Annotated in this window: 55 protein-coding genes, 1 tRNA gene, 1 rRNA gene and 3 pseudogenes (1 of these 60 running past the window's edge); 2 read left to right on the forward strand and 58 right to left on the reverse strand. The window is 39.0% G+C overall.

The window, feature by feature from the left end; translation table 11 throughout:
* Positions 1–16 precede the first annotated feature (16 nt).
* The 45 genes and pseudogenes from QFZ28_RS01785 to metG all read right to left on the reverse strand — a co-directional run bounded on the left by QFZ28_RS01785 (position 17) and on the right by metG (position 44756).
* Positions 17–1566 (reverse strand): 16S ribosomal RNA (locus QFZ28_RS01785).
* A 345-nt stretch (positions 1567–1911) separates the two neighbouring features.
* A complete protein-coding gene (lysS, locus tag QFZ28_RS01790) occupies positions 1912–3396 on the reverse strand; it encodes a lysine--tRNA ligase (RefSeq protein WP_307193085.1) in 1485 nt (494 codons plus the stop codon).
* A 197-nt stretch (positions 3397–3593) separates the two neighbouring features.
* Positions 3594–4593 (reverse strand): annotated as a pseudogene (dusB, locus tag QFZ28_RS01795) (tRNA dihydrouridine synthase DusB).
* A 14-nt stretch (positions 4594–4607) separates the two neighbouring features.
* Entirely contained in the window at positions 4608–4814 is a 207-nt protein-coding gene (locus QFZ28_RS01800) for a helix-turn-helix domain-containing protein (protein WP_179603544.1), read from the reverse strand.
* Positions 4766–5293, reverse strand: a complete 528-nt coding sequence (gene folK, locus QFZ28_RS01805; RefSeq protein WP_307193086.1) for a 2-amino-4-hydroxy-6-hydroxymethyldihydropteridine diphosphokinase — start codon at positions 5291–5293, stop codon at positions 4766–4768. Before folK ends, QFZ28_RS01800 begins: the two co-directional genes overlap by 49 nt.
* A gap of 2 nt (positions 5294–5295) precedes the next feature.
* A complete protein-coding gene (gene folB / locus QFZ28_RS01810) occupies positions 5296–5655 on the reverse strand; it encodes a dihydroneopterin aldolase (RefSeq protein ID WP_307193087.1) in 360 nt (119 codons plus the stop codon).
* Positions 5648–6493, reverse strand: a complete 846-nt coding sequence (folP, locus tag QFZ28_RS01815) for a dihydropteroate synthase (protein ID WP_307193088.1) — start codon at positions 6491–6493, stop codon at positions 5648–5650. Before folP ends, folB begins: the two co-directional genes overlap by 8 nt.
* A gap of 112 nt (positions 6494–6605) precedes the next feature.
* On the reverse strand, positions 6606–7532 hold the full coding sequence (gene cysK / locus QFZ28_RS01820; protein ID WP_307193089.1) for a cysteine synthase A: 927 nt from the start codon (positions 7530–7532) through the stop codon (positions 6606–6608).
* A gap of 166 nt (positions 7533–7698) precedes the next feature.
* Complete coding sequence (locus tag QFZ28_RS01825; protein WP_307193090.1) at positions 7699–8595, reverse strand: peptidyl-prolyl cis-trans isomerase; 897 nt, start codon at positions 8593–8595, stop codon at positions 7699–7701.
* 21 nt (positions 8596–8616) lie between these two features.
* On the reverse strand, positions 8617–9495 hold the full coding sequence (gene hslO / locus QFZ28_RS01830) for an Hsp33 family molecular chaperone HslO (RefSeq protein ID WP_307193091.1): 879 nt from the start codon (positions 9493–9495) through the stop codon (positions 8617–8619).
* A 14-nt stretch (positions 9496–9509) separates the two neighbouring features.
* On the reverse strand, positions 9510–10295 hold the full coding sequence (locus QFZ28_RS01835) for a type III pantothenate kinase (RefSeq protein WP_307196921.1): 786 nt from the start codon (positions 10293–10295) through the stop codon (positions 9510–9512).
* A 110-nt stretch (positions 10296–10405) separates the two neighbouring features.
* Positions 10406–12352 carry an ATP-dependent zinc metalloprotease FtsH gene (ftsH, locus tag QFZ28_RS01840; protein WP_307193092.1) on the reverse strand — a complete coding sequence of 649 codons (1947 nt, stop codon included), beginning with the start codon at positions 12350–12352 and terminating at the stop codon, positions 10406–10408.
* Between the two features lie 134 nt (positions 12353–12486).
* Positions 12487–13032: a hypoxanthine phosphoribosyltransferase gene (gene hpt, locus QFZ28_RS01845; protein WP_307193093.1), complete on the reverse strand. Its 546-nt coding sequence runs from the start codon at positions 13030–13032 to the stop codon at positions 12487–12489.
* Positions 13033–13058: 26 nt separating this feature from the next.
* Entirely contained in the window at positions 13059–13376 is a 318-nt protein-coding gene (tilS, locus tag QFZ28_RS01850; RefSeq protein WP_307193094.1) for a tRNA lysidine(34) synthetase TilS, read from the reverse strand.
* Complete coding sequence (tilS, locus tag QFZ28_RS01855; protein WP_307193095.1) at positions 13363–14448, reverse strand: tRNA lysidine(34) synthetase TilS; 1086 nt, start codon at positions 14446–14448, stop codon at positions 13363–13365. Before tilS (QFZ28_RS01855) ends, tilS (QFZ28_RS01850) begins: the two co-directional genes overlap by 14 nt.
* A 154-nt stretch (positions 14449–14602) precedes the next feature.
* The gene (locus tag QFZ28_RS01860) at positions 14603–15619 is read right to left on the reverse strand and encodes a protein kinase domain-containing protein (protein ID WP_307196922.1); all 1017 of its coding nucleotides are present in this window, start codon (positions 15617–15619) and stop codon (positions 14603–14605) included.
* Positions 15588–16325, reverse strand: a complete 738-nt coding sequence (locus tag QFZ28_RS01865) for a vWA domain-containing protein (protein ID WP_307196923.1) — start codon at positions 16323–16325, stop codon at positions 15588–15590. The genes QFZ28_RS01860 and QFZ28_RS01865 overlap by 32 nt, the downstream gene beginning before the upstream one ends.
* A 95-nt stretch (positions 16326–16420) precedes the next feature.
* Positions 16421–18901: a stage II sporulation protein E gene (gene spoIIE, locus QFZ28_RS01870; protein WP_307193096.1), complete on the reverse strand. Its 2481-nt coding sequence runs from the start codon at positions 18899–18901 to the stop codon at positions 16421–16423.
* 247 nt (positions 18902–19148) lie between these two features.
* Positions 19149–19222: transfer RNA gene (locus tag QFZ28_RS01875), tRNA-Met, on the reverse strand.
* A gap of 132 nt (positions 19223–19354) precedes the next feature.
* A pseudogene (locus QFZ28_RS01880) lies at positions 19355–19799 on the reverse strand (S1 domain-containing RNA-binding protein).
* A 124-nt stretch (positions 19800–19923) separates the two neighbouring features.
* On the reverse strand, positions 19924–20184 hold the full coding sequence (locus QFZ28_RS01885; RefSeq protein ID WP_307193097.1) for an FtsB family cell division protein: 261 nt from the start codon (positions 20182–20184) through the stop codon (positions 19924–19926).
* A gap of 109 nt (positions 20185–20293) precedes the next feature.
* Positions 20294–20926: a spore cortex biosynthesis protein YabQ gene (gene yabQ, locus QFZ28_RS01890; protein WP_307193098.1), complete on the reverse strand. Its 633-nt coding sequence runs from the start codon at positions 20924–20926 to the stop codon at positions 20294–20296.
* Positions 20923–21225 carry a sporulation protein YabP gene (gene yabP / locus QFZ28_RS01895; protein ID WP_095250671.1) on the reverse strand — a complete coding sequence of 101 codons (303 nt, stop codon included), beginning with the start codon at positions 21223–21225 and terminating at the stop codon, positions 20923–20925. Before yabP ends, yabQ begins: the two co-directional genes overlap by 4 nt.
* A 90-nt stretch (positions 21226–21315) precedes the next feature.
* A complete protein-coding gene (locus QFZ28_RS01900) occupies positions 21316–21585 on the reverse strand; it encodes an RNA-binding S4 domain-containing protein (protein WP_307193099.1) in 270 nt (89 codons plus the stop codon).
* Positions 21586–21602: 17 nt separating this feature from the next.
* Positions 21603–23069 carry a nucleoside triphosphate pyrophosphohydrolase gene (gene mazG / locus QFZ28_RS01905; protein ID WP_307193100.1) on the reverse strand — a complete coding sequence of 489 codons (1467 nt, stop codon included), beginning with the start codon at positions 23067–23069 and terminating at the stop codon, positions 21603–21605.
* A 6-nt stretch (positions 23070–23075) separates the two neighbouring features.
* Positions 23076–24698, reverse strand: a complete 1623-nt coding sequence (locus QFZ28_RS01910; RefSeq protein ID WP_307193101.1) for a putative polysaccharide biosynthesis protein — start codon at positions 24696–24698, stop codon at positions 23076–23078.
* A 170-nt stretch (positions 24699–24868) separates the two neighbouring features.
* The gene (gene spoVT / locus QFZ28_RS01915; protein WP_307196924.1) at positions 24869–25405 is read right to left on the reverse strand and encodes a stage V sporulation protein T; all 537 of its coding nucleotides are present in this window, start codon (positions 25403–25405) and stop codon (positions 24869–24871) included.
* A gap of 192 nt (positions 25406–25597) precedes the next feature.
* Entirely contained in the window at positions 25598–29131 is a 3534-nt protein-coding gene (gene mfd, locus QFZ28_RS01920; RefSeq protein ID WP_307193102.1) for a transcription-repair coupling factor, read from the reverse strand.
* A 99-nt stretch (positions 29132–29230) separates the two neighbouring features.
* A complete protein-coding gene (locus QFZ28_RS01925) occupies positions 29231–29461 on the reverse strand; it encodes an anti-sigma-F factor Fin family protein (RefSeq protein ID WP_307193103.1) in 231 nt (76 codons plus the stop codon).
* Positions 29462–29577: 116 nt separating this feature from the next.
* Positions 29578–30138 carry an aminoacyl-tRNA hydrolase gene (gene pth / locus QFZ28_RS01930; protein ID WP_307193104.1) on the reverse strand — a complete coding sequence of 187 codons (561 nt, stop codon included), beginning with the start codon at positions 30136–30138 and terminating at the stop codon, positions 29578–29580.
* 136 nt (positions 30139–30274) lie between these two features.
* Positions 30275–30910: a 50S ribosomal protein L25/general stress protein Ctc gene (locus QFZ28_RS01935; RefSeq protein ID WP_307193105.1), complete on the reverse strand. Its 636-nt coding sequence runs from the start codon at positions 30908–30910 to the stop codon at positions 30275–30277.
* Positions 30911–31186: 276 nt separating this feature from the next.
* A complete protein-coding gene (locus QFZ28_RS01940; protein WP_307193106.1) occupies positions 31187–32143 on the reverse strand; it encodes a ribose-phosphate diphosphokinase in 957 nt (318 codons plus the stop codon).
* A 21-nt stretch (positions 32144–32164) separates the two neighbouring features.
* Positions 32165–33538 (reverse strand): bifunctional UDP-N-acetylglucosamine diphosphorylase/glucosamine-1-phosphate N-acetyltransferase GlmU, encoded by a 1374-nt coding sequence (gene glmU, locus QFZ28_RS01945; protein WP_307193107.1) that lies wholly within the window; start codon positions 33536–33538, stop codon positions 32165–32167.
* A gap of 369 nt (positions 33539–33907) precedes the next feature.
* The gene (gene spoVG, locus QFZ28_RS01950) at positions 33908–34198 is read right to left on the reverse strand and encodes a septation regulator SpoVG (protein WP_003347151.1); all 291 of its coding nucleotides are present in this window, start codon (positions 34196–34198) and stop codon (positions 33908–33910) included.
* 183 nt (positions 34199–34381) lie between these two features.
* Positions 34382–34756 carry a 2-iminobutanoate/2-iminopropanoate deaminase gene (gene ridA / locus QFZ28_RS01955; RefSeq protein ID WP_307193108.1) on the reverse strand — a complete coding sequence of 125 codons (375 nt, stop codon included), beginning with the start codon at positions 34754–34756 and terminating at the stop codon, positions 34382–34384.
* Between the two features lies 1 nt (position 34757).
* On the reverse strand, positions 34758–35588 hold the full coding sequence (purR, locus tag QFZ28_RS01960; protein ID WP_307193109.1) for a pur operon repressor: 831 nt from the start codon (positions 35586–35588) through the stop codon (positions 34758–34760).
* A 56-nt stretch (positions 35589–35644) separates the two neighbouring features.
* On the reverse strand, positions 35645–36514 hold the full coding sequence (ispE, locus tag QFZ28_RS01965) for a 4-(cytidine 5'-diphospho)-2-C-methyl-D-erythritol kinase (RefSeq protein ID WP_307193110.1): 870 nt from the start codon (positions 36512–36514) through the stop codon (positions 35645–35647).
* A 369-nt stretch (positions 36515–36883) separates the two neighbouring features.
* The gene (locus QFZ28_RS01970; protein WP_307193111.1) at positions 36884–37069 is read right to left on the reverse strand and encodes a small, acid-soluble spore protein, alpha/beta type; all 186 of its coding nucleotides are present in this window, start codon (positions 37067–37069) and stop codon (positions 36884–36886) included.
* A gap of 121 nt (positions 37070–37190) precedes the next feature.
* Complete coding sequence (gene veg / locus QFZ28_RS01975; protein ID WP_132097037.1) at positions 37191–37454, reverse strand: biofilm formation stimulator Veg; 264 nt, start codon at positions 37452–37454, stop codon at positions 37191–37193.
* 398 nt (positions 37455–37852) lie between these two features.
* A complete protein-coding gene (gene yabG, locus QFZ28_RS01980; protein ID WP_307193112.1) occupies positions 37853–38737 on the reverse strand; it encodes a sporulation peptidase YabG in 885 nt (294 codons plus the stop codon).
* Positions 38738–38862: 125 nt separating this feature from the next.
* Positions 38863–39741: a 16S rRNA (adenine(1518)-N(6)/adenine(1519)-N(6))-dimethyltransferase RsmA gene (gene rsmA / locus QFZ28_RS01985; RefSeq protein ID WP_307193113.1), complete on the reverse strand. Its 879-nt coding sequence runs from the start codon at positions 39739–39741 to the stop codon at positions 38863–38865.
* The gene (gene rnmV / locus QFZ28_RS01990) at positions 39734–40294 is read right to left on the reverse strand and encodes a ribonuclease M5 (protein WP_307193114.1); all 561 of its coding nucleotides are present in this window, start codon (positions 40292–40294) and stop codon (positions 39734–39736) included. Before rnmV ends, rsmA begins: the two co-directional genes overlap by 8 nt.
* A gap of 202 nt (positions 40295–40496) precedes the next feature.
* Entirely contained in the window at positions 40497–41675 is a 1179-nt protein-coding gene (locus tag QFZ28_RS01995; RefSeq protein ID WP_307193115.1) for a G5 and 3D domain-containing protein, read from the reverse strand.
* 237 nt (positions 41676–41912) lie between these two features.
* Positions 41913–42680, reverse strand: coding sequence for a TatD family hydrolase (locus QFZ28_RS02000; protein ID WP_307193116.1), 768 nt, complete (start codon positions 42678–42680; stop codon positions 41913–41915).
* Between the two features lie 108 nt (positions 42681–42788).
* Positions 42789–44756, reverse strand: a complete 1968-nt coding sequence (gene metG, locus QFZ28_RS02005; RefSeq protein ID WP_307193117.1) for a methionine--tRNA ligase — start codon at positions 44754–44756, stop codon at positions 42789–42791.
* A 475-nt stretch (positions 44757–45231) separates the two neighbouring features.
* Here metG and QFZ28_RS02010 point away from each other — a divergent pair, with 475 nt between their 5' ends.
* Positions 45232–45522, forward strand: a complete 291-nt coding sequence (locus QFZ28_RS02010; RefSeq protein ID WP_174524443.1) for an AbrB/MazE/SpoVT family DNA-binding domain-containing protein — start codon at positions 45232–45234, stop codon at positions 45520–45522.
* A gap of 49 nt (positions 45523–45571) precedes the next feature.
* On the opposite strand, the gene rsmI is transcribed toward QFZ28_RS02010, so the two are convergent.
* From rsmI to QFZ28_RS02065, 11 genes are all read right to left on the reverse strand, one after another.
* Complete coding sequence (gene rsmI / locus QFZ28_RS02015) at positions 45572–46453, reverse strand: 16S rRNA (cytidine(1402)-2'-O)-methyltransferase (protein WP_307193118.1); 882 nt, start codon at positions 46451–46453, stop codon at positions 45572–45574.
* Between the two features lie 14 nt (positions 46454–46467).
* Positions 46468–47211, reverse strand: coding sequence for a tRNA1(Val) (adenine(37)-N6)-methyltransferase (locus tag QFZ28_RS02020; protein WP_307193119.1), 744 nt, complete (start codon positions 47209–47211; stop codon positions 46468–46470).
* 61 nt (positions 47212–47272) lie between these two features.
* Positions 47273–47644, reverse strand: coding sequence for a DNA replication initiation control protein YabA (gene yabA, locus QFZ28_RS02025; protein WP_307193120.1), 372 nt, complete (start codon positions 47642–47644; stop codon positions 47273–47275).
* A 12-nt stretch (positions 47645–47656) separates the two neighbouring features.
* Positions 47657–48484: a PSP1 domain-containing protein gene (locus tag QFZ28_RS02030; protein ID WP_307193121.1), complete on the reverse strand. Its 828-nt coding sequence runs from the start codon at positions 48482–48484 to the stop codon at positions 47657–47659.
* Positions 48477–49484, reverse strand: a complete 1008-nt coding sequence (gene holB / locus QFZ28_RS02035) for a DNA polymerase III subunit delta' (protein WP_307193122.1) — start codon at positions 49482–49484, stop codon at positions 48477–48479. Before holB ends, QFZ28_RS02030 begins: the two co-directional genes overlap by 8 nt.
* A 30-nt stretch (positions 49485–49514) precedes the next feature.
* Positions 49515–49844 (reverse strand): cyclic-di-AMP receptor, encoded by a 330-nt coding sequence (locus tag QFZ28_RS02040; RefSeq protein ID WP_045515592.1) that lies wholly within the window; start codon positions 49842–49844, stop codon positions 49515–49517.
* Positions 49845–50039: 195 nt separating this feature from the next.
* The gene (locus QFZ28_RS02045; RefSeq protein WP_307193123.1) at positions 50040–50933 is read right to left on the reverse strand and encodes a carbohydrate ABC transporter permease; all 894 of its coding nucleotides are present in this window, start codon (positions 50931–50933) and stop codon (positions 50040–50042) included.
* Positions 50934–50950: 17 nt separating this feature from the next.
* Complete coding sequence (locus QFZ28_RS02050) at positions 50951–51826, reverse strand: carbohydrate ABC transporter permease (RefSeq protein ID WP_307193124.1); 876 nt, start codon at positions 51824–51826, stop codon at positions 50951–50953.
* Positions 51827–51917: 91 nt separating this feature from the next.
* Positions 51918–53210, reverse strand: coding sequence for an extracellular solute-binding protein (locus QFZ28_RS02055; protein WP_373428106.1), 1293 nt, complete (start codon positions 53208–53210; stop codon positions 51918–51920).
* 137 nt (positions 53211–53347) lie between these two features.
* Positions 53348–54133 (reverse strand): response regulator transcription factor, encoded by a 786-nt coding sequence (locus QFZ28_RS02060; RefSeq protein WP_307196926.1) that lies wholly within the window; start codon positions 54131–54133, stop codon positions 53348–53350.
* Positions 54102–55862, reverse strand: a complete 1761-nt coding sequence (locus QFZ28_RS02065) for a sensor histidine kinase (RefSeq protein WP_307193125.1) — start codon at positions 55860–55862, stop codon at positions 54102–54104. The genes QFZ28_RS02060 and QFZ28_RS02065 overlap by 32 nt, the downstream gene beginning before the upstream one ends.
* Positions 55863–56034: 172 nt before the next feature.
* On the opposite strand from QFZ28_RS02065, the gene QFZ28_RS02070 reads away from it, so the two are divergent.
* A complete protein-coding gene (locus QFZ28_RS02070) occupies positions 56035–56652 on the forward strand; it encodes a YesL family protein (RefSeq protein ID WP_307193126.1) in 618 nt (205 codons plus the stop codon).
* Positions 56653–56712: 60 nt separating this feature from the next.
* On the opposite strand, the gene QFZ28_RS02075 is transcribed toward QFZ28_RS02070, so the two are convergent.
* Both QFZ28_RS02075 and QFZ28_RS02080 read right to left on the reverse strand, forming a co-directional pair.
* A complete protein-coding gene (locus tag QFZ28_RS02075) occupies positions 56713–57315 on the reverse strand; it encodes a polysaccharide deacetylase family protein (protein WP_307193127.1) in 603 nt (200 codons plus the stop codon).
* A 13-nt stretch (positions 57316–57328) separates the two neighbouring features.
* A pseudogene (locus QFZ28_RS02080) lies at positions 57329–57671 on the reverse strand (aldo/keto reductase); it runs 640 nt beyond the window's last position.

Consider the following 57671-nt stretch of genomic DNA (forward strand, 5'->3'; position numbering starts at 1 on the left):
ACTGCATTATCCTTAGAAAGGAGGTGATCCAGCCGCACCTTCCGATACGGCTACCTTGTTACGACTTCACCCCAATCATCTGTCCCACCTTAGGCGGCTGGCTCCTTGCGGTTACCCCACCGACTTCGGGTGTTACAAACTCTCGTGGTGTGACGGGCGGTGTGTACAAGGCCCGGGAACGTATTCACCGCGGCATGCTGATCCGCGATTACTAGCGATTCCGGCTTCATGTAGGCGAGTTGCAGCCTACAATCCGAACTGAGAATGGTTTTATGGGATTGGCTAAACCTCGCGGTCTTGCAGCCCTTTGTACCATCCATTGTAGCACGTGTGTAGCCCAGGTCATAAGGGGCATGATGATTTGACGTCATCCCCACCTTCCTCCGGTTTGTCACCGGCAGTCTCCTTAGAGTGCCCAACTGAATGCTGGCAACTAAGAACAAGGGTTGCGCTCGTTGCGGGACTTAACCCAACATCTCACGACACGAGCTGACGACAACCATGCACCACCTGTCACTCTGTCCCCCGAAGGGGAAAGTCCTATCTCTAGGAGTGTCAGAGGATGTCAAGACCTGGTAAGGTTCTTCGCGTTGCTTCGAATTAAACCACATGCTCCACCGCTTGTGCGGGCCCCCGTCAATTCCTTTGAGTTTCAGCCTTGCGGCCGTACTCCCCAGGCGGAGTGCTTAATGCGTTAGCTGCAGCACTAAAGGGCGGAAACCCTCTAACACTTAGCACTCATCGTTTACGGCGTGGACTACCAGGGTATCTAATCCTGTTTGCTCCCCACGCTTTCGCGCCTCAGCGTCAGTTACAGACCAGAAAGCCGCCTTCGCCACTGGTGTTCCTCCACATCTCTACGCATTTCACCGCTACACGTGGAATTCCGCTTTCCTCTTCTGTACTCAAGTCCCCCAGTTTCCAATGACCCTCCACGGTTGAGCCGTGGGCTTTCACATCAGACTTAAAGGACCGCCTGCGCGCGCTTTACGCCCAATAATTCCGGACAACGCTTGCCACCTACGTATTACCGCGGCTGCTGGCACGTAGTTAGCCGTGGCTTTCTGGTTAGGTACCGTCAAGGTACCGGCAGTTACTCCGATACTTGTTCTTCCCTAACAACAGAGCTTTACGACCCGAAGGCCTTCATCGCTCACGCGGCGTTGCTCCGTCAGACTTTCGTCCATTGCGGAAGATTCCCTACTGCTGCCTCCCGTAGGAGTCTGGGCCGTGTCTCAGTCCCAGTGTGGCCGATCACCCTCTCAGGTCGGCTACGCATCGTCGCCTTGGTGAGCCGTTACCTCACCAACTAGCTAATGCGCCGCGGGCCCATCTGTAAGTGTCAGCGTAAACCGACTTTCAACTTTTCCTCATGAGAGGAAAAGGATTATCCGGTATTAGCTCCGGTTTCCCGAAGTTATCCCAGTCTTACAGGCAGGTTGCCCACGTGTTACTCACCCGTCCGCCGCTAACCAAAAGGTGCAAGCACCTTAAGATTCGCTCGACTTGCATGTATTAGGCACGCCGCCAGCGTTCGTCCTGAGCCAGGATCAAACTCTCCAAGAAAGTTGATATAGCTCATTTGTTACGTTGGCTTAGCTTTTATAAAAAGCTAAAAAATTGTTTGTTGACGTTCTTGTTTGTTTAGTTTTCAAAGAGCAATTAATCATATCGCTCAAAAGCGACTTTATTATCTTACCAAGTTACTAACTATATGTCAATAACTTTTTAAAAACTTTTTTAAAAAACCTCGTTGTCTCGCAACAACAGATATTAATATACCATCTTTGCCGAATGAGTGCAATAGCTTTTCCAATATATTTATCAAATATACTAAAATAATAATTTTCAAATTACTCTTCATTAAAAGCAACAAAGCACCAGTAACCTGGTGCTTCTGCCTATTTTATATTAACGATGGCGCATTAATGGGAATAATAATACGTCACGAATTGATGGAGAATTAGTAAGCAGCATGACAAGACGATCTATACCGATTCCTAATCCACCTGTAGGAGGCATACCATATTCCAATGCCTCTACAAAGTCTTCGTCCATTTCATGAGCTTCATCGTTACCCTGCTCACGCTCTTTTAATTGTGCTTCAAAGCGTTCTCTCTGGTCAATTGGATCATTTAACTCCGTAAATGCATTTGCATGTTCACGCGCAACAATAAATAATTCGAAGCGGTCTGTAAACCTTGGATCTTCTTCGTTTTTCTTAGCAAGTGGAGAAATCTCAACTGGATGTCCATAAATAAAAGTTGGCTGTATTAACTTTTCTTCAACCTTTTGCTCGAAGAATTCATTAACAATATGACCATAAAGCATATGATCAGTAATTTCTACTCCATGTTCCTTCGCATACGTGCGGGCTTCTTCCACACTCATTTGTTTCCAGAAGTCTACTCCAGTATATTCCTTTATTGCGTCTACCATATGGATTCTTTTCCACTCTGGTTTGAGGTTGACTTCATATTCTCCGTATTGGACAGTAGTTGTACCTAATACTTCTTGTGCAATGTGTGCAATTAGATTTTCAGTTAGACTCATAATGTCCTGATAATCCGCATATGCCTCATATAGCTCAATCATCGTAAACTCCGGATTATGACGTGTAGAAACACCTTCATTACGGAATACACGACCAATTTCATATACCTTTTCAAGTCCGCCAACGATTAAACGCTTTAAATGGAGTTCAATCGCAATACGCATGTATAATTCCATATCAAGTGCATTATGGTGGGTTATAAACGGACGTGCAGATGCACCACCAGCGATAGAGTGCATCATCGGAGTTTCAACCTCAAGATAGCCATTGTCATCAAGATAACGGCGCATAGCTTGTATAATTTTACTGCGTGTAATAAAGGTCTCTCTGCTTTCTTGACTGACAATTAAATCTAAGTAACGCTGACGATACCGCTGCTCTACATCTTTAAGTCCATGAAATTTATCTGGTAACGGTCGGAGCGCCTTAGTTAAGAACGTATAGTTTTGAACCTTAACGGATAATTCTCCAACCTTCGTTTTAAATAAAGTTCCTGTTACACCGATGATATCTCCTAAATCAGATGAATCAAATACTTCATAAGCTTCGGCACCAATTGCATCGACTCTAACATATACCTGAATTTGTCCAGTGAGATCTTGGATATTAGCAAAACCTGCTTTACCTTTTCCGCGCTTAGTCATCATCCGGCCTGCAAGAGTGACTTCAACATTTTTTGCCTCTAGTTCTTCCTTCTCTAACTCTCCATACTGTTCTACTAATTCAATGATATTATGAGTACGTTCAAAGCGTTTCCCAAATGGGTCTAGTCCATTTTCACGCATCGTATTCATTTTTTCCCGTCTGACCCTCAGCTGGTCATTTAATTCTTCTTGACTCATGCTTAATCAACTCCAATTACTTCTTTTTATGTAAACTTAGGTTTAATCCATAAATAGTTCACTTTTATGCATACTTTATTATTTTACACAATAACCACAATTCAGACATCAAAATATAAAAGAAAACTGCCAGTTATTTCACTGGCAGTGCTCATTAATCAAGGATATTATAGAAAAGCTTGTTGTTAAAGTCAAATTTAGCCTACTATTACTTGACTTTCCTTTTCTTCTACTTCTGCTGCTAAACCATTTAATACTCCTGTTAATTCATCACGAGTATTACATTCGTTAATCGCATTTCTCACGTTTGCATTTCCTCGAACACCTTTTAAATACCAAGCAGCATGCTTACGCATTTCACGTACAGCAATATCTTCATTCTTCAGGGCAATCAAGCGGTCAAGATGAAGGATACATACATCCATTTTTTCACGAACTGTTGGTTCGTCCATCAATTTTCCTGTCTCCAGGTATTGTACAGTACGGTAAATCATCCATGGGTTTCCTAAGGCGGCTCTTCCGATCATTACACCATCGACACCTGTTTCATCGATCATTCTTTTAGCATCCTGCGGCGTTTGAACATCACCATTACCGATCAATGGGATATTTATAGATTGCTTTACTTCTCTTATAATGTCCCAGTTTGCTATTCCTTCATACATTTGAACGCGTGTACGTCCATGAAGTGCAACAGCTTTGCCGCCAGCTCTTTCTACTGCCTGAGCATTCTTAACAGCAAAAATATGTTCATCGTCCCAACCCATGCGCATTTTAACCGTTACAGGTTTACCCACTGCATCTACAACCGCAGCAACCATTTCGTAGATTTTATCAGGATCTAACAGCCATTTCGCTCCTGCGTCACATTTTGTAATTTTCGGAACAGGACACCCCATGTTGATATCAATAATATCTGCATTTGTGTTTTTATCTACAAATTGTGCTGCTTCCACCAGTGTTTTCTTTTCGCCGCCGAAAATTTGCAGGCTAAGTGGTTTTTCGCGTTCGTCGATATAAAGCATATTCATCGTTTTTTTCATTTTTAAGTACGATTCCTTTGTCACTGACCATTTCCGCACATACTAAACCAGCTCCGAACTCTTTAACTGTTAAACGGAAGGCAGAGTTACATACACCAGCCATTGGTGCTAAAACGACTTGATTTTTCAATTCAATGTCGCCGATTTTCAACATACAATCATACCTCCCTATTCGTTTGGTGATAGTTCTTCTATGGTTATATTTAAGGTTTGGCCAATTTTCTTAAGCAACTCACCTGTAGGCATACGGTTGCCTCTTTCGATCTCACCTATAATTGATACTGATACACCAAGCTCCTTCGAGAAGCTCTCCTGTGTGTAGCCCTTTAGTTTCCGATAGGCTCGAATACGTCTTCCCCATTTTTCCGCTTCCATATTCGGACTCCTTCTTTGTTAGCTAATTCTTTGATCCATGCTTTAAGTGGTTTTCCTATATTTGGAACAATTACATCAGGTTTAATCTCCATTAATGGAATCATGACAAAATTACGCTCTAGCATCCTTGGATGCGGAATAATAAGTTTCTCTGATTTTATATTTTCTTGATTATAAAGAAGAATGTCAAGGTCAATCGTTCTCGGCCCCCACACAATTTCCCTTTTTCTACCAAGTTCTAATTCAACTTTCAAACAAAAATCTAATAATTCAAGGGCACCCATGTCCGTCTGAATCTCGATCACCATATTTAAAAATAAATCTTGATCCTCGTAGCCGACAGGATCTGTTTCGTAGACTGAGGAGTAACTTACAAGTTGAATTTTTGGATGATTTCCAAGGTGTTCAATCGCTTTCGATAAATAATCATACCTGTTTTCAATATTAGATCCAAGGGCAATAAATGCTGTATTTTCCATATTTATCTTCTCCTCGTTATTTCTACTGCCACGGACCGATAGTGACCAGGGATTGGGGGATCAGGTTTGATTACCTTTATTGTTACTTCAGAAACAAGAGTAAATTGCTTCAAAACACTTTCCGCAATTTTTTCTGCAACCGCTTCAACAAGCTTATAAGGTTTTCCTTCCACAACTTCTTTACACACCTGATATAACTCTCCATAGTTTACCGAATACTTCAGTTCATCACTTTCGCCGGCTTTTCTTAAATCAACATGGACCATTAAATCTACGGCAAAACGCTGTCCAAGTCTCGTTTCCTCAGGGAAAACACCATGATAGCCGTAAAATTCCATTTGATTAACGAATATTTTATCCATGGTTGACACCTTTGCCCATTAGAATATCCATCATTTTTGCCATTCTGCTCATTTCTTTGACATCATGTATACGAATGATTTGACAACCCTTTTGGATACCAAAACATACCGTTGCCCCTGTCCCTTCCATTCTTTCCTCTACCGGAAGATTTAAGGCTTGTCCGATCATTGACTTTTTCGATGTTCCTAAAAGGACTGGATAGCCGAGCGCGGTGAGCGTATCTAAGTTCTGCATCATTAAAATATTCTCATTCAATTCCTTAGCAAAACCAATACCTGGGTCTAGAATAATCTTGTCGTCTCTAACCCCAGCTTGCTTTACAAGGTTAATACTTTCGTAAAGGTCATTTACCACATCTCTTATAAAAAAGGAGTAGTTTCGGTCATGTCGATTATGCATAAGTATAATAGGAACATTGTATTTTGCAGCAACAGCCGCCATTTTGTCATCTGCTTTTGCTCCCCAAATATCATTAATGATATGGGCACCAGCCTCAATCGCTCGCTCCGCAACCTTTGCTTTATATGTATCGATGGAGATAGGAACATTTACGTGCTTAGAGATGGCTTCTATGACTGGAACAACTCGGTCAATTTCTTCATCTTCAGAAATAACGGTATATCCTGGTCGTGTCGACTCACCGCCAATATCAATGATGTCAGCTCCATTTTCAACCATGACCTTTGCATGCTCTATAGCCTGTTCAATATTGTTATATTTGCCCCCATCTGAGAAAGAATCAGGAGTTGCATTTAAAATTCCCATAATATAGGTTTTTTTATTGAAATCCAAATCATATGGTCCGCATTTAATGCTGTAATCTCCAGATATATGCATATTTAAAACCTCCACAAAATTTGTTTACTTCTTTATATCATACAAGAAGATTGTTTTTTAAAGCAAAAAAAGAGGTTACAGCTATACGCTATAACCTCTTTCGTGTTATGAATTAGCCTTCATATTGGTAAAGAGGTGTACTTAAGTAACGTTCTCCATTATCAGGAATAATCGCAAGTACCTTTTTACCTTTTCCAAGTTTCTTAGCAACCTCTAAAGCGGCATGGATAGCTGCCCCTGAAGAAATTCCACCAAGGATTCCTTCTTCTTTTGCTGCTCTGCGTGAAGCTGCAAAAGCTTCTTCAGCTTGAACTTGAATTACTTCATCATATACTTCTGTATTTAAAACTGCAGGAACAAAACCTGCTCCAATTCCTTGAATCTTGTGTGGACCTGGATTACCGCCGGATAATACCGGTGAATCAGTAGGCTCTACCGCGTAAATTTTTACATTTGGGAACTTCTCACGAAGAACTTCACCTGCACCAGTGATTGTTCCACCAGTACCGATACCTGAAACAAATGCGTCAAGTTGATCCATTTGTTCGACAATTTCCTTACCAGTAGTTTTACGGTGTACTTCAGGATTTGCTTCATTTTCGAACTGCTGCGGTACGAAATATCCATTTTCTTCTGCAAGTGCATTTGCTTTTGCAATTGCGCCTTTCATTCCTTCAGGTCCTGGAGTAAGTACTAGTTCTGCTCCGTATGCACGAAGTAAGTTTCTTCTTTCTAAACTCATTGTTTCAGGCATAACAAAGATGGCTTTGTATCCTTTTGCTGCTGCAATCATAGCTAAACCAATACCTGTATTTCCACTTGTAGGCTCAATAATCGTATCGACACCAGGCTTAATTAAACCTTTTTCTTCCGCTGCTTCAATCATTGCTAAAGCAATACGGTCTTTTACACTACTGCCAGGGTTGAAATATTCAAGCTTTAAATAAACCTCAGCACTGTTTTCATCTACTAATCTGTTTAATTTAACAATAGGAGTTTGACCAACTAATTCTGCAACTGAATTTGCTACACGTACCATTAGAGCACCTCTTTCTTAATTCCGAGTAATTTTATTGGTATTATAATAAATTTATCAGCTTTCCACTAGTTTTGTCAACCATTTTGCAGTACAAAATTCCCAAATTTATCAATAAGCATTATTCTAAATTTAAAATAAAAACACAGAAATGATTCTGTGCTTCCTCTTAGTTTGCTGACGTTTTCCCATAGAACCATTCTACCTTCGCTTCTTCCCAAAAGGTTGTGGCAGACGTTGAATTTTTCATTTGTTCCAGAGCAATTTCGCGGCGAATTTGTTGTTTAACATCTTCATAGGCATACTTTTTTCCCTTTATTTTTCCTTCAAGCTTAACAATGGCAAACCCCTGTTCTACTTGGATGGGGTCACTCCAGGCACCTTCTTTTAACTTCTTTACCGCTTGTAAATATTCAGAAGGAAAGCGTTCTTCCCCTTCCATTAAATACCCAATATCTCCACCCTCATTAGCAGAGAATTCTTCGATGGAACGTTCCATTGCCAGCGCCGAGAAACTAGAACCTTGCTCGAGTTCCTTGATTGCCTTTTCTGCTTCATCACTTGATTTCACAATGATATGTGATACGTGGTAGGCATCGGGAATGGTAAACAGTGCTTTATTCTCCTCAAAATATTCTTTCATTTCTTTCTCAGATACTTTAACATCTCTTGTCAGAATTTCCTCCTGCAAAAGACTGTTTCGAATATGCTCTTTCCATTTCTTCTCGGTTGTCTTTTTATTTTCACCTGGCGAGCTGTATGTAGTTTGAAGGATTCTGTATTCGCGTTCCACATCTTTTTCCGAAACCTTAATGTTATATTTAGCAGCCATTTCTTTTATGACCCTTTGATCAATCATATCCTTAAGTACATCTTTTCCGTATCTTACCTCTAATTCATTGAGCCATTGTTGCCTTGTAATTTCACTTTTCCCCACTGACGCGACGACTTCTTCACTGATAGCAGTCCCGCTTATCTCCTTCACTTTAGCAAGGAAAAAGATAAGCGTTAGACAATTCAACAGAATAAGCGCTGCAATCACAATCCATAGCTGCTTCCGCCTCAACTGTTCCTCCCCCCGAACTGCTTATTTTGCTTGACTCTTTAATTCCTCAAGCTCTTCCCTTGTGAATAGATACTTTTCATTACAAAAATGGCAGTGTGCTTCAGCCTGTCCATCTTCCGTAATCATATCGTCTATTTCACCTCTGCCTAAACCTACTATTGCATCTGCAAAACGATTCTTTGAGCAGACACACTTAAATTGAACAGGCATTGTCTCTAAGAAATTTACTTGATCCTTCCCAAAGAGTTCTTTCAAGATTTCTTCCGGAGTAAGCCCTTGCTTTACCAATGTTGAAATAGGAGCAATTGTTTTTAAACGTTCCTCTACCTTGGTAATGGTCTCCTCCTTAATTCCTGGCATTAGTTGAAAAATAAATCCGCCTGCTGCAAGGATGGTATCATCAGGATTTACCAGAACACCTACTCCAACTGAGGAAGGCACCTGTTCCGAAGTAGCAAAGTAATATGTGAAGTCTTCACCTAACTCACCAGAGACGATTGGTACTAGACCCGAGAAGAAATCACGAAGTCCGGTATCTTTAACGACCGATAAAGTGCCCTCAGTGCCAACCGCGCGGCGAACATCTAACTTCCCATGCTCATTTGCTTCAAAGTCTACTTGAGGGTTAGATACATACCCTCGAACATCACCCTTGGCATTACTATCTACTAAGATAACGCCAATCGGGCCGCCCCCATCAATTTTAATCGTTAATTTGTCTTCACCCTTCAACATTGCCCCCATCATTACACCAGCTGTCAGGGACCGCCCTAAAGCGGCTGAAGCAGTGCGCCATGTTTGATGGCGCCGCTGAGCTTCTGAAACTATTTCCGTCGAACGGACAGCATACGCTCTAATTTGACCATCATAGGCCAAAGCTTTTACTAAATAATCACTCATTATGTAACTCCTTTCTAGTTGCTATTTCTTATAGTATCCATATTCCTTTTATAGATTAGCTGTAATCCTTTTAAAGTTAAAAATGGATCAACAATATCAATCATTTTTGATTCTTGGGCTATTAAAGAAGATAATCCTCCTGTTGCAATGACTGTAGGTTTTTGTTCGCTTTGTTCAATCATCCTTTTAACAATCCCCTCGACCTGACCAACATATCCATAAACAATTCCTGCCTGCATCGCACTAACGGTATTTTTACCAATTACACCTTCAGGACGCGCTATCTCTATCCTTGGCAGTTTTGCAGCCTTAGAATATAGGGCCTCTGTCGAAATACCAATCCCTGGAGCAATAGCCCCTCCCATATATTGACGCTGTTCATTGATATAACAATAAGTAGTTGCCGTACCAAAATCGACAATAATCAAAGGATCGCCATATTCATGTATGGCAGCAACTGCATTAACAATTCGATCAGCACCTACTTCTCTAGGGTTTTCATACTTGATATTTAGTCCAGTTTTGATCCCTGGCCCAACAACCAATGGAGTAAGTTGAAAGTATTTTTTACACATTCTTTCTAATGCAAACATGATTGGCGGAACAACAGATGAAATGATAATGCCATCAATTTGGGAAAACGAGAGGCCCGAAGCATCAAAAAGGGATTTAATAATCATCCCGAACTCATCTTCTGTTCGGTTTCTGTTCGTTTCTACCCGCCAATGATATTTAAGTTCTTCCCCTTTATATACACCTAAAACAGTATTGGTATTCCCTACATCAAATACGAAAATCAAAAGAATCACTCACTTTTCTGATTTTTCTTGTCACACTGCAAACATCATATCACAATTACTTTTTTTCGTGAAAAAAAAGAGTGCTTTTTGTAAGCACTCTCTTTGAAAAATTACTTGTTGTCCTGCTCAGAATTCTGGCTGGAAGGATCTTCATCCTTTTTCGTATTAATTGTTACTTTCATGTCATCAGACTTTTTCGTATCCACTTTAATACCCTCTAACTCTGAAGCGGACTCAGGCATACGCCCATTTGCAATTAAGTACTCAATTTGTTCTGCATTAAGCGTTTCGACCTCAAGAAGAGTCTTAGCAATCAAATCAAGTTTATCTCTGTTTTCAGTAAGGATGGTTTTAGCTCTTTCATAACATTCCTTAAGAATGCGTTGAATTTCTAAGTCAATTTCAAAGGCAATCGCATCAGAATAGTTTTGCTCATTATGAATATCACGACCTAAGAATACCTGACCGCCTGAAGCTTGACCGAACTGTCCAACTCCCAGCTTGTCACTCATTCCAAATTCAGTAACCATTTTACGAGCAATTCCAGTTGCACGTTGGAAGTCGTTGTGAGCTCCAGTACTTACCTCACCAAAGACAATCTCTTCTGCAACACGTCCACCCAATAAACCAACAATTTTATCTAGTAATTCTGGTTTCGTCATAAAGTAGCGGTCTTCCCTTGGAAGCATTACTGCATAACCACCTGCTTGACCACGAGGGACAATCGTAACTTTATGAACCATATCTGCTTCATTTAGAATTAATCCTATGACTGTATGCCCGCTTTCATGGAAAGCAACAATATTGCGTTCTTTCTTTGAAATAACACGAGTCTTTTTAGCAGGACCGGCAATGACCCTGTCCGTTGCTTCATCAATATCTTCCATGTCGACCTTTTTCTTATTCTGACGCGCTGCCACTAAGGCCGCCTCATTTAATAAGTTTTCTAAGTCAGCACCGGAAAAACCAGGTGTTCTCATAGCGATATTTTTTAAGTTAACGGATTCATCTAACGGTTTGTTCTTTGCATGTACTTTTAGGACTGCTTCACGACCATTTACATCAGGACGGTCAACGGTGATTTGACGATCAAAACGTCCTGGACGTAATAATGCAGGGTCAAGAATATCAGGACGGTTTGTCGCAGCAATAATGATGATTCCTTCATTAGCGCCAAATCCATCCATTTCAACTAGTAATTGATTCAAGGTTTGCTCTCGTTCATCGTGACCGCCGCCTAACCCAGCACCACGCTGACGTCCTACTGCGTCAATCTCATCGATAAAAATGATACACGGAGCATTTTTCTTTGCATTTTCAAATAAATCACGTACACGGGATGCACCGACCCCGACAAACATTTCAACGAAGTCAGATCCGCTAATTGAGAAGAAAGGAACACCAGCTTCACCAGCTACTGCACGTGCCAGTAATGTTTTACCTGTTCCTGGAGGACCTACAAGCAGGACTCCTTTTGGAATACGTGCACCTAGTTCAGCAAACTTTCTAGGGTCTTTTAGGAATTCTACCACTTCGACTAATTCTTGTTTCTCTTCATCTGCACCTGCAACATCCTTGAATCGTGCTTTCTTCTTGTCGTCATTATAAAGCTTCGCTTTACTTTTACCAAAGTTCATCACACGGCTGCCGCCGCCTTGAGCTTGGTTCAATAAGAAGAAGAATAGGATAAAGATGATTACAAATGGGATAATGGAGGTAAAGAATGTTACCCAGCCGCTAGTTTCCTTAGCTGGCATCACTTCTACCTTGGAACCTGCTTCATCAATTCGCTCTAAGATTTTTTCACTATTTGGAACGTACGTTAAAAAGGCCTTACCGTCTTTTACCCCTTTTTCAAACTGCCCCCGAACTTCGAAAACACCACGTTCAGGCTGCATAGAAAATGAATCCACTTCATTCTTTTCTAAATGGTCAACAAACTCATTGTAGGAAATGTTATCCGTAGGTTCGTTGCTGCCATTAAAGAAGCTTACCACGCCAATAATGACTAAAAATATCAATAAATAAAAGATGGTATTACGGAAAATCCGATTCATCTCTTACCTCCTCCCGCGATAAAAACTTTTTTAGATAGTATCATAGAAAATCATTCCAATTCTTAAATTACTGTTTTTAACTGGGTATTGCATTGTTGACAAATGACACCTGCAATAGCCTTTTTAGTTTTCACTTAAAGATTATCGCTATATACTTCCGGTTTTAAAACACCAATATATGGAAGATTTCGGTATTTTTCGATATAATCTAATCCGTATCCAACCACAAATTCATCTGGAACAATAAAACCTACATAATCTGCCTGAATTGAACTCTTCCTTCCTGTTGGTTTGTCAAGTAAGGTAACAATTTTGATTGATTTTGCTTTCCGGTAACGGAATAAATCAACAAGATAGCTTAGGGTTAAGCCGCTATCGATAATATCCTCAATAATCAGAATGTCTCTTCCTTCCACTGAAGTATCTAAATCCTTTAGAATTTTTACTTCTCCAGAAGATACCATGGCAGTACCATAGCTGGATACATCCATAAAATCCATTTCCAAGTAACAATCCATCCGTTTTAGTAAATCAGCCATAAATGGCATAGCACCCTTTAAGACGCCGATTGCAAGTGGAAAGCGATCCTGATACTCTTCAGTTAATTGAGCCCCTAATTCCTTGATTTTTCCCTGAATTTCTTCTTCAGTAAATAAAACCTTTTCAATATCCTGTTTCATAATAATAGTGCCTCCTAGAAGAATCATTACTTATGATATGTGAGTAGTATATACTGACTTGTTGAATGATTAATGCCTTCAAAAGCTGATTTTTTTATTCCAGGAAGCCAAAGAATACACCCATTTTTGTCAGTAATTACAGGCCAAGCATCACGATCCTGAAGAGGAATTTTGCTATCGATAAAAATATCTTTTAGCTTTTTTGTTCCAGACATTCCTTTCAGGTTCATGCGATCCCCCATTTTTCTCGTACGAATCTGAATGGGCAATTTAATCTTGTCAGCAGGAAATAATGCATAATATCCTGTTATTTCAATGTTTTCCTTATCATCAAGAACATCCATTTTTATACTTGCCCCAGTAGGTAATTCTATTACTCCCGGTTCCATCATTTCGAAAAAAATACGTGTGTGATTCACTTCCTTCAAACTGGAAGGAGAGTAGTGAATACGATCGAATGACTTTTAAGCCGTTGGGAAAATCAAGTGTTCCTGAAGGATGTTGATGTCGAATTAAAGATAGAACGTGATCAATATGTAAAGCAGAAAGTGACACTGGTATTACTTTGTAAAGATAGTTTAATATTAGTTGAATCCCTCTTCTTTGTAAAGAAATTGGCATTTCTAAAAATGGAATTATGTCAATGGCAATTTTATTCTTTTCTCTCTTTTTCATTACTTTATTCATTCTTTGGACAGTTAATTCCTGAAGAAGTGCTTCATCACTTTGTAGTTCTTCACTAAAACGTTGAAAATGTTCGTGAACATGTTGATTTTCTGCTTTTAAAAAGGGAAGAACCTCTTTTCGAAAGCGATTCCTGCTATAAGTGCTTTTTTTATTACTAGGGTCAATTCTTGGCACCAAATTTTGCTTTAGACAATATTCCACAAGTTCTACCTTTGTTAAGGATAAGAATGGACGAAAAATATATCCATTTCCGAAAGGCCTGGTGAACGGAATACCTGCTCTCGCCGCACTGGAGCTTCCCCTTGTAAGCCGCATTAATATGGTCTCAACCTGGTCATCTCCATGGTGACCAAGGGCTAAATAGTTATAACCATATTTATTCATTACTTTTTCAAAGAACTCATATCTTGCCTGCCTCGATGCGACCTGCGAGTTTTTCTTTGTGTTCTTAATAATCTCAGGTACATTTATTCGTGCCATTTCAAATGGAATACCTTTTTGTTCACAATAATCTTTCACGAATAAAGCATCTTCAAATGACTCTTGACCACGAAACATATGATCAACGTGCGCTGCAACAATGGAGAGATTTTTTCTTTCCCTTTGCCCCCATAAATAGTGAAGCAATGCCAGTGAATCTGGACCGCCCGAAACGCCAACCACCACTTTTTTATTTTCAATTTCAAATGAAAGGCGATCCAACAGTGCTGTTACCTTTGCTTCTACCATTCTGCATTCTTCCTTAAAAAGTTTCTTTAATCATTTTTTTGAATATCCCTAGCTTACCACTTTTATGACAAAAGTATCAAAAACAAAGACCTAATGGATTAGGTCTTTTTTTCCTTCACTTTTATACGTTATAAACAACCATTAGTTTCAAAAATTAAAGAAGTTTTTGAAAAATATACAAAAAGTATAAAAGTACAATGGACATCGTGATGATGAATGTTTCTGCCCAGCGGCTTTTTTTCTTTTTCTTTCGGTAATTTTGCCGGGTTTTTGGCTGACTTCCTGTCGGAACAATCTTTTGTGTTTGAATGGTACGATTGTGATTAGCTGTGGTTGGTGTAGATTTATGGACTGATCCAGAATTTTGTTTGCCCAGGGTCATTGACATTAATTCGATTCTCATTTGAAGTGCATTTGTGTAATGTCCTTGGAGGGCTTTTACGATGACCTTTTCGAATGGATGTAAATCTTTTTGTCTTCTAATGGCCTCTCTAAGCTGCGGGAGACCACCTGTTGTTTTGTTAAAGCGTTTTGGATAGACGGTATTAACCATAATCATAGCAACAGCAAATAAATCATAAGCAGGGTCTGCCTTTCTCGTTCCTAATCCCCAATATCCTCGATCATAGAACTCAGTGAATTCCTTAATTGCTCTCCCTTGAATCGTTGTGCCGCCAACATCAATGCACCTAATCTTTGGTGTTGGACCGGTAACGATTAAGTTTTCTGGTTTTAAATCTCCAAATACCCAGCCATTCTCATGCAGTTTATTCAAGTCATTTAATAATTGAAGAAAGAGGACAGTTGTCCATGATTTCCCCTTATTCTGAATAAAAGTCAGCAAGTCCGGTCCTTGAATATATTCCATCGTATAAAATGAAATCTGTCCTGTGTTACTATTCCAGTCATCCACATCAAGTAAAGAAGGCCCGAGGGCAGACCCTTGGACCTTTGCAAACGACCTTAATACATTCACCTCTGAGGTAATGGACATCCCGTTATCGCTCATCTTTAAGGCTACTTGCGAATTTTTAAACTTTGCAAGGTAGACAATGCCGTTTGCTCCATATCCTAGTTCCTTTAAAACTGTATATTTATTCGAATGCCATTTCCCTGTTATTACAGTGCCTGGAGCTACTTTACATCGACTCTTCAAGGAATGATTCATCATCACCGGTCATGAGACTCCTTAATGAACGTTTTGAATTAAATGAAGATAGAGCCGTACGGATTGCTGGTCCAGTTGGAGTAATTCCCCCTGTTGTAAGCTGAGAGAAGATACTTGTCAAAGATTGTAGCTTTGGCGTCCAATCTAGAATTTTTTCGACATCATTCTTTTTCCCGGGAAATACAAAAACGGCAAACTGATTATCACCTGTACGTGCATTTAAGCTTAGGGAAAGGTCAAGCAGGGCTTCTTTTACTGTTGGAAGCTTGTGTTTCATGCTTGCGCTTGTATCGACAAGAATCAACACCTCTAATTCGACAGTTTCTCCAAGTTCATCAACTACTTCCATTACTTCCCCTCTTTTCTCAGGAGGAAGATCTTCGATTGTCTGTGAACGCCCAAGAATTTGCTGTAATTCCCTGTTTACTACACCTTGGATTGTCTGTGTCATTGCTTTTCTTGTAACCATTTGAACGGTTTGGGAGAGCTGCTGTGCATAAACAATTTGGCTGACTCCGCCTCCGGACATCGCTATTCCCTCTATTTCCGTCATTCCCTTTTCATCAATCACATCTTGTTCCATTACACCGATAACATTTACAGATATACCTTGTTCTTTTGCAAGTGCAGCCATGGCAATGGGATCTTCCCCTTGATTTGAACAGCCGTCTGTTATTAATAAAATCTGACGAATTTTCCCTGTATACATACTCATTCTCCCTCCACTTTTCGAGTTACCCCCATTTTCGACACTGTGGAGGGGATTTATACATATTTAAAGGATATACCGGATAAAATAATTGATTACGCTCGTTTCTTCATCTTTGTAACAGGGATACTCGCCCATTTAGGTGTATTGTGCTTTATCTTTGCGACCGCAATGGTCATATCATCACCAATCAAGTTATCCCGTGAACGAATCACCTCTTCCAATATTAGATCAGATATTTCCTGAGGATCCTGCGTTTGTAATTCTTGTATTTTTCGTTTCATCCACAAATCATAATTTTCTACATGCTTAGGACCCTCAAAGATTCCGTCACTCATCATAATGAGTAAATCCCCGGCTTTTAATTGCTCACTCACCACATCCACTTCAAATTCTTCTAAAATTCCTATCGGCAAATTGCTAGCTTGGATTTTGATTACTTTATTTCCCCTTTTAATAAAACTAGGGGTTGAACCTATTTTTAAGAATTTCGCTGAAGCATTTTGAAGATCAATCATCGCTAAGTCTAATGTCGCAAAAATCTCATCTGTCGTTCGAAGCGATAGAATGGAATTGACTGACTTTATGGCGACCTTTTCATCGATACCTGATTGCAATATTTTTTGTAAAAGCTGTAGTGTCTCTTTACTCTCATAATGAGCTCTTTCACCGTTCCCCATACCATCACTAATAGCTATAGCAAATTTCCCTAACCCAAGTTCCATGGTTGAATAGCTGTCACCTGAAACAAAACCGCCATCCATGGCAGCATGAGCCATTCCTGTTTCTACGGTATAGGCCTTTGACGATTGGAACACTACATGGCAGAAACCATTAGGGTATGCAGCACATTCTTCGGAGGTAACGATAATTTGTTCCCCGAGGATATCAGAAAGCATTGGAGCGATTAACTTTTCACATTCCCCATGTCCATTGCAAAAGGGAACAGACATTTCAATATCCACATTTCCTGACTCAAGACTATAAATCTCGACATGCTCAACTTGAACCCCGAATGCTTGAATGGACTCTAGGATTTGTTCTTCCTGCTTATGATGATTCTCTCTTTCGCGCTGGATCTCTTTTGCAAAGTTATCCATCACCTCGGAAACACCAAGAAGTTGATCTGCTACTAGTTTCCTGCTTTCCTGAACCTGCTTCTTTAATTTTTGGTTAGCTTGATAAAAGGTAAGTTCCTGTCCGACTGCCTCATATACTCTTTTTGACCGGGTACAGTGCTTCTCCCATTCACGAGATAATTTAGGCGAAACTACGCCATCATTTTGGTCCATCTCATGAATAATTTCTTCTAGATATCCATAGGTGGTATTAAAATTCTTCGCCCAGCACTGCTCCTTTTTAAAGCAAGTATTACAGGTTTTTTCGGTGACATGGCTCATAAAGTAATCCATTTCACGTTCATCTTCTCGGTCATTAGGCTTTGTTTCCATTTGCGAAAAACTATTTGAAAGTGCATGGAAGACACTAGAAAATTGAGCCACTCTTTGTGCCGTCACATCACGCATTTTTCTCATGTATTTTTGTTGTTCCGTTGTATATTCTGGTGTACCAGGAATATATTTGGCCAATTTAGAAGTAAATAGCTGCGGTGTTAATAAGAATAGTACAATGGCTGCCGCGGACTCCATTAGTGTAATAGTTAAAGAGCCGGAACCCCCCTCCTGCCCATACATTCCAATTAATAGTGTTGCAATAAATAAACCAATCGCAACGCCTATCTTCTTTCCCTCTTTTAATAAGCCGCCTAATACACCCGAAAACGCAAGCAGGCTCATATGATAGAAGCTTGAAACACTTGCTAAACTAAAAATCAAACCTGTTACAACACCAACTGTCGACCCCACAGTTGCACCCGCAATAAATGAAAATACTAAAACGAGATAGCGGGACATAATATGTTCAAGTGATAAATCATAAATCTTCCAGCCAATCGTTCCTGTCATGATTGATGCAAGCATGATGATTAAGCATACAATTTCCTCTGTTTTCAACAATTGTCTGCGCTTGTTTAAGATTAATAAGGGGATACTCTGTAGAAAAATTAACGTTAGAATAAATGATAGACTTGCCTGTACACCAACCATCATTGCGTCATAAAGCGTCAGCTGCCTAGAAATAATAAAAGCCTCAGCTAATTTCCCTAACCCTAGAATGATGGCAACGAAAAATGGAATCATTCTCAGTTCATTTCTAATCCATTTCTCACTGACCCGATATATGACTAGAAAAAGGATGGAGACCAAAAAGGTAAATGCTGCATTTTTCAGGGAGACAGTTGCTGCGCCCGCAACCAATCCTACTAAAGCCAGTGGAGACCGATCTCTTTTTATTAAGAAGACTGCAGCGAAAAAAGGTAGACTAAAGGGAGCAAGCGTGGATAATATCAAAGCTCTTCCTAATAAGAAACCTACAATAAGTAATAGGTAGCCCTTTATAAGAAAGAAGGATTCAACTTTTAATTGGAATTTCTTCAAGACGCTGTCCCAAGACCATTTAGAGGATCGAAAGTTAACCTCTCCGACCGGTTCTAGTAAACTCCGTTCTAGTTTTTCCATAAGTCACACTCCTCTATTAATTCTTGTTAAAGACTATTATAAAATTAATAGATTCAAAATTTTGTCAAATTAGTGAACGTATGCAAAGTTTCGTTCGACGGTTTCCACTATATTTATTCAAATAATGTTGACAAATTGAAATGATGTCGGAATTTATAGTTTTTTACACACAAAAAAAGCACCGATTATTATAATCGGTACTTCATCCTTATCTAGTTGTAACACCTGGGGCTTCCGCTTTTTTTTATAGCGGCGGAGGGGATCGAACCCCCGACCTTACGGGTATGAACCGTACGCTCTAGCCAGCTGAGCTACACCGCCAAGTATTTTAGACACAAACTATATATTACATAGAACAAAAAGGTATGTCAATAAGTATTTTTCCAAACAAAAAGACAAGCCGCTAGACCTGTCTTGAATAGGCAATATATTTTTTTATAAATAAGCAACAAGTTAACCTCTTCTAGCTCCTCTTCCGCCACGCTTCGATTCTGTATGACGTTTTAAAGAAGTTAAACGATCCTCACTATCTTTTTAAAAACTTCGCCATTTTTGATTCAAACGTTTCAACCTTGGGAGCATTCCGATCATTTGACCTGCTCTGACGAGGACGTTGTGAATGTGAGTTTGAGTGTGAACGGGATCTTTGCGGCGCCTCTGGTTTATCAATTGCCTTTTTTATAGAAAGTCCAATTTTCCCATCTTTCTCAACATTGATGACTTTAACCTCTACTTGGTCACCAACTTTAAGATGATCATTGATATCTTTCACATAATTGTCAGCAACCTCACTGATGTGTACGAGTCCAGTTGAGCCATCAGGCAGCTCCACAAAAGCTCCGAAATTTGTAATCCCTGTTACCTTTCCTTGTAACTTGCTGCCTACTTCGATTGACATAAAAAAATTTTTCCTCCTTAAGAAATAAAAAAATCATACTTACTTTATATTATACAAAATGGGAAAAATAAGTGTCAATAAGACTAGTTATTGGTTGTTTTTACCTTCATTTTCTTCTGGAATATTAAAGATAATTTTCACCATTTTCCGAGAAAAAGTATTCTTTTCTAGCAAGCTTAGCAAGGTAATCATCATCATTTAACTTTACGATATCTTCTTTTAAGATTTGCTGTTGTTTTTTTAATTGCGTCAGCTCTTGTTCCAGCTGTCTCTTTTGTGCCACTTTTTTATCTAGAGTCGAGGACTGGGAAATAAAGCTAGTAATCATTAAATATGACATGACAGCAGCGAATACTAAAAACAAGGAAAGTCTTCGATATAACAATTTCCTTTTCCTAGCTGAAGCAATTTCTGCTACTTCTTGCTGGTGGACATAAGTTGATTGGATTTTGGCTATATTCTTTTCTTTTACTGAACTCAGTTCCCATCCCTCCTTACTTCTTTGGTCTTTTCCACTTTTTAAGCCACTTACCTAAATAGTTCTTGATTTCCATATAAATTCCTGCCGTTTTATTATATAACTTCTCGACGTATTTTTTAATACTTTTCGGCAAAAGTTTCCAAAGAATTATTAATATCTTCACAATAGGCACCCATACTACCTTAAGGATAAATAATAAAACCTTTAAAATAAATTTGACAAGGGAATAAATCCCCCTGCCAAGAATAATAACAACCGAAATTAGCAACTGAATGATGCCTACGACAGGTTTATAGATAAGTAGTTGGAATGCCCTTCTAATAAACTGATAAAGTGATATTACACTTCTTATCATAAATTCCAGTAATTTTAAGTATATACCCTTAAATAAACTTTGATATGCCGCAAAGCCGCAAAGAAGGGCCACAAAAATGTAAAAACGTAATTCTCCATTGTTAACAATAAATAGAATGTAAAAGATAATTAGTGCTTGAATGACCCAAAACAACAAGTCATTAATAAAAACAATCCAAGACTTACGATTTGGCCGGTCTAAGAAACGCTGATAGGTATCAAACATAACACCAAACAGCGAGCCCATCCCAATCATCGAAAGCATGGTTAGGAATTGAGTAGAGAGTGTCATCGGAACAACTTACTAAAGAACCCTTTAGCTTTCTCCCCATGCTGTTCATCTAAATAAACTAAGTCAAATATCTTTCCCTTAATGGAGACAATCCCCTTTTCTACATCAAGGTTTTTCATTTGCAGGTTTTGTCCTTTAATTGCTAAAAAGCCCATAGAAGTTTCTAATAAGAATTCCTCATTATCAAAACTCTCTACTTGTTTAACACCTGTTATATCGAGAAGTTTTCTTCCTCTCATGATAACATCATGCTCTGGAACAGTACTTTTGACAGGGTTTGTTTCATAATATTGGCTCATCATTCATCCCTCACAATCATTTGTACAACCATTTAGTACAATTTTATGTAAGGGATAAATGAATTAGAACAAGCCTTTTCGCGGCGTCGATTAGAACTGAGATTCGCCAATTCTTTCCTCTTTAATAATTGTGTACATTTCCGCAGCTGCTTCTTTGCGAGTCGTATCTTGGATTTGGTCAATTCTTGCTGTGACCAGTCTTTGTCCAAGACGGATTGTCAGCTCATCACCAACTTTTACTGTTGAGCTCGCTTTTCCTTCTTTTCCATTTATGAGAATTCTCCCTTGATCGGATACCTCTTTTGCCAGTGTCCTTCTTTTTATTAGTCTTGATACCTTTAAATACTTATCTAATCTCATTAATTGATCCCCCGTTTCTATAGTCCTTTAGATTTTGCTTCATCCCAAAATAGATCAAGCTCCTCAAGTGAATGCTCCTCAATAGGCTTTCCGCTTTTCTTTACATTTTCCTCTATAAAGTGAAATCTTCGAATAAACTTTTGATTGGTTTCAAATAATGCCTCTTCGGGATGTATATCTAAAAATCTTGCGACATTTACAAAAGCAAATAAAATATCACCAAATTCCTTTTTCGCATAAATAAGACTTTCCTGCTTTATCTCATTCTCAAATTCCACAAGCTCTTCTTTCACTTTCTCCAAAGCTGGTGTTATTTCCTTCCAATCAAAACCAACTTTCGCTGCTTTCTTCTGGATCTCATAGGCTCGTAATAAATTCGGCAGGGATTTGGAAATACCCTCAAGCAGAGAGGTTTCCGTTTCGCCCTTTTCCTTTTCCTGTTTCTTAATCTCCTGCCAGTTACGAAGAACTTCTTTAGAATCCTCTACTTTCTCAACTCCAAAAACATGTGGATGCCTGCGAATCATTTTCTCGGATAGTACCTCAATGACATCTTCTATCGCAAAGTAACCTTCATCCTCACCAATTTGGGCGTGAAGCATAACCTGCAGCAAGACATCGCCAAGCTCTTCTATTAAATGGTCAATATCACCACTATCGATTGCCTCAATTACTTCATAGGTTTCTTCTATTAAGTACTTTTTTAATGACTCGTGTGTTTGTTCCTTATCCCATGGGCAGCCGTTCGGACCTCTTAATACAGAAATAATTTCACGAAGCTTGGAGAAATTTTTCAACATAATTTGTTCATCTTGTACAGGAGGTACATATACAGATGTGAGGTTATCAAGGGTTACCTTACGATCTAACTCATACAAAGGTACCCGATCAATACGTTCATTTTTGCTTCCTGCGGCAGTAACAATGACAACCTCATAATCATCAGGAAGTCTTTCCATGAGGGTTAGTTTAATATTAGAAGCCACAAACTGGTCATAGACTTGACTGATAAAAATATGCTGATCGATTTGCAGCTGACTGGATTTGAGCAGGGTTCCATCTAAAAGCTGGAAACCATCTACAGGATCGATTTTTAGTGATTGAAAAATGGCATCAATAAAGCTCTGACCTCCGCCAATGATGATGTCTACACCCTCTTTAGGACCATCTTCCAAAAGCAATTGCACCGTCCTCTCTGCAACCAGGGGGTGACCAGGCACTGCATAAATCACCTGCTCCGTTTTTGCTTTTTCCAGTAGGTTTTGGACAATCTCTTGATATACCTCTTCAAACTGGTCATGCTTTTCATAAATGGAATCAAATGATGTAAAGCTCAGACCTTCTTTAACTAGTCCTGTAATAACCGGATGTTCCTTGGTTCTAAGGTAAACATGACCTGCATTCATTAACCTTTTATAAACACCAAGGGGGAGCTGCTCAAGGTCTCCCGCTCCTAAACCGAGAACTTCAATTGTTTTACCCATATATTTCTAACTCCTATTCTTCTTAGGTAATAAAAGACTTAATTTGCTGCCAAAAGGAAATAATGATAATTCTTTTTCCATGAAGACTCCTCCTTTGATTATAAAAAATAGGAAAAGGAATCCTCCGGAAGCCGCACCGCCGAGCGCCTGAAAGGCAGCCAATATCCTCTCGGTTCCAACCGGTACCGTAATCATGTTCGTTAAGGCAAGATATCCTTTCAAAAAGAGCACCATCATGAGGGCAGCTATCACAAGGGTCCGAAGAAAGTGAAACGATAGCAGCGTCATGGGCTGCATTTTTTTAAACTTTATGTAAAGAAGGCAGCAAGCGAAAACTAATGTGATGATAGTTGCATAGGCCGCCCCTAATGTTCCTAATGTCGGGACAAAGAGGTTATTTAAACCGTATTTTAAAGGAAAGGTTGTTAGAACTATAACGGCAGGAAAAAGCAATGAACCCAGACCCTGCATAATCGCAATGATTGTTGTAATGATTGAGCTAAGGAGAATAACAAAACTAAGAATTCCTAATACGGATGAACCTGAATTATTTTCAAACAACATAATATTGGCTGGTTCGATAATGGCCCAAAGACCCACAGAAGCCCCAACACCAATGACGACAGCGATACGAATAGCCAGCTGAACCTTATCCTGTAAGAAAGTAAGGTCCTTTTTTATTCTTGCACTTGTTATCAACGGTACAAGTGATAAAGACATGGAAGCAGCCACAATGGTCCCTAATTGGATTAATGGCTGACCACGGTCAAATATTCCCTTAATACCCTTGGCCATTTCTTTCCCATATCCATTCTCCATAAGCAAAGAGTAAAGGTTCAATGCATCCGCCATTTGGATCAAAATCATCAGCATTCCACTGATACAGATGGTAAGACCTTGATAAACAAGGGTTTTTAAAATAATACCAAATTCTTGATAATAGTCTGACATCATTCCTTTTCGAGGAGCAATTATTTCCCATTCTTTACGAATCCAAAGGAAAGTAAACAAAATAATCGCTGATACCATACTTCCCGTAATTGACCCAAACATGGCACCGCCGCCAATCAGATACAGTGAGTATCCCAGCTTCGTAAGAACATAGGCCAAAAAGAGAATGGTGAAAGCCCTTATTAATTGTTCACCCACCTGTGATAGTGCCGTTGGTACCATGTCTCCCTTCCCCTGGTAATAGCCTCTCAAAATAGAAGTAATCGGAAATACTAAAAACACAATAGAGACAACCCTTAGCAAAATGGCTAACTTCGCATCACTCATCCATAGAGCAATATGATTGGCACCGAAATAGAGAATAAGAAAACATAGAATTCCAAATAACTGTAAAATGATATACGAGACAAATAAAAGCCGTCTTATTTTCTCCTTGTCACCTTTTTCCTTTTGTTCAGCATAAAGCTTCGAAATAACCACTGGAAAACCTGTTGTTGCCAAGACCATAGCAAGACCATAAAACGGGTAAACCTGCTGATAGATATAAAAGCCAACATCGCCAACAATATTCTGAAATGGAATCCGATATACAGCACTTAGGATCTTTGTTATCAGTGCAGCAATGGCTAAAATAAAAGCCCCTCTAAAAAGAGCCTTCGATTGGTTTACGTGCTTCATTTATTTTCTCCTAACTAACCTAAACTCGACTGTATTATATCATAATATAAAGCGGAAGCGCCTTGTCCAGGGGCGACAGGCATAAGACGAGCCGGCGAGAAGGTTGGTTAGGAGGCAAATAAAAAAGACAGCGGAGGCTGTCTCTTTTATTTGTGAGAATAATATTAGTTTTAGGACTCCATTTGCCTTGCTAAAAATCCAGCAGCAGTTTCAACAGCCTTTTTCTCTACTTCGCCAAGGGTTCCTTCTTTTGAATAGATGATAACTGCCCCAATTGGATCGCCGTTTGCAATGATCGGTCCAATTGTATAAGATGAAATAGTTTCATCATTACCATCAGCTAAGGAAATATCTCCTTGCTGCGTAACAAGGACCGAATTACGGTCTTCCATTGTTTTTTCAACTAAATCGCTTATATTTTTATTTAAATAATCTTTTTTAGAACTGCCTGCTAACGCAATATAACTGTCCCTATCACAAATTAAAACCGGGTTTCCGAGGCTGTCAAAAAGGGCTTCTGCATACTCTTTGGCAAAATCGCTTAACTCGCTGATTGGTGAATACTTCTTTAAGATAACTTCTCCATCCCGATCCACAAAGATCTCTAACGGATCCCCCTCACGGATACGCAGCGTTCTGCGTATTTCTTTGGGAATGACAACACGACCCAAATCATCGATTCGACGAACTATTCCAGTTGCTTTCATCCAATGTTGCCTCACTTTCATCTGATGATTTTACTAACTTGGTTATGATAATCCTTCCTGTAGATGGAATCATCACCAACTTTGAACTTAGTATCTTTCATCTGGAAAGTTATATACACATTCGTAATATTTTTTCACAAACAGGAAGATTATCCTATTAATGGATAAATTAATACCTGCCAGTCTACATAGTTATACAGGATTTTCCTGACCCCTTTTTGCAGCTTGAAGCCCTTTTATCATCTCAAATGCTATGTTTAGCCAGTGTGGCGTGTCTGTCCCTTTTGTTTGAAGGGTCATTTTTAGTTTCTGGCCCTCCATTCCAAGTCCAATCATGCGCGGATATTTACTGCTGATCGCAAAGACCTTTTGCCCGTCAATCGTGCTGCTGGCTCGTTCATTGACTAAAATGGTTACTTCCTGCTTTGCTTGCTTAATGCTTTCAACACCCGCCAGCAGTGCATAAACTTTCATTTCTGCCACCTGGAATAGATAATCAACTTCTTCAGGATATTCACCAAAACGGTCGAGCATCTCTGCTTGAAGTTCTTCAATATCTTCGAGCGTTTGCAGTCCTCTAAAACGCTTATACATTTCAATCTTTTGATGACCATCTTTAATGTAGGTATCAGGGATATAGGCATCGATTTCTAAATCAATTTCGACAGTAGCTTTTTGCTCGGCCTTCAAATCTCCTCTTCTTTCCTCAATCGCTTCTTTCAGCATTTGCGAATACAGGTCAAATCCTACTGAATCGATGAATCCATGCTGCTGTGCCCCTAGTAAATTACCTGCACCCCTAATTGATAAATCACGCATAGCAATTTTAAAACCGGAGCCTAGCTCAGTAAATTCCTTTATTGCCTGTAAGCGTTTTTCCGCTACCTCTGTTAACACCTTATCCTTCCGGTGCGTGAAATAAGCATATGCCACACGGTTGGACCTTCCGACTCGACCCCGAAGCTGGTAAAGCTGTGAAAGCCCCATTCTATCGGCATCATAGACAATCAACGTGTTTACATTAGGAATATCTACCCCGGTCTCAATGATGGTCGTACTGACGAGCACATCGAACTCACCGGACAAAAAGCTAAGCATGACAGATTCCAGTTCATTTTCTGACATTTGTCCATGGGCGAATGTTACCCGGGCATCTGGAACAAGCATCGATATTTCTTCGGCTTTCCGTTCAATATCCTCTACTCTGTTATATAAAAAGTATACTTGTCCGTCACGTGCTAGTTCTCTCTCGATTGCTTCTCTGACAAGCGAACCATTGTATTCCATTACATAGGTTTGAACGGGGAAACGGTTCTCTGGCGGTGTTTCAATCACCGATAAATCACGAACACCGAGCATGGACATATGAAGTGTTCTCGGTATAGGTGTTGCCGTTAAGGTTAAAACATCGATATTTGTTTTTAACTTTTTAATCTTTTCTTTGTGGGTTACCCCAAATCTTTGCTCTTCATCAATGATTAATAAACCTAAATCACGATAAACGATATCCTTCGAAAGGATTCGATGTGTTCCAATTACCACATCAACAGTACCTGCTTTTAATCCTTTTATGGTTTCTGTTTGCTGCTTTTTAGAACGGAAGCGGCTTAACAGACCAATATTGATCGGATAGTCTTGAAATCTTTCTCTCATTGTCTCATAATGCTGCTGGGCTAATATCGTTGTTGGTACAAGCAGTGCCACTTGTTTACCATCAGCAATCGCTTTAAAGGCAGCTCGAATTGCGACCTCTGTTTTACCATAGCCCACATCACCACAAAGCAAACGGTCCATTGGTCTAGGTCTTTCCATATCCTTTTTAATCTCGTGGATGGACCGAAGTTGATCTTCTGTTTCCTGGTACGCAAATGCCGTTTCAAATTCCCTTTGCATATCCCCGTCCGGAGAAAAGGCATAACCTACAGCCGCTTCTCGTTCTGCATAAAGCTTAATTAAATCATCCGCAATGTCTTGAACGGAGGATTGAACCTTCTTCTTAACTTTTTTCCAATCGCTGCCGCCAAGTTTATAGATTTTTGGCTCTTTGCCTTCTGAAGCTACATATTTCTGTACAAGGTCAATTTGCTCTACAGGAACATAAAGTTTATCAGTTCCATGATAACGAATATGGAGATAATCCTTATGAACTCCGTTTATAATTAGGGTTTCAATACCTAAGTATTTTCCAATCCCATGGTTAACATGGACGACATAATCCCCGACTTTAAGTTCAGAATAACTCTTGATCCTTTCGGCATTTGAAAGCTTTTGTCTGTTAGTCGACTTTTTGACACGTTTCGTAAAAAGCTCTTCCTCGGTAATGACAGCAAGTTTTTGAATCGAAAGCTCGAATCCGGTCTGCAGGTTCCCTTTCATAATCTGAACTTTTCCAGGTAAGAGCTGCTGTCCACTCTTTGCGATAGAGGCATCTATTTCATAATCCTCTAAAACTCGTTCTAATTTCTTTACTCGTTCATCATCTGGCCCTAAAAAGAGAATTGAATAATTTCCTTTTTTCCATCTGTCGACTTCAGACTTAAGTAAGTGCATTTGTCCATGGAAATTTTGCATTTGTTTACAGGAGACATTGATAATATTTTGCGGACTCGTATTCGCAACATGGCGAAGAAATAAACTCATATAAAGAATCGGAAACTCTTTTTTATGAAGGAGCCCGTGTAAATCATGTGAAATAGCCAAATCATGAATAATTTGACCTTCACTTAAGAGGGCAGTATACCATTCTGCCTCTTCTTTTATTAATGAGTCATTCATCTCTTGGACGCGGCTTATTTCATCAATAAATACCATTCCATTAGGAGGTAGATAGTCTAGTAAACTAGTACCACCTTCGTATGCTAGTGAAAGATATTTAAATACATGATCTGGTTTATGACTGTTTTTTAATTGTTCCAGCTCATAACTGATATTTTGCGAGAGCTGAATTTTTGCTTTATCGTCCTTCAACTTTCTCAGACTTTTAGCTAATCCATCCTCCAGGTTGCCAATTAACCGGCTATAATTCTCTGCCTCAAAAAGAACCTCCGTAGCGGGTCCAATTAAAACTTCACTTGTTTTCTCAATGGAACGCTGGTCTTCTAAGGAAAAATAGCGGATGGAATCAATCTCCGTATCAAATAATTCAATTCTTATGGGATTGCTCTCTGTAAGTGGATAAATATCAATGATCCCGCCCCTAATGCTAAACTCCCCAGGGGTCGAAACCATATCCACCCGAACATAGCCCATCTTAACAAAGGTTGTTAGTACCTCTGTTACGTCTAGGTCAGCGCCTAATTTATATTTCAACTGGTACTTCTTCCAGATGTTTTTTGGAGGAATGACTTTTCTTAGCCCGGCAATTGGAACAATAATAATACCTTTGTTTTTCTTACTTAGATGGTTTAAGGCCTCAATCCTTTGTGCCTTTAACTCTGGACTCGCAATACTCATCTCCGCGGCTATTAATTCATTTGCCGGGAAAAGAAAAACTTCATCCTCGCTTAATAGATTTACAATATCATCATAGAGTTTTTGTGCTTGCAAGAGATTATGGGTAATAAATAGAATCGGTCTGTTCATCTGCTCGTAAATGGCAGCGGTTAGGACGGTTCTTGATGAACCCGATAATCCAGCAATAAGCTGTTCCTTCAAGCCTTCTTGGACTCCAGATATAATAGAGTGAATATCCTCTTGATCTAGAAATAATGATTTTAAACCTTTCAAAAGCCCGTTCCTCCTCTCTCCTGAATCTTTTTTAATACTTTAACTTAACCTTAGTATTTTAAAAAATAGAAAAATGCTTTGGAGTGCTTCCAAAGCTGTTTAATGAATGAGGAAATCATATTGGTGATAATCTGGATTTCTTTCTAATGCTTCCTGACAATCCTCACATATCGCTGTAATGTGTATATTACCGGACAAATCATACGCGACCATCTCTTGTCTTTCCTGCTCTGTTAATTTATGAAGACCGAGTGTTTCGCTGTGTATCGATGACTGTTCGATGGAACCAAGGTTTGTGCCACAATGACGGCAGTGATAATGAATGGCCACTCAGGTGCCCTCCCTACTCTACTATTAATCATAGTATTTACGATGAAGAGAGAGTTTATTCAACAAAAGAAATACGTTCTTTATTTTATGAACGAAAGGATTATCTAATGAATCATTTACTGATTAAATTCATTCATTACCTGTAAGAATGGCTTTTCCAGCCAAACCTTACATGCCTCAGCACTCTTATTTACAGCTTCCTTTGTTAGCGGAAGATCTTCTTTGTTGAAACGTCCTAACACATAATCAGGTACCTTCATACCGTTCCTTGGTCGGTCAATTCCAATCCGTATTCTGTTAAATTCTTGGGTTCCCAGGTGTGCCACCGTTGATTTTATCCCGTTATGCCCGCCGGCACTCCCTTTTTGACGAAGCCTGATTTTCCCAACCGGCAAGTCAAGATCATCGTAGATGACCACAAAGTCTTCTAACTCAATCTGGTAATAGTCCATTATCGCTCTAATTGATTCTCCAGAAAGATTCATATAAGTTAAGGGTTTTAGTAACACCACTTTTTCACCTTTATAAAAACCAATTCCAAATAGTCCCTTGAATTTTGATTGATTTAAAGGAATATCTAATTGATTCGCAAGCTCATCAATGACATGAAAGCCAATATTATGTCTCGTGTTTTCATATTGCTTCCCAGGGTTTCCTAAACCAACAATTAATTTCATTCTTACCCTCTCTTTCGGCCCAGTCCACCTGTTTAAAAATTTACGGAACATCTTTTTTCTCTCCCAGTTAATAATACGTCTTTTTTGAGATAAATGCGACAAAGACGTAACCTTATCTAGGTTACGTCCGCATTTATTATTCGCCGACAGGTTCTGTTTCTCTGCCTTCTTCGTTATCAGGGTGACCGCCTTCTTGCTGCTCTCCTGCATTAATTTCCTCTTCTTGTCGAGGAGGCAGAATGCTGGCGATAACTTCATCTTCTTCATGATTAATCGTAAATGATCCTTGATAAAGGATATCGGAAACCTTCATGGTTTCGCCAACCTGGAGGTTACTTACATCTACTTCAATTTGCTGTGGAATTTCTGATGGAGTAGAGGTAATCGACAATTCATGAACAGCTTGCTGGAGAACACCGCCATCCTTTACTCCAGCTGCATCGCCAGTTAGGACTAGTCTTACGGTTACGTTAATCTTCGAGGATTTATCAACAGCCAGAAAATCGACATGGATGATTTCCTTTTTAATAAAGTCCTCTTGATAGTCAGTTAAAACGACATCATGCTTACTGCCGTCTATATCAAGTGAAATTACTCCATTCCTGCCTACGTTTCGAATAGTCTTTGTTAAATCAGCCGAGCTGACAGAAACAGGTTTACTTTCAACCTTCCGCCCATAAATGACAGCAGGAATGTTACCAGTTTCTCTAATCCTTCTTAACTCCGAACTGCGAAGTTCCTTACGTTCCTTTGCTTGTAAAACCGTACTCATGCGTTTAGTCACCTTCCTAGTTTTGTTCTTAACTGTCTCTATAAAAATTCCCCAAAACAGGAAGGTCTAAACATTGAATTTATTTGCTGTGTTAATTTGGCCTGTTGATTTGTGCTCCAGGCACTTCGCTTTCCGCGGGCGGTCTGGGGAGCCTCCTCGGCGCATCCGCGCGCCTGCGGGGTCTCCCCTGCCCCGTCCTCCCGCAGGAGTCTCGCGCCTTCCGCACAAATCAACAGGGTTACAAAATCATGATTATCCGTTAACACAGCCTATTTATTAATCAAATAAAGTACTTACTGATTGTTCTTCATGAACACGGATAATCGCTTCGCCCATTAACGGTGCCACGGAAAGTTGAATGATTTTATCTGTCTTTTTCTCTTCTGGCATAACGATAGAATTGGTAATAACTAATTCTTTAATTTTTGAATTTTGAATTCTTTCCATCGCCGGTCCAGATAGAACAGGGTGTGTACAGCAAGCATATACTTCTTTTGCACCATTCTCTACCAGCGCATTTGCAGCTAGTGTGATGGTCCCCGCCGTGTCAATGATATCATCAATTAAGATAGCAATTTTCCCTTCGATATTACCGACAATATTCATGACTTCTGCAACATTCGGCCGCGGACGACGTTTGTCAATAATCGCAATAGGTGCTTTTAATCGTTCAGCTAACTTTCGAGCTCGCGTTACACCGCCATGGTCAGGAGAAACGATAACGATATCACCGTTAAATTCTCTCTTTTTAAAGTATTCCGCTAAGATCGGTACGCCCATTAAATGATCGGTTGGAATTTCAAAGAATCCTTGAATCTGTGGTGCGTGTAAGTCTAAGCAGATAACACGGGTTGCCCCTGCAGTTTCAAGAAGGTTTGCTACTAATTTAGCCGTAATTGGCTCACGAGCACGTGCTTTACGATCCTGACGGGCATAGCCATAGTATGGCATAACAATATTGATCGTTTTCGCAGAAGCTCTCTTCAGAGCGTCGATCATAATTAACAATTCCATGATGTTTTCATTAACAGGTGAGCTAGTCGATTGAATGACGTATACATCACAGCCGCGGATACTCTCTTCGATATTAATTTGAATTTCTCCATCACTAAATCTTGTTACAGAGCTTTTTCCTAAATCTACACCAATAACCTTGGCTATCTCTCTCGCTAAAGGTAGATTTGAATTTAGACTAAATACCTTTAAGTTTGGATCTAAGTATTGATTCGACATAATGCCCTCCAATATTCATGCTTATTTTTTCTTATTAAGCTTATCGACATAGTTTTCCTTATTTACCTGCTGTGAACGTGCAATCGATAATGCATTTCCAGGGACATCCTTCGTAATGGTTGAGCCCGCAGCTACATAAGCTCCTTTTCCAACGGTAACTGGCGCAACTAGGTTAGAGTTACAGCCTATAAAGACTCCATCCTCAATCCTTGTTAAAAATTTATTTTTTCCATCATAATTAACTGTTATTGATCCGCAGCCGATATTAACATCACTGCCAACCTCTGCGTCACCAATATAGCTAAGATGTGAAGCTTTACTTCCCTTACCGAAAACAGCCTTTTTAATCTCAACAAAGTTTCCAATTTTCACTTCATCATGAATATCGGAATCAGGTCTTATATGTGCAAATGGGCCGATATTAACAAGAGACCCAATCGAACTATTATAAGCAGCAGATTGACGGATTACCGTTTCATTCCCTACCTCACATGTATCAATTTCTGAGTTTGGTCCAATTTGGCAGTCTGCACCAATCACGGTCCTGCCTTTTAAGATTGTACCTGGAAGAACAATTGTATCCTGACCAATTACAACATCCGATTCGATGTATGTATTCTGAGGGTCAATAATCGTGACACCATTACGCATATGACTTTCATTTATACGACTGCGCATTATACTTTCTGCTTCAGCCAAAGCAACTCTATCATTAACACCTAACGTTTCTTCAAGATCAGTCGTTTGGAACGCAGTAACAACTTCTCCCTGATTTTTAAGGATTTCAACTACGTCCGGCAGGTAAAATTCTCCTTGAACATTATCATTTGAAACCTTCTTCAATGCTTCAAAGAGTGCAGCATTATCAAAACAATAGGTACCTGTATTAATTTCATTTATTTCCCGCTCTGTCTCTGTTGCATCTTTATGCTCAACAATTTTTTCAACAAAGCCATTTTCATTTCGAATAATTCGACCATATCCTGTCGGGTCACCAATTCTTGCGGTTAGAATTGTCGCCTTTGCTGATAATTCCTCATGATGTTTAAATAATGACTCCATCGTCTCTGCTTTAATTAGAGGCGTATCACCACAAACTACAATGGTAACCCCTTCTTTACCCTCAAGGATCGTCTGTGCCTGCATAACAGCGTGTGCAGTTCCTAGCTGCTCTGCTTGAAGGACATAATGACTTTCTTCCCCTAATTGAGCTTTCACCATATCAGCTCCATGACCAATCACGGTAACCAATTCTTGAATATTTAGCTTCTTCACTTGGTCAACAACATGTTGAACCATCGGCTTACCACATACAGGATGTAATACTTTATATAGCTTTGACTTCATCCGAGTACCTTGTCCTGCGGCCAAAATCACAGCATAACGATTATGCATGTTCAAGTCCTCCAATTTACCTTTTTATCCAAGGCTCTTTTTTCAAATGTTGTTTCTTTTAGAAAAAAATACTAATGATTGAGCGTTCTTTTCATTGAAAAGCCTTCACTTTATGAGAAAAGAGCCTGTAAACTTCGTTCTAAAGCTTTAAAATCGGCTTTTAGATTTTAACAAACATTATTAAAAAACAGCCTTATCCATTAAAAATATTAACGTAATTAGTCAGTCATTTCAAGGAATGTAAGAAAAGTGTCCGAATTTGTTATTTTGAAAAAATTAAGATGGAAGGAAGGAATAGAGGTTATATATCGGGGTGACATAAAAAAAGAGCACTACTTGTTGTAGTAGGCTCTAGTTGAATACTACTTTCTAGGAAGCTCCGGCTTCTTCAAATTCTACCTCTAACTCACCTAAGCGGTGATACTCAGCCAGGACAGCTTCTTGGATTTTTCCACGTGTTCCAGAGTTGATTGGATGCGCAATATCACGAAATTCTCCGTCTGGAGTACGTTTACTTGGCATAGCCACAAATAAACCATTGTTGCCGTCAATAACGCGGATGTCATGAACAACGAATTCATTGTCTAATGTAATTGATGCAATCGCTCTCATTCGGCCATCCGTGTTAACACGGCGTAATCTTACGTCTGTCACTTCCATGTGCTCACACCCTTTTCCTATGTTAAAAAGCTAGTGTTATTAATTCAACATGGTTTCTAGTAAATCCTTCTTAATCTATTAAATATTTTAAAAATATTTTAGACAAAATGGTGAACATTTTTAAAAGTCAGATATTTTAGTATTAAATATAGTGGTTATAGAATAAAATAAAAAAACGCTCGATTATTTCACGAGCGCAATGACTTCAATTTCCACCAATGCATCTTTCGGTAATCTTGCTACCTCTACACAAGAACGCGCTGGTTTATTCGTTGAGAAGTACTCACCATATACTTCATTAATTGCTGCAAAGTCATCCATACTTTTAATAAAAACAGTAGCCTTAACGACTGTTTCAAATGAAGCCCCTGCAGCTGTCAGCACGGCATCCAAATTTTTAAAAACCTGATGAGTCTGTTCTTTTATACCGCCTTGGATCATAACTCCCTCTGCAGTAAGCGGGATTTGACCAGAACTATAAAAAAGATTATTTACAATGATTCCTTGGGAATATGGTCCTATAGCGGCAGGCGCTTGGTTTGTTTGAACAACTTTCATACTATTCCTCCGTTCTGCGTTTAAAATAATTACCCTCTGTAACCTGAATTCTCTTTTCTTTTACGTCCACATCCGTTAGTTTAACCAGTGATTTGTATTCATCAACAAGTCGTTCTTCAATTTTCTCAGCTTCAACCAAAACGGCGATACCAGCAACTTGGCCATTAAATTCTTCTAGCAAGCTGATCATTCCCATTACAGTTCCGCCTGCTTTCATAAAGTCATCGACAATCAAGACCCTGGATCCTTGAGCCAAACTCCTTTTCGAAAGAACCATCGTTTGAATTCTTTTTGCCGAACCAGAAACATAGTTAATACTGACGGTTGGACCTTCTGTTACTTTACTATCTCTTCTAACAATCACAACAGGTGTATTTAGTTGGCTAGCTACAGCATAAGCAAGTGGAATCCCTTTTGTAGCTACTGTCATGACCACATCAATTTTAGTATTTACATAGGCTGAGGCAATAATCCGGCCAGCTTTTTGAACAATAGATGGGTCACCGAGAATATCAGTTAAATACAAGTACCCCCCTGGCAAAAGCCGGTCAGGGTGTTCAATTAACGAACATAATTCATCTACAAATGGTCTTGCCTCTTCATCACTTACATTTACAAAAAATTTAACCCCACCCGCTGCACCAGGTACAGTTTGCAGCGTTCCGATTCCTCTTTGTTCGAAGGTTTCCTTAACTATTGCTAAGTCTTCACTAATAGAAGATTTCGCAGAAGAATAACGTTCGGCAAAGAAGGTAAGCGGTACCAGCTGGCGCGGATGGTCAAGTAAATAGCTTGTCATATCTATCAATCGTTCACTGCGGCGAAACTTCATAGCAATCCTCCAAAAAGACGAATATTCTATTTATAGGATATCACTAATGTACGTTTTTAATCAAGAGTGTGTCGTTCACCGAGCATTCTCACAGCGAATACTTGGTCACAAAATCCTCTCAGCCCGTTATAGATTCGATGCATTCTTGAATCATGCTGGACAATACCAAAGACGGTTGGTCCGCTTCCGCTCATCAGTACTGCATCAGCACCAAAACGCTTCATTTGCTCCTTGATTTGCGCAACCTCCGGATGAAGTTTCAATGTAACATCCTCTAGGACATTTCCAACATTTTCACATACACTTTCATAGTCATTGTTTTGAATCGCCTTGACCATCTCGCCAATTTCCGGGTGCTTCATTCCATTTAAATCTAAACGGCGATAAACCTCTGCTGTCGAGACCCCGATAAACGGTTTTGCTAATATGACCCAGCATGTTGGCGGAGCAGGAAGGTCTGTAATCATTTCACCTCTGCCTTTCGCTAAAGCTGTGCCGCCATAGACACAAAATGATACATCCGAGCCTATTTCCGAACCAAGACTGGCTAATTCGTCCAACGTTAACCCGAGTTCCCATAGTTTGTTAAGACCCCTAAGAGTTGCAGCCGCATCACTGCTGCCCCCGGCAAGTCCGGCCGCAACAGGGATTGTTTTTTCAATGGTGATTTGGACTCCTTTTTTTACTTGATATCGGTCCTTTAACAATTGTGCAGCTTGAAAGGCTAAGTTCCTTTGATCATCTGGAACATATCGATTGTGGGAAAGAATATGTATTTTATCCTGCTCTAATAAGGTTAGTTCAACCCGATCCGCCAAATCAATCGTTGTCATGATCATCTCAACTTCATGGAAACCATCAGGACGCTTATATAAAACATCCAGTGATAAATTGATTTTGGCTGGAGCTTTTACTAAAAGCTTCAATACGCACACCTACACTTCTATCGTTCATATATTTTTTCCTATTTTACCACAAAACTTCTGATAGGAAAAAAGTCTATTAATAATATTTAACGCTGTTTCACAATGTTTGTTGCTTTTTGAATTTTTTCAATCTTATCCTTATGAAAAAGGTATTTGGACAGCTTCAGTTTTTTTGGGGATTGCCTTATCCGAATGAGACCGGCATTCTGACAGCTCCAGCTTTTCTAAGGCTTGTCCTGTTCGAATAGGCATTCACGAATTCTTTTACATACCTAAAGGCCAGGGGGATTCTACCCCTGGCCTTGCCGTGGTGTTTGTTTTGTTTAAACATTGAGAAGCGCAGTGCTGCTTTTCAACTTGCTGCCTGTTTTAAGAGTTTCTGTTGTTTTTCATCAGCTGCTCTGAGGCTAGTTCAATTGCACGTTTTACCATGTTTCCTGCGTCCTTAGCTCTGATGCCGCCCCAGCCCTCTTTTTGAACGACATCGTAAAATCCTAGCTCTTTTGCAAGTTCTTCTTTAAATTGACTAGACATTACACCTCTTCTTCTTGCCATCTAAACAACCCCTTTTTTACACTCACGGCACTATTAGTATGGTATTAAGTGTTTTTTTTATTTTGAAAAAGCAAAAGGCAGAAAATCGGATGATTTTCTGCCTTAAAAATTGCCCTATATTCTAACTTAAAGCTATGTTTCCTGCTGCGTCTTCGTAGAAGGTTATTTGAACTGTCTCAGTAAGAACATCTGCATAGCTGTATGAAACTCGTTCAAATGAATTCTCTTCTTGATCTAACTCGATTACAAAAACCGAAGGGTACGTTTCGGCTAATACGCCTGATCGTTCGATTGTCTTTCTACGTCCTCCGTTTGCCTTGAGCAACAATCTTTTCCCTAAATTTGAATCAAGAGCCTTTTTAATATCGGCTAAGGTTTTTGGCATTCGGTCCACCTCACTGTGTAAAGTATATCACACTGACATAGTCCTTGTCAAATAAAAACATAAAATTATATCAGTCCGACAAAAAGATTGTCAATATCTTTTCTTCTACTTTTTCTCCTAATTTTCAACAATCATTATAGTTTCCTTAACAAGGGCGGATTATGTGTATATAAAAAAAATAAGCCTTTATTTTTTTTTTAAGGCTGTTTCCCTAATGATGGTTGTTAAAATCCTAAAGCCGATTTTAACGTGTAAATAGTTATTTTGAACTTTTGAATTTAGTTTACTGGCTCTTTTCTTATAAAATAAATGTAGTTTTCTGTTGAAACTTTAGCTACAATCTTTAAATATTGTTTCAATAAGCAACAAAGTATAAGAAAAGAGCCTTTCCTAAAGGCTTATGACTCTTCTTCCTGGACAGGATTATAAGGCATTCCTGTCCGTAAGACTCCTTTAGTTTCAATGCCTCCCAGTCCTTTTTCTCCTGTAAGTGTGTTTCTTAATACATCCCAAACATTGATACTTTCCATAAACGGCGTGAAGCTGATTTTCGCAACGATATAAACGGGGTCTAGAGCGTGTATATTGATTCGTGATGGGGAACTAGCAAAATTTGCTCCTGCATGTATTAAAGACTCAAAGTGTGATTGACAGGCGCCTGCAAAAATGACGAGTTGATCTAAATGGGGTATTTTTCTGCGTGCCTCCTTGACGGTTTGGACGAAGTGTTTCGAGTGGCGGTATGCATTAAGATCTGTTATCTTTCCCTTCGCCTTTGAATAGGCATCATGGCCAGTAATGACTAAAATATCAGGACGGTATTGATCGATTAAACTGCCAATTTTATTAGGCATTTCCTTTTCATTACAATGAATGCCATAGACAGGAATACCAATTTTCTCGTATACATTCATGCACTTTTGTAGGTAATCTGAGTCTCCATCTAAATGAAGAACCCTGCCTGGCATTTGAAAATAATTGGCGGGCTGAACATAGCCTCCCGTTGCTTCATAGTCCTGCCTTTGCTTTAGTAAATCTACGTCCTGTGCAAATAAACGGAAGGATTGCTCCTCAAGGGTTTTGTATTCCTGTACGATTCTTGACCTTACATTTGGATTAATCACTACTAAATCATCGTAAGGTGCATCTGCCATCAAACGAATATCCTCACCATATAGGATTGCAAATTTCTGGCCATTTAGTGTTTGAATATCAATAACTCGGAATAGAATATCACAGTTATAGGACCGTCTGCCGACAATATCCATCTTCTTTATATTCACTGCTGTCACTCCAATTAGACCAGCATATAGGCCTTCCAAATAAAGTTTCTCTGTGATAGGCTATGCAACTACACAGAATTTTGTGAATGGCCTCCTATAGCCAAAAAAAAATAGACCATAAAGGTCTATTGGAAATAATGAAGCAATTCATCACTCAAACGGCCAAATTCCTGAACAGACAGGGTTTCCCCTCTTCTTGTCGGCTCAATACCAGCTGCATTTAGTGCACTTATAATTTCTTCCTTCTTTTGTTTTCCATCCGGAAGCTGGCTGGTCAAATTATTTAGCAACGTTTTTCTTCTTTGGGCAAAACTTGCTCGTGTTACTTGGAAAAAGAACGTTTCATCTTTTACGATAACAGCTGGTTCTTCCCTTTTTGTTAAGCGAATGACAGCCGAATCTACATTTGGCTGAGGAACAAAGACTGTTTTTGGAACTATCATAACTGTCTCAGCCTTTGTATAGTACTGTACAGCGATGGAAAGTGACCCGTATTCCTTTGTCCCCGGCTTTGCTGAAATGCGATCTGCGACCTCTTTTTGAAGCATACACACGATGCCTCGAATTGGGATTTGTTCCTCCAGAAGTTTCATTATAATCGGAGTGGTTACGTAATAAGGAAGATTAGCCACAACCATAAGGTCTTCGGTATTTGTAAATTCTTTTTCTATGACTTCCTGAACGTCGGCCTCCAGTATGTCTTTATGTATCACTTTTACATTTTCATATGGTGAAAGAGTATCCGCCAGTATTGGTAATAATCTCTGGTCAATTTCAAAAGCAACAACTTTTTTACTCCTGCGTGCAAGCTGTTCTGTCAGAGCTCCAATACCAGGTCCAATTTCTATTGTCCCTGAATGATCTCCCAATTCAGCGAAATCAACAATTCTATGTAAGATATTTGTATCTATTAAAAAGTTTTGACCTAGACTTTTCTTAAAAGAAAAGCCGTATTTTTCTAGTATCGCACGGGTACGAATCGGGGTAGCAATGTCTTTATTCATTTTTTTCCTCCTGTATGACAACCGCAAGGGCTTCTGCAAATTCCTGTCTGCTGATTTGGAACATCATTAATCTTTTATATAATTGTTTCCCATTGGTATAACCAATTTTCAAAAGTTTTCCCAACATGATCCGTCGTTCTTTTGAACCTGGTCCTCCGACGAGTCCGGCCATAATTAAATCTTCTTGTGTGATTTCCTCTTGGATACTCTCTGACATGGTTTGTGCGTCTCTTAATGCGTTCCTTATTGCCTCTAGAGAAGCGTGTTCCACGCCAAGACCTTTTCCGTTTTTAGCGATAGCCACTTCTTTTGGCAGGAAAGCATGTTTTGCGCCGGGTACTTTTTCAGCTATCGTCTTTCTGATTTTTTCTCCTGGAAAGTCTGGGTCTGTAAAGATAATAACCCCTCTGGTTTCTTGTGCTCTTTTTATTTTTTCAATGGTTTCCTCATTAATTGCAGAACCATTGGTTTCAATCGTATCCGCGTCAACTGCTCGTTTAATTGTAGTAGTATCATCTTTTCCTTCCACCACAATGAATTCCTTAATCCTCATTTTTTCCTCCGCACATGAATGATAAAAAATTAAAATAAATTGAAAAATAAATGAAACATTTTTGTAATGTCCATCGTCTATATTAACAAATCCATTCATATTATTTAGTAAATAGCTTAATGTGTTCGATGATGTAAGTATAAAGAATATTAGAGAAAAAGCAAAATGCAGAGGCTAAATTAAACCTCTGCAATGGTAAAGCTTATTGTAATATTTTAATCTTTACCTTTCTGACTCCCCAGCGGAAAGCCTCCGCCTTTGTTGGGAAAAAAACATCAATCTTGTGTCCCTTTATGGCACCGCCCGTATCAGCTGCTACCGCATAGCCGTAGCCTTCCACATAAACCTTCGTCCCCAGCGGAATAACTCGTGGGTCCACTGCAATTACTTTTGCACCTGGGTTAGCACGCAGATCAAATCCCGTAGCTGTTGTTCCTGAACAGCCGTTACAATAGGCAGTATAGGCAGTAGTATTAACATAAAACTCAGTTCCAGTTTCTGCTCCACGGGAAACTTGAATAGCTAAATCCTTCGTTCCGACAGCCACAACTTTATCGAGTTTCTCTCTAAGTTTCTGCTCACCAATTAATTTTCTTGAAACTTCTTTACCATTTTCCAAGATGACTTCATATTCTTTCGAAACAAGTCCCTGTTTGCCTTCGTTAACAGTTATTTGTTTTCCTTTTTCTAAGCCCTCATCCTTCTTGGTGATAACGGCAAATTGAATTGGTTCTTCCACTACATCGGTGACTTTTTCTACTCGAATGACATTAATAATGCCATCTCTTTGCAATGTCTCTGATAATGACGGTTCAACTCGGTCAAATTCATTAAGTTTAATTCCCTGTTGTGTTAAAAAGTCAGCGACCGTAGCCGAAGTGGACCAAACCTGTTGCTCTTTCCCGCCGTCAACTAGTGTAAGATGAAGAGCGAATTTAATGCGAATATCCATCTTGCTTTTAATCGTTTCCTGGGGTTTTGGTGAAATTTCATCCTGTTCGTTCAATACAATTTGTTGTTCTTTTAGTAGCTCAGCGACTGTACCTGCTGTTGTCCATATCGTTTTTTTCTCGTTGTCTTGGACAATTTGAACCTGCTTTGCTTGCTTCCAGACAATTTCTTGATTGTCTTTCACCTTAGCGTTAGCTGAAAGTGACAAGTAGTCTTTTGAGTTGAGTGGTACTTCAAGTTGTGCGAATACTTCCTTAACTGTATTGGCATGCGTTTTTATTACTTTTTGCTGTCCGTTAAGAGTTAATGCTAACGTTTTCTTAGATCCTTCATAGTATGAAAAACCAAGAAGTGCTGCTAAAACTACAAAACTAGCAAAAGTGATCGCCAACCTTTTACTACTCAAAGACTTGGAAAACAGGTTTTTCATGTTTTTGAATACGATGAAAAACGCCTCCTTCTCTCGGAGAGATTATTGAGAACCATGCTGTCGGCTGTCAACCCTTGCATTTGTTGTGAACGTATTTCCTATTATGCATATAGTTGGGAAATTTGCAAAGGGAAACTTATCGACACGGTTATCCTATGAAGAAAAGGAGACGTGTAGAACTTTAAGTTATAGCAAAAAATTCGGACAAGCTTCTATTTACTTCGACAAGCTTGTCTATCAGTTTATGTCGAATATTTTTTTTGCATTAGCAGTCGTTACATCTGCAACTTCTTCAAAGGATAGCCCTTTGATTTCTGCAATTTGCTCTGCGACTAACTTTACATATCCAGGTTCATTGCGTTTTCCACGATAAGGATGAGGAGCAAGATACGGACAGTCGGTTTCAATCAACAATTTTTCTATTGGAACTACGGCTGCCACTTCTTTGGGTTTTTTGGCATTTTTGAACGTAACAGGACCGCCAAGTGAAATGTAAAAATTCATTTTTAGACATTCGACGGCAACCTCGGGACTTCCGCTAAAGCAATGCATAATGCCTCCAACTTCAGCTGCTCCCTCCTCCTGTAAAATTTCTACAATATCAGCGGTAGCTTCCCGATTATGAATAACAATTGGAAGTTTTACCTTCTTAGCTAACTGAATTTGCTTTCGAAATACCTCTTTTTGGATATCTTTTGGAGACTTGTCCCAGTGGTAGTCTAGTCCCATTTCTCCTATTGCGACTACTTTTGGATGGGCAGCGAGTTCTTCTATCCAAATTAAATCTTCATCTGTCATATCAACGGCGTCTACTGGATGCCAGCCTACACAGGCGTAGATAAACTCATATTTTTCAGCAAGCTCCATTGCTTTATTGATAGTGGGTCTGTCAAAGCCCACACAAATCATATATGATACCCCTGCTTCCTGAGCCCTTTGAATAACTTCCTCAAGATCGTCCTCATATTGTTCAGCGTTTAGATGTACATGCGTATCAAATAACATAACTAAAACTCCTTTGTAGAATTTCAACACAGATTTATGTCGAACCAATAAAGAAAAAATGGAAATGCCACGAAATTTGTTTCACGTGGAACATTTCCATTCAAAAAACTACTTTACTTTTGAACCGTTAGGTAATGTTTGATCAACTGTGGCAAGTGACAAAGCCCCATCTTGCGATCCTGCTAATATCATTCCTTGTGATAATTCACCACGTAGTTTCACCGGCTTAAGGTTTGTAATACATATTACTTTCCTTCCAATTAACTCCTCAGGTTTATAATATTGAGCAATACCTGAAACGACTTGACGTTTTTCATAGCCTAAGTCTAACTGAAGCTTTAACAGCTTATCTGCCTTTTTAATTGGTTCAGCTTGAATGACTTCTGCTACTCGCAAATCAATTTTCATAAAGTCATCTATAGCAATCTCAGCGATTTCCTCTGGCTTTTCTACTTGCTTTTCTTCTTGTTTCTCCTCAGCAACAGAAGCTGGGCCTCCCATTTTAGCGCGGATAAATTCAACCTCATCTGCAATTTCAAGGCGCGGGAATAACGGATTTCCTTTTGAAACCTTTGTTCCGCTTGGAATAGCACCGAAACCAGCTAAACTATCCCATGTTTTAAGCTCCTCATTGTTAACACCCAGCTGTTCAAAAATACGATTCGGTGTCACGGTTAAGAATGGCTGTAGCAGAACTGCAGTTCTTCTTAGTGATTCGGCTAAATGTACCATTACACTAGCTAACTCATCCTTACCTTCTTCTGATTTTGCCAATGTCCATGGCTTTGTTTCATCAATATATTTATTGGTACGACTAACTAATTGCCAAATGGATGTTAAAGCAACTGAAAATTCCATTTTCTCCATGGCTTCCTCATACTTCGAGAACGTTTCTCGGTTTACTTGAAGTAACGCCTCATCGTATTCACCCGTGGAACCAGAATATGTTGGAATAATACCATCAAAGTATTTCTCAATCATTGCAACAGTACGGTTTAATAAGTTACCTAGATCATTGGCTAAATCGAAATTTATTCTTTCAACAAAACCTTCTGGTGTAAAAACACCATCTGCTCCGAATGGTACTTCTCTTAATAAATAATATCGAAGGGCGTCAAGTCCATACCGGTCAATTAACGTAACTGGATCCACTACATTTCCCTTTGATTTAGACATTTTTCCGTCTTTCATTAAAAGCCAGCCGTGAGCAAAAACCTTTTTAGGAAGTGGAAGGTCTAGAGCCATTAACATGATCGGCCAATAAATAGTATGGAAACGAACAATTTCTTTCCCAACAAGATGAACATCTGCTGGCCAGTAATTCAAATATTTACTATCATTCTCTGTTCCATAGCCGAGGGCTGTAATGTAATTAGATAACGCGTCGATCCAAACATAAATGACGTGCTTTGGATCTCCAGGTACTTTTACTCCCCAATCAAAGGTCGTTCTTGAAACAGCTAAATCCTCTAAACCAGGCTTAATAAAGTTGTTAATCATTTCATTTTTTCGCGATTCCGGCTGGATAAACTCTGGATTTTCTTCATAGTATTGCAGCAGCCGATCGACATATTTACTCATTTTAAAAAAGTAGGATTCTTCTTTGACAATTTCTACGCCTCTGCCACAATCAGGGCAATTTCCTTCAAGTAACTGACGGTCAGTATAAAAGGATTCGCACGGTGTACAATACCAGCCTTCATACTTGTCCAGGTAGATATCTCCCTGTTCAAGCAGTCTAGCAAAAATCTTTTCGACAATTTGCTTATGTCTCTCTTCCGTTGTTCGAATAAAGTCGTCATAAGAGATATCAAGCTTTTTCCATAAATCCTTAATCCCATCCACAATCTCATCAACATACTGCTGTGGGGATATCCCTTTTTCCTCTGCTTTGCGCTGGATTTTTTGCCCGTGCTCGTCTGTTCCTGTTAAATACATAACGTCGAAGCCGCGCATCCGTTTATAACGTGCCATTGCATCCCCTGCTACAGTGGTATAAGCATGACCAATATGTAAATTTCCGCTCGGATAATAAATCGGAGTGGTGAGATAAAAGGTTTTTAATTTTTCTTGCATTTGATACCCTCCTAATAGTAAACAATCGACTTTTCTATTAAAACATTATTACCTTTTTTCATCCTCTTATATCATCAAAATATACCCAAAAATCAATAAATGTGCAATAAAGCTCATTTATACAATAGATTTATTTTATCATTTTTTCCATCTCCCCCCAAAAAAAACGAGACCTCTGCGAAATTTATATTAATGAAATAGGTGATTTTTGTAGTTTTTTGTCGAATTTTATAAAAATGTTCAAATTTCTAATATAAACACAGCAATAATATTAAAAACCTATTTTACCTGAATGACCATTCATTATACACTGGTATATCAACATTCCTGCAAAATGATAATATTTGCCATTACATTTTATCATAAAGTAATTGACGGAAATGGGAATGGCTGGTATTATAAATTTATAAAAATATTGTCGAATAATGACGAATTGATAGAAAAATAAATTAATAGGTTTAATATGAGAGGAGCTATTAAAATGAAATCTACAGGTATTGTCCGTAAAGTTGATGAATTAGGTCGTGTAGTAATTCCAATCGAATTAAGAAGAACACTTGGTATCGCTGAAAAAGACGCATTAGAAATCTATGTTGACGATGAGCGCATTATTTTGAAGAAATACAAACCTAATATGACTTGCCAAGTTACTGGTGAAGTTTCTGATGATAACTTAGCACTTGCTGGCGGAAAGTTAATCCTTAGCCGTGAAGGTGCAGAACAGCTAGTAAATGAAATCAAAAGCCAATTTGAATTAGTAAAATAATATAATATTAATGAAGCTTCTCCTGCAAAGGGAGAAGCTTTTTTAATGATTATTGGTCGATATGGTACGCCTGATAAACCTCACGTTTATTTATGCCGCGATCTTTCGATGTTTGTTTAATTGCCTCTTTTGAAGGAAGTTCTCTTACACTTATGTAGTGATTTACATGTTCCTCGATCGACAAGGTTTCCCACCAGGAACTTTCTTCCTCCTTCAGTTTGCTTTCATCCGCACCTTCGATAATCAAACAAAATTCACCGCGAATTTCGTCCTGTTGCGACCATGCCAAAACCTCAGATAAGTTTCCTCTTATAAACTCTTCGAATTTTTTTGTTAACTCCCTGCAAATAGCTGCTTTGCGATCGCCTAGAATATCATACATTATAGTTAAGGTTTCTTTAAGCCGGTGTGGTGACTCATAGAAAACAAGAGTTCCTGTTTGTTTCTTTAAACCCTCTAACTCTGCCTTCTTTTCTTTTTTACTTCGATTTAGGAAACCATAAAAATAGAAGGGCTGACAGGTAAGTCCTGAGGCAATTAGTGCTGGGAGGGCTGCATTAGCCCCCGGTAATGGTACTACGGTTACCTTTTCTCTGATTGCAGCCTCTACAAGCTCATATCCTGGGTCTGATATAGCTGGCATACCAGCGTCACTTACCAAAGCAATTTTCATGCCGTCCTTGATTTTATGTATAAGCTTTTCCCCACTTGATTCTTTATTATGCTCATGATAGCTGACAATTGGCGTTTGAATTTCAAAGTAATTGCATAATTTCTTTGTATTTCTTGTATCCTCTGCTGCAATCAAATCTGCTTCCTTTAAAATCCTTACAGCACGAAAACTCATGTCCTCAAGATTGCCGATTGGAGTTGGAACAAGATAGAGTATTCCTTTTTGTGCTTCGTTCTCAAAGCTTTTCTGCTGCCACATTAAACACACCTCCTTTACTCTTCTCCATATAAAATCTTTCTGATTTCCGCTGTGTATTCCCCCTCTTCATTATAAACAAATAAGGGAGGAAGTATTTTTAAATCTGGGCTGCCATCTTTGATTGCTTCTATTAATAATGTATTGGCCTCTTTCCCCTGCTTGGGGTAGACTAACTGAATGCGCTTCGGTTCAAGACGATACTGCCTCATGACCGTAATGATATCCAGCAGCCTTCCCGGACGATGGACAAATGCCACCTTTCCGCCCTGTCTTACCAGCTGACTCGAAGCCCTTACAGCGTCTTCAAGAGTACAAAGTATCTCATGACGGGCAATAGCCAAATGTTCATTCGGATTTATTTCTTCTTTTGACGGTGTTATAAAATAGGGAGGATTGCAGGTAACTACATCATATTTTCCATAACCTAGTTGTTTAGGCATTTCTTTTATATCACCATGGATCATCTGAAGGCGTTCCTGAAGATGGTTATATTCAATACTTCTAACTGCCATGTCATAAAGACGTTCTTGTATCTCTACACCAATAATATTTCCTTTTGTCCTGGCACTTAAAAATAATGGGATAACACCATTCCCACTACAAAGGTCGATAATATTTCCTTTCTGAATTGGAACATATACAAACCGAGCAAGTAAAACTGCATCTAATGAAAAAGCAAAAACCGAGGGACTTTGAATAATTCTTAGATTTTCAGCAAGCAAATTATCTAGGCGTTCGTCATCCTTTAACATAACCATACTTATGCACCTCTAATTATATGTAAAAAAATAAGGCTGACCTGAGTCAACCTCTACTGAGTTATTTTTTATTAAGAAAGGAGAGACAAAATAAGCAATCGCCTTCCTTACGTAAGCTTCCAAAATGAAGATTACAAATGTGAAATCCTTCTTGGTAGAGACGAGCAAGATTATCATAGCCTTCTCCGATATCTAAAGTCCGATCTCTGTTAGACTCGCGAGAAGTTGTCCCTTTTTTCACTTTCTCATCTTTCTTTTCTTTGTCCGTGGTTACATCTAAACGGCGTCTTAGATGTTCGTTTTCTAGCTTTAAATAGTGATTCTCTTCTAGTATTTCGGCTAAATGCTGCTTTAATTCCCCGAGTTGCTGGTAAAGATGGCCAATTTGTGTTTCCATATTACTTACTGATTCAAATATCTCTTTTTTATCCACGTCGCACACCTCTTAATCTGTGGATTGTATAGACAAGGCACCCTCTTTAATGATTTCGTCCAATGTATACTCCAGAACTCGATCCTGGTCCTTTAGTTCCACCTGAAGTACCCGCTCTAATATATTTAATCCTACCACTTTTCCTCGACCTTGAGGAGTTTCAATTATTTCGCCTAAATCAGGCAGCTGCTCCTTAGCAGCTTCATATTCATCATTTTCATATTTTAAACAGCACATAAGTCTGCCGCATAAACCGGATATCTTTGTAGGATTCAATGAGAGATTTTGGTCCTTTGCCATCTTAATGGACACAGGATCAAAATCGCCTAAAAATGTGGAACAACATAGCATTCTTCCACATGGGCCAATTCCTCCAAGCATTTTTGCTTCGTCCCGAACCCCAATTTGGCGCAATTCAATTCTTGTCCTAAAAATCGACGCTAAATCTTTTACTAACTCACGAAAATCAACTCTGCCATCAGCAGTAAAATAGAAAATCACTTTATTTCGGTCAAATGTATATTCAACATCCACTAGTTTCATATCTAATTGATGTCCATTAACTTTTTCATTACAAACATCATATGCTTCTTGGGCAGCTTGTTTATTTTCTTCAACAATCATTCGATCCTTATGATCTGCAACTCTCACTACCTTTTTTAATGGTAAAACGACATCGTGCTCTTCAACCTGTTTACGTGGAACAACGGCCCTTCCGTATTCTACACCGCGTACTGTTTCGACAATGACAAAGTCGTCCTTTTGAATTGAGAGGTCTCCAGGATCAAAATAATAGATTTTACCCGCTTTTTTAAAGCGTACTCCTACAACATCATACAAATGAAGATCCCTCCTGCAATTTCAACACAAGCTCTTCCATCATTAGCTGCGGATTCATATTAGCCGCAAGCTTCCTTTTTGCCTCGAGAATAGCCGACATTTGATCCGATAACCGCCGTCCGGATGTTTCAAGAGCATACCGTCTTAACCGGTCACTTTCAGCTTTAAAGACGATTTGCTCCTGTTTATCTAGTTGTATATATAATAAATCCTTAAAAATAAGAAGTAAAAGATCTAAACCACGATTAATCTGTTCTTTCTCTTTAAAATGTGAGAACCAATCTCCTTGAAGAGTAACCATTGCTTCTAAAGGATTTTTTCTCAACACCTCATATAATTTTAACACTATTTTTTGAGCTTGTGCAAACCAATCATCGACATTTAATTCATATGCCTCATCAAGGTTATTCGTTAGCTGCGCTAATAAGGGCGCTTTCATTGGATTTACGCCATTTTCAGTCAGTTGGTTAATCATCGCTAATGGAGATAATGGTTTAAATGATAAAATTTGGCACCGCGAAAGGATAGTTGGCAGCAGTTGCTGAGGCTGCTCTGATAAAAGAAAAGCTGTTGTTTGTGAGTTGGGCTCCTCAAGAAACTTTAACAAACTATTTGCCGCACTCACACTCATTTTATCAGCGTCACTAATCATATAAACCTTTCTTGATGATTCCACGCCTTTTTTTGAAAATTCCTCCTGAAGGTCTTGAATTTGCTGCTTCTTAATCGATAATCCATCGGGCTCAACCTTATGGACATCCGGATGATTACCGCTATTAATCCGACGGCAATTATGACAGGCCTCACATGGTTTAAATCCTTCTATTAAAGACTCACAAAATAATGCTTTTGTAATTAATAAGGCAATTTCTTTTTTTCCAGTACCTCTAATTCCTTCAAGTAAATAGGCGTGGGCGACTCGCTCTTTCAACAAACTATTCTTTAACATTTTTAGCACGGCAGGCTGAAGTTCTTCCAGCTGGTCCCATGTTTTCACCAAGTTCATCACCCACTTATATTTAGTATAGATTTAAAAATGCATATATTGTTCAATTGGAAGAACAAAAACAGTAGCACCGCCAACCTCAACCTCAACTGGATAAGGAACAAAAGAGTCTGCATTTCCTCCCATAGGGGAAACGGGGGCCACTAATTGATCCCGTGATTTACAGTTATCTTTTATGATTTGCAAGGCACGATCTACACGTATATCTTCTGTTCCAATCATAAAGGTGGTGTTGCCAGATTTCAAAAAGCCGCCTGTAGTTGCCAGCTTTGTCGCTCTAAAATTATTATCAACCAGTGCTTTTGATAACCGATTGCTATCCTGGTCCTGAACAACAGCGATGATAAGTTTCATCTCTACCAACCCCTTCGTCAACATTCAATTATCTTTTCTATATTATAACAGGTATTTGTCCCTGTTACATTGATATTCGACAGAGGTTGTTTTTGAAAGTTGTCTGAAATCTTTTCTGGGCAGCCCCAACCAATTACCTTATTTGCTTTACATACAAAAAAAGCTGACCCATTTCAAGTCAGCCTTTTTCTATCATCAACCTTTTACTGATCCTGCTGCAATACCTTCAACAATACGATCGCTTAAAATAAAGTAAGCAATCAATACCGGGATAATACTAATCATCAATGTTGCACCAATAGCACCCCAGTCAGTTAAATACTGTCCAACGAAGTTGTTTACCCCAACAGTAATGGTTTTCCATTTGTCAGAGCTTAAGAACGTGTTAACGAATACAAATTCGTTCCAGTTATAGATCATGTTGATAATGACAGTAGTTGAAAGCACTGGTACTGTCATTGGAAGTGTAATTTGGAAGAAGATTCGATGGACGGAACACCCATCCACAACGGCTGCTTCTTCAATCTCCCGTGGTATGGTTTTGTAAAATCCTGTCAAAATCATAATCGTTATCGGTAAGTTAAATGCTACATACGATAAGATAACTGACATTGGATTATCAATCATATTTGCTGTTTTAAAGAAATTAAATAAAGGGATTAAGGTTGAATGAAGCGGGATCATATATCCTGCCATAAACAAACCAAGGACTAATCCACTTAACTTCCATTCCATTCTTGTAATTGCAAACGTTACGAAGCTGGCAAGGATGACAGTAAGTACAACCGCTGCGACCGTGTACAAAACACTGTTAAAGAAGTATACATCGATATGACCCGCTGTCCATGCCTTCGCATAGTTTCCCCACTGTGGATCTTGCGGAAGCGCAAACGGGGACATCCCGAAAACTTCCTGATTTGTTTTTAAGGAGAACAGGAATAACCATATTAGCGGGTAAACCTGTATGATTGCAATAACTCCTAGGATAAAATAAAGAATTCCATATCCAATTTTGTTTCCTAGTGTTTTACTCGTTTTATAAGAAGCTGATAGGGTCGTTTTTTGTGTTTCTAGTGCAACTCTACTCATCCTTTTCACTCCCCTTTTTAATAGTCCACATCTTTTGTATTAAGTAACTTTTGAATTACCCATGTTGCAACAATACAAATGACCAATAAACCGAATCCAATAGCGCTTCCGTAACCGAAGTTATACTTGCTGAACGCTTCTGTATACATGTATGATGCCATAACCTCAGAGGCACCGTTAGGTCCGCCGCCAGTTAAGACGAAGATCAAGTCAAAGTACTTTAACGAACCGACAATCGCCAGGATGACCATGACTTTGATTACACCTGCGATTAAAGGAACCTTAATTTTATAAGCAATTTGAATGGAAGTGGCTCCATCAATTTTTGCAGCCTCAATCAGTTCTTCCGGAACATTTTTTAATGCTGCATAGAAAATAATGATATAGAAACCTGCATATTGCCAAACGATTGGAAAAAAGAGCGCATATAGTACGATATTAGAATCCGCTAACCATAGCGGAGGATTGTCAACGCCAATCAACACTAGCAATCTGTTAAGCATTCCGTTCGTAGGGTCAAATATTTTCGCCCAAAGTTGTCCTATTGCTACAGAAGATAGTAACATTGGAATTAAGTATATTTTTCTTAAAAAGTTAGCACCTTTAATCTTACTTGCTAGGATTAGCGATAAAATTAAATAACCAACCAAGCTTAAAGTGGAAAAAAGACCTAGTAATAGGGAATGCCATGCACTTTGCCAAAACTTTGTGTCCCTTGCTAATTCAATGTAATTCTCTAAACCGATAAACTTCATCTTGCCGATGCCGTTCCAGTCCATAAGACCATAATATCCAGTTAAGACAATTGGGATATAGATTAATAGAAGAATAAGAAGTAACGATGGAAGTACGTAAAGGCTTATTATCCATTTGTTCGACATTACACTTTTCATGTTTATACTCCCTTCTTATTTGAAAAAGCGGCTAAAATGATAGAGGGCATAACCTGTATGCCCTCTACACTGAGATTATGATTAGGCCATTTTACTTTTTCTCTTCAGCAAGTTCATCCTTGTGTTGTTTCACAAAATCTTCCGGTGTCACTTGTTTTCCAAAGAGAGCAGTTACTAAATCATGATGTAATTCAGATACAGCCGGGCTGGATTGAGTATCAAAGTAAGTTGTAACGTTTGATGCTTCACTCAAATCCTTTAGGATTTCAATATACATTGGTGCAAGATCTAAGCTAGCTGTGTCTACTTTCGTTGCAGGAATAACACCAGCGTCGATTACTGATTTTTCTCCCCATCTCTTTACTAGGTATCCAACGAAGTCTTTTGCTTCTTCTTGAACTTTAGAATCTTTTGCTACGAACAAACCAACACCAGGGCCGCCTACGTAGCTGTCGATGCTTTCCCCTTTTCCGCCTTCATATGTTGGGAACTTGAAATAGCCAATCTTATCTTTGAATTCTTGTGCTACGTCAGGGCTTGTTGTGTAGTTTGGTAATTCCCAAGTAGCTGTTAAGAACATCGCTGCTTGTTCATTCATGAAATAACCTTTTGCATCGTCGTTTGATAATGCACTTGCACCTTTCACGAATCCGCCCATATCAACTAGGTTTTGTACTTCCTCAGCTGCTTTTACAATCGCTGGGTCGTCCATTTTTGCTTTACCTTTAATAACGTCTGTTAGAATCGTAGACCCGCCAATACGGTCTGCTAGATACATGAACCAGAATGATGCTGGCCAGCCATCTTTCGCACCAACAGTTGCAGGAACAACGCCATTGTCAGCTAAAGTTTTTACAACATTTTTATACTCATCGAAAGTCTGTGGAACTTCTAAATTATATTTCTCAAAAATTTCTTTGTTGTAGAATACGTAAGAAATATTTAACTCAAGTGGAAGACCATATGTTTTTCCATCTACCGCATATGATTCTTTTACACCAGGGATAAATGCATCTTTAAGGTCTGCATCGTTATCAACAACATCATCTAGTGGAGCTAACATGTCACCTTCAACGTAAGGCTTGATAAAACCATCTGACCAAGTCATACCGATATCTGGCAGTTCATTAGAAGAAGCTAATACCTTAAGCTTTTCGCGGTATTGATCTGGGTTTAGGATTTCAGTTTCGATTTTAATATCCTTGTGCTCTTTTTCATACTCTGCTATCACATCTTTTACAATAGAGAACTGAGCATTTGAGCTGCCTTCCGGCCATAAATGCATGAATTTGATAACCTTTTTACCATCGGCACTACTTTCTTCTGAAGAACTTGAAGAAGAACATCCTGCAAGTGCTAGAGAGAGTAGCATAATGAATGACATGAAGATTGCAACCGTTTTCTTATTAAACAATTGTGATTCCCCCTATGACCTTTTCTTTGTTTTCGCTTACATTTATATCTTACATTCTGACAGTTCTGAAAAATAGGTCACAACGATTAGGAAAAATGCCACTATTTTTAGAAAGCCTTTTCATTATTGTTTTTTCGGTAAGCACTTGGTGTCACACCTTCTAACTCCCTGAAGATTTTAATAAAGTATTTCGCCGTTTTATAGCCGGATTCTTCGGCAATATCATTAATTGGAAGATTGGTTGTCATCAACAATTCCTTTGCCCGCTGGATTCTGCGGCGGGTTACATACTCACTGAAGGTTAATTTCACATGTTCTTTAAAAAGTGAGCTTAGATAGCTTGGGTTTAAATGAACATGGTCTGCCACTTCTTTCTGGGTTAACTCATTTTTGAGATTGTTATTGATATAGTCAATTGCTTCTCTGATTGGCTCTCGATTCGATGGATTTTGGGTATTCGCATCCACGAGTTTCGTATCGACTACTTTTTCTATCAAGCCCGCCCGTTGTTTTTTCTCAACCTCTTTATGCGCCTCTTCTACAGCCTCAATTAACGCTTTTTTGCTGATTGGTTTTAGGAGATAGTTTATAACCCCTAGACGAAGGGCTTCCTGGGCATACTCAAACTCAGAGTATGCCGAAATCACGATGATTACAGGAAAAATATTAAGTTCTTTTGCGATTTTTAATAATTCTAATCCTGTTATTTCCGGCATCCGGATGTCGGTGATGAGGATATGAACCTTATGCTCTTTCATCAGTTGGATGGCTTCTTCTCCATTTGAAGCGGTCATAATTTGATAGTTCCCATTTGCCCATGTATCCAAGTTCTTTTTCAGCCCTTGGCGTGTTCTTGGTTCATCATCCACGATCAAAATCGTCTTTGTATTCAACATGGTTTTCTTCTCCCTTCACAGGTATGACAAACGAAACCTTTGTCCCGTAATTTTCTTTACTTTTAATGGTCAGACCACTTTTTTGATAATATAATTCCAGGCGTTTGTGTACGTTTGAAATCGCTATTCCATTACCATTTTTCGAGATTACACCGCCTGATTCTATCGCCTGTTTAATAGATTCTAATTTTTCTTGTTTCATCCCGGGGCCATCATCTTCTACAACAATTTCCAGGTATTCCTGATCCTCCGTAGGTTGAATTGAAACCGATATCGTACATGGCTTCATTGTATTTCCAGCCCCATGCAGAACCGCGTTCTCGACTAACGGCTGAATCAACAGTTTTGGGATTCTGACGTTCCCTGTTTCACATGGCATGTTTAGATTCCAATTTAAGTGATCACCGAAGCGCATTTTCATAATTTCCATATAGTCTTCGATGTGTTTTATTTCTGCCTTGATTGGAACCCAATCCCCATCCGTCTGCTTGGTGATGGTATAACGGAATAAGTTAGACATTGCCACCACAAGCTCCGCCAGTTCATCCTCATCTTTATCTTCAAGTGACCATTTAAGCGCATCCAACGTATTAAAAAGGAAATGCGGATTAATTTGCGCCTGTAATGCTTTTAATTCACTCCGGCTTCGGGTAATTTCTTTTTGGTATACCATTTTGATTAGGTGGTTCGTTTCTTTTACTAGTTGGTTATAGGTACTATTTAACTCATTGATTTCATTAACTGCAGTAACACTAGGGTTCAAGGTTAAGGAGCCTGCGCTTGCCAGCTGCATCGTTTTTGTCAACTTGACAATCGGTCTTGTAATAAAAGTCGAGAGACCTAGTGTACTGATTAAAAAGATAATAAATCCGATAATACCGGCAATGATAATACCTGAGCGTAAAACCGTAATCCCTTCCGTAAGGGCTTTAATCGGAGTTAAAATTATCAGTGTCCACCTGGTTTCATCCGACGTTTGTCTTGTCACCATATACTCCTGGTTGTCCAACGTCAACGTAGGAGAAATAATCGGTTCAAGTGGTTCATAATAGTTTGTTAGAATCGGCTCAGAGTACTGGTCTAACAAAATCGAATACTGATTTTCAATAGTGGATGTATCCGGATCCACAAACTGAAGATAATCTCGATAAATACTAATAAGTAGATAACCGCCATTCTCAAAGCCGCGGTTTAATAGATTGACTCGTCGCAGTGCAAGGATGTTATCAGAGTTACGCGGGTCGTCACCGATCCAGACCAGGCTTCCATTTGCATAATCAGCCTGTTGAATCCAATTACTGTCAATTCTCGTGAGTAAATTTGTATCATCTAACGGGATTAATCGATCCATCGTATCTGTATAAAGTTCAAATGAAAAAATCCCATCCGTATTTGCTTGAATTGTGGTCACTATGCCGTCTAATTGCTGCCGCTCAGCAAAACTAATGGTCTGTCCTTGATATGCTTTTATTAAGGTTCTTTGAATGGCATCATTTGTCATGACTAGTTTAGAAGAGGTGCTAATTTGTTTATATAAAGATTCTAATCTTCCGTTTGCCTCTACCGCCGTCTGGTGTATTTGTTTTTCGGCATTATTTTTTAATAAGGTTGATACTCTATTAAAAGTGATTAAGCTGACAATTGCTAAAACAATCAGCATCACTACTAAAAATACGACAAGTATTTGATTTCGTAACGTGTTCCATTTGTGTAATCTTGAGAACATAATATCGCCCTTCTAAGATAGTTTTTTCTACTATAACGCATTTTGTCGATTTCCGTAATATTATTTTCAAATATCAAAAATCTGTTAATTTTTAAAAATCAACCATGTTCAATATGTGCCCAGTGTTCTATAATATTTATAAAAGGTAAGCACCATAAGAAGGGGAATGATTATGAATAAGGTATCAATGAGTGGTCTCTATGCTCTTACCGAATGGATCACTAGATTTGCCTATGTAAATATCTTATGGATTGGCTTCTCGCTTCTTGGTCTTGTGGCCTTTGGAATTAGCCCTGCGACCGTGGCCATGTTTACGATTACACGCAAATGGATCATGGGGGAAAGTGATATTCCCATATTTCAAACTTTTTGGAATTCCTATAAAAAAGAGTTTCTTAGAGGTAATGGAGTAGGAATCGTCATAGCTTTATTGGCCTATATTATTTTTATTGATTTGAACTATATAAAACTCGATTCGATTATTCAAATTCCTTTATACCTCATTATTTTTGCAATCGTTATGACAATCTTGTATATATTTCCTGTTTACGTTCACTATAATGTTACATTCTTTCAGCTGTTTAAAAATGCATTCTTTATCATGATGGTCAATCCACTCTCAAGTATAATAATGCTAATGGGGTTTGTGGCTTTATTCTTTGTAATGAAGTTTTTACCAGCACTGTTATTTTTCTTCGGCGGAAGCCTCTCGGCAGGAATTATTATGTCATCCTGTTATCTTGCCTTTCAAAAAATCGACAAGAAACTTCAAAAAGCGGAAGCGGCTTAAACATCTGCTAGAGCTAAATTAAAAAGGAAGCACAAACGTTTTAGTTGTGCTTCCTCTTTTTTATGCTAAATCTAATAGTTCGCTGACCGTTACGAGTTGATAGCCTTGTGATGTTAATTCGGAAACAAGCATTCGCACGGCTTCTATAGTTTGTGAACGTTCACCATAGCCATCATGGAAAATTAGAATACTTCCATTCTTTACAGCCTCTCTTGATTTCCCCAGGATATGTTGAACTCCGGGCTGCTCCCAGTCCTGAGCCTCTAAGTTTAGCGCACCAATCATTGGGTATCTCCTCTTTTGGATTAAAGATACCGTATCCTGATTATAATCAAAGTATGGAGGACGAAAGACAACAGGTTTTCTTCCCGCCATTTCCTCTATTAATTTTTCCGTTTCTTCAATTTCCTTCAAACAATCTTGTTCGCTTAACTCAGATAGTTTTGGGTGAGTGAAAGTATGGTTTCCAATTTCATGTCCCTGGTCTGCAACCTGCTTTACAACATCAGGATGATTTCTCATCTGTTCACCTATCATAAAGAAAGTTGCTTTTCCTTTTGCTTCCGAGAAAATCTCTAAAACTTGCGGTGTGTAAACTGGATTTGGTCCATCATCAAATGTAATGGCAACTACCCTTTGTGCTGTAGGAATTTCGTTAATCATCATGGACACTCCCTTAATATGGCCCTCTTACAAATTCCCTTACTTTTTCCTGATAGAAACGTTGAATCTCTTTCTGTTCTTCTGCAGAGAACGACTTCGTATTTAGAGCAGCTAGATTGTCCTCTACCTGTTTAACATTTTTAAATCCAGGAATGATACACGTAATTTCCTTCTGATCTAGAATCCAGCGCAATGCTGCACTAGCCATTGATTTACGGCCCTCTGCAATCCACTTTAATTCATCAGCTAATTCGACACCCTTACGGAATCCAAGACCTGCGAAGGTTTCCCCTACATTAAAGGCCTCTCCATTTTCATTAAAGCGGCGATGGTCATCTGCCTCAAATTCATGATCA

The organism is Neobacillus niacini (assembly GCF_030817695.1).
Lineage (GTDB): Bacteria > Bacillota > Bacilli > Bacillales > Cytobacillaceae > Neobacillus > Neobacillus niacini_F.

Excerpts from the sequence above, each read along its gene's own strand:
- tilS (WP_307193094.1), bottom strand. The coding sequence starts at position 13,376 with ATGGATGTTCTTGATGATAAGGAAAACATTGAAATAACAGGATATTAT.
- metG (WP_307193117.1), bottom strand. The coding sequence starts at position 44,756 with ATGCAAGAAAAATTAAAAACCTTTTATCTCACCACTCCGATTTATTAT.
- rsmI (WP_307193118.1), bottom strand. The coding sequence starts at position 46,453 with ATGTGGCAGCAGAAAAGCTTTGAGAACGAAGCACAAAAAGGAATACTC.
- folB (WP_307193087.1), bottom strand. The coding sequence starts at position 5,655 with ATGGATAAAATATTCGTTAATCAAATGGAATTTTACGGCTATCATGGT.
- lysS (WP_307193085.1), bottom strand. The coding sequence starts at position 3,396 with ATGAGTCAAGAAGAATTAAATGACCAGCTGAGGGTCAGACGGGAAAAA.
- QFZ28_RS02040 (WP_045515592.1), bottom strand. The coding sequence starts at position 49,844 with ATGAAACTTATCATCGCTGTTGTTCAGGACCAGGATAGCAATCGGTTA.
- spoVT (WP_307196924.1), bottom strand. The coding sequence starts at position 25,405 with ATGAAAGCAACTGGAATAGTTCGTCGAATCGATGATTTGGGTCGTGTT.
- tilS (WP_307193095.1), bottom strand. The coding sequence starts at position 14,448 with ATGGTAGAAGCAAAGGTAACAGCACTGTTGGATCGCCTTTCATTTGAA.
- pth (WP_307193104.1), bottom strand. The coding sequence starts at position 30,138 with ATGAAATTAATTGTTGGTTTAGGAAACCCTGGGAAGCAATATGAAAAC.
- QFZ28_RS01900 (WP_307193099.1), bottom strand. The coding sequence starts at position 21,585 with ATGAGATTAGATAAGTATTTAAAGGTATCAAGACTAATAAAAAGAAGG.
- rnmV (WP_307193114.1), bottom strand. The coding sequence starts at position 40,294 with ATGAGGATTAAGGAATTCATTGTGGTGGAAGGAAAAGATGATACTACT.
- hpt (WP_307193093.1), bottom strand. The coding sequence starts at position 13,032 with ATGAAACAGGATATTGAAAAGGTTTTATTTACTGAAGAAGAAATTCAG.
- mazG (WP_307193100.1), bottom strand. The coding sequence starts at position 23,069 with ATGGGTAAAACAATTGAAGTTCTCGGTTTAGGAGCGGGAGACCTTGAG.
- QFZ28_RS01970 (WP_307193111.1), bottom strand. The coding sequence starts at position 37,069 with ATGGCAAGAAGAAGAGGTGTAATGTCTAGTCAATTTAAAGAAGAACTT.
- QFZ28_RS02045 (WP_307193123.1), bottom strand. The coding sequence starts at position 50,933 with ATGAGTAGAGTTGCACTAGAAACACAAAAAACGACCCTATCAGCTTCT.
- folK (WP_307193086.1), bottom strand. The coding sequence starts at position 5,293 with ATGGAAAATACAGCATTTATTGCCCTTGGATCTAATATTGAAAACAGG.
- yabQ (WP_307193098.1), bottom strand. The coding sequence starts at position 20,926 with ATGACACTCTCTACTCAATTCCTAACCATGCTTTCGATGATTGGGATG.
- QFZ28_RS01865 (WP_307196923.1), bottom strand. The coding sequence starts at position 16,325 with ATGTATACAGGGAAAATTCGTCAGATTTTATTAATAACAGACGGCTGT.
- QFZ28_RS02055 (WP_373428106.1), bottom strand. The coding sequence starts at position 53,210 with ATGTCATTCATTATGCTACTCTCTCTAGCACTTGCAGGATGTTCTTCT.
- QFZ28_RS02075 (WP_307193127.1), bottom strand. The coding sequence starts at position 57,315 with ATGATTAACGAAATTCCTACAGCACAAAGGGTAGTTGCCATTACATTT.
- ftsH (WP_307193092.1), bottom strand. The coding sequence starts at position 12,352 with ATGAATCGGATTTTCCGTAATACCATCTTTTATTTATTGATATTTTTA.
- QFZ28_RS02020 (WP_307193119.1), bottom strand. The coding sequence starts at position 47,211 with ATGGTTATGTTAAAGGATGACGAACGCCTAGATAATTTGCTTGCTGAA.
- QFZ28_RS01935 (WP_307193105.1), bottom strand. The coding sequence starts at position 30,910 with ATGAGTACGGTTTTACAAGCAAAGGAACGTAAGGAACTTCGCAGTTCG.
- QFZ28_RS01800 (WP_179603544.1), bottom strand. The coding sequence starts at position 4,814 with ATGGAAGCGGAAAAATGGGGAAGACGTATTCGAGCCTATCGGAAACTA.
- folP (WP_307193088.1), bottom strand. The coding sequence starts at position 6,493 with ATGCATATATCTGGAGATTACAGCATTAAATGCGGACCATATGATTTG.
- QFZ28_RS02050 (WP_307193124.1), bottom strand. The coding sequence starts at position 51,826 with ATGAAAAGTGTAATGTCGAACAAATGGATAATAAGCCTTTACGTACTT.
- ridA (WP_307193108.1), bottom strand. The coding sequence starts at position 34,756 with ATGAAAGTTGTTCAAACAAACCAAGCGCCTGCCGCTATAGGACCATAT.
- QFZ28_RS02000 (WP_307193116.1), bottom strand. The coding sequence starts at position 42,680 with ATGTTATTTGATACGCATGTACATCTAAACGCTGAACAATATGAGGAC.
- veg (WP_132097037.1), bottom strand. The coding sequence starts at position 37,454 with ATGCCAAAAACCTTAGCCGATATTAAAAAGGCTCTTGATTCAAATTTA.
- hslO (WP_307193091.1), bottom strand. The coding sequence starts at position 9,495 with ATGAGTGATTATTTAGTAAAAGCTTTGGCCTATGATGGTCAAATTAGA.
- QFZ28_RS01910 (WP_307193101.1), bottom strand. The coding sequence starts at position 24,698 with ATGAAGCACGTAAACCAATCGAAGGCTCTTTTTAGAGGGGCTTTTATT.
- glmU (WP_307193107.1), bottom strand. The coding sequence starts at position 33,538 with ATGCATAATCGTTATGCTGTGATTTTGGCCGCAGGACAAGGTACTCGG.
- cysK (WP_307193089.1), bottom strand. The coding sequence starts at position 7,532 with ATGGTACGTGTAGCAAATTCAGTTGCAGAATTAGTTGGTCAAACTCCT.
- yabP (WP_095250671.1), bottom strand. The coding sequence starts at position 21,225 with ATGAGCCAATATTATGAAACAAACCCTGTCAAAAGTACTGTTCCAGAG.
- QFZ28_RS01940 (WP_307193106.1), bottom strand. The coding sequence starts at position 32,143 with ATGTCGAATCAATACTTAGATCCAAACTTAAAGGTATTTAGTCTAAAT.
- purR (WP_307193109.1), bottom strand. The coding sequence starts at position 35,588 with ATGAAGTTTCGCCGCAGTGAACGATTGATAGATATGACAAGCTATTTA.
- QFZ28_RS01860 (WP_307196922.1), bottom strand. The coding sequence starts at position 15,619 with ATGATGAATCATTCCTTGAAGAGTCGATGTAAAGTAGCTCCAGGCACT.
- QFZ28_RS02070 (WP_307193126.1), top strand. The coding sequence starts at position 56,035 with ATGAATAAGGTATCAATGAGTGGTCTCTATGCTCTTACCGAATGGATC.
- QFZ28_RS02065 (WP_307193125.1), bottom strand. The coding sequence starts at position 55,862 with ATGTTCTCAAGATTACACAAATGGAACACGTTACGAAATCAAATACTT.
- spoIIE (WP_307193096.1), bottom strand. The coding sequence starts at position 18,901 with ATGGAAAAACTAGAACGGAGTTTACTAGAACCGGTCGGAGAGGTTAAC.
- QFZ28_RS01995 (WP_307193115.1), bottom strand. The coding sequence starts at position 41,675 with ATGAAAAACCTGTTTTCCAAGTCTTTGAGTAGTAAAAGGTTGGCGATC.
- rsmA (WP_307193113.1), bottom strand. The coding sequence starts at position 39,741 with ATGAATAAAGACATTGCTACCCCGATTCGTACCCGTGCGATACTAGAA.
- spoVG (WP_003347151.1), bottom strand. The coding sequence starts at position 34,198 with ATGGAAGTGACAGACGTAAGATTACGCCGTGTTAACACGGATGGCCGA.